Annotated in this window: 46 protein-coding genes, 2 tRNA genes and 1 rRNA gene; 3 read left to right on the top strand and 46 right to left on the bottom strand. The window is 44.4% G+C overall.

Features of this window, described 5'->3' with window-relative positions; all coding sequences use genetic code 11:
- Positions 1-216: 216 nt before the first annotated feature.
- The 14 genes from lysS to spoIIE form a co-directional block, all read right to left on the bottom strand.
- Positions 217-1,701 (bottom strand): lysine--tRNA ligase, encoded by a 1,485-nt coding sequence (lysS, locus tag VQ00_RS16745; protein WP_046181272.1) that lies wholly within the window; start codon positions 1,699-1,701, stop codon positions 217-219.
- Positions 1,702-1,715: 14 nt separating this feature from the next.
- A complete protein-coding gene (gene dusB / locus VQ00_RS16750) occupies positions 1,716-2,714 on the bottom strand; it encodes a tRNA dihydrouridine synthase DusB (protein ID WP_046181273.1) in 999 nt (332 codons plus the stop codon).
- 20 nt (positions 2,715-2,734) lie between these two features.
- Complete coding sequence (gene folK, locus VQ00_RS16755; RefSeq protein WP_046181274.1) at positions 2,735-3,247, bottom strand: 2-amino-4-hydroxy-6-hydroxymethyldihydropteridine diphosphokinase; 513 nt, start codon at positions 3,245-3,247, stop codon at positions 2,735-2,737.
- Positions 3,244-3,609: a dihydroneopterin aldolase gene (gene folB, locus VQ00_RS16760; protein ID WP_046181275.1), complete on the bottom strand. Its 366-nt coding sequence runs from the start codon at positions 3,607-3,609 to the stop codon at positions 3,244-3,246. Before folB ends, folK begins: the two co-directional genes overlap by 4 nt.
- Entirely contained in the window at positions 3,602-4,423 is an 822-nt protein-coding gene (folP, locus tag VQ00_RS16765) for a dihydropteroate synthase (RefSeq protein ID WP_046181276.1), read from the bottom strand. The genes folB and folP overlap by 8 nt, the downstream gene beginning before the upstream one ends.
- An 81-nt stretch (positions 4,424-4,504) precedes the next feature.
- Positions 4,505-5,425, bottom strand: coding sequence for a cysteine synthase A (gene cysK / locus VQ00_RS16770; RefSeq protein ID WP_046181277.1), 921 nt, complete (start codon positions 5,423-5,425; stop codon positions 4,505-4,507).
- A gap of 144 nt (positions 5,426-5,569) precedes the next feature.
- Positions 5,570-6,445 (bottom strand): Hsp33 family molecular chaperone HslO, encoded by an 876-nt coding sequence (gene hslO, locus VQ00_RS16775; RefSeq protein ID WP_046181278.1) that lies wholly within the window; start codon positions 6,443-6,445, stop codon positions 5,570-5,572.
- Positions 6,446-6,460: 15 nt separating this feature from the next.
- Positions 6,461-7,225 (bottom strand): type III pantothenate kinase, encoded by a 765-nt coding sequence (locus tag VQ00_RS16780; protein WP_046181279.1) that lies wholly within the window; start codon positions 7,223-7,225, stop codon positions 6,461-6,463.
- 106 nt (positions 7,226-7,331) lie between these two features.
- Positions 7,332-9,341, bottom strand: a complete 2,010-nt coding sequence (gene ftsH, locus VQ00_RS16785) for an ATP-dependent zinc metalloprotease FtsH (RefSeq protein ID WP_046181280.1) — start codon at positions 9,339-9,341, stop codon at positions 7,332-7,334.
- A gap of 104 nt (positions 9,342-9,445) precedes the next feature.
- On the bottom strand, positions 9,446-10,000 hold the full coding sequence (hpt, locus tag VQ00_RS16790; RefSeq protein ID WP_046181281.1) for a hypoxanthine phosphoribosyltransferase: 555 nt from the start codon (positions 9,998-10,000) through the stop codon (positions 9,446-9,448).
- A 23-nt stretch (positions 10,001-10,023) separates the two neighbouring features.
- Entirely contained in the window at positions 10,024-11,385 is a 1,362-nt protein-coding gene (gene tilS / locus VQ00_RS16795) for a tRNA lysidine(34) synthetase TilS (RefSeq protein WP_082091638.1), read from the bottom strand.
- A gap of 31 nt (positions 11,386-11,416) precedes the next feature.
- Positions 11,417-12,307, bottom strand: a complete 891-nt coding sequence (locus VQ00_RS16800; protein ID WP_052728631.1) for a protein kinase domain-containing protein — start codon at positions 12,305-12,307, stop codon at positions 11,417-11,419.
- Complete coding sequence (locus VQ00_RS16805) at positions 12,291-12,992, bottom strand: hypothetical protein (protein ID WP_046181283.1); 702 nt, start codon at positions 12,990-12,992, stop codon at positions 12,291-12,293. Before VQ00_RS16805 ends, VQ00_RS16800 begins: the two co-directional genes overlap by 17 nt.
- Before the next feature lie 53 nt (positions 12,993-13,045).
- Positions 13,046-15,520, bottom strand: a complete 2,475-nt coding sequence (gene spoIIE / locus VQ00_RS16810; protein ID WP_052728632.1) for a stage II sporulation protein E — start codon at positions 15,518-15,520, stop codon at positions 13,046-13,048.
- A gap of 188 nt (positions 15,521-15,708) precedes the next feature.
- On the opposite strand from spoIIE, the gene VQ00_RS16815 reads away from it, so the two are divergent.
- Together VQ00_RS16815 and VQ00_RS16820 are read left to right on the top strand one after the other, a co-directional pair.
- Positions 15,709-15,782: transfer RNA gene (locus tag VQ00_RS16815), tRNA-Met, on the top strand.
- A gap of 163 nt (positions 15,783-15,945) precedes the next feature.
- Positions 15,946-16,017 (top strand) — tRNA-Glu (locus tag VQ00_RS16820).
- A gap of 306 nt (positions 16,018-16,323) precedes the next feature.
- On the opposite strand, the gene VQ00_RS16825 is transcribed toward VQ00_RS16820, so the two are convergent.
- From VQ00_RS16825 to metG, 22 genes are all read right to left on the bottom strand, one after another.
- A complete protein-coding gene (locus tag VQ00_RS16825; protein ID WP_046181284.1) occupies positions 16,324-16,764 on the bottom strand; it encodes a S1 domain-containing RNA-binding protein in 441 nt (146 codons plus the stop codon).
- Between the two features lie 87 nt (positions 16,765-16,851).
- The gene (locus VQ00_RS16830) at positions 16,852-17,250 is read right to left on the bottom strand and encodes an FtsB family cell division protein (protein ID WP_046181285.1); all 399 of its coding nucleotides are present in this window, start codon (positions 17,248-17,250) and stop codon (positions 16,852-16,854) included.
- Between the two features lie 17 nt (positions 17,251-17,267).
- Complete coding sequence (gene yabQ, locus VQ00_RS16835) at positions 17,268-17,738, bottom strand: spore cortex biosynthesis protein YabQ (RefSeq protein ID WP_046181286.1); 471 nt, start codon at positions 17,736-17,738, stop codon at positions 17,268-17,270.
- Entirely contained in the window at positions 17,735-17,995 is a 261-nt protein-coding gene (locus tag VQ00_RS16840; protein ID WP_052728635.1) for a YabP/YqfC family sporulation protein, read from the bottom strand. The genes yabQ and VQ00_RS16840 overlap by 4 nt, the downstream gene beginning before the upstream one ends.
- Before the next feature lie 83 nt (positions 17,996-18,078).
- Positions 18,079-18,339 carry an RNA-binding S4 domain-containing protein gene (locus tag VQ00_RS16845; protein WP_046181288.1) on the bottom strand — a complete coding sequence of 87 codons (261 nt, stop codon included), beginning with the start codon at positions 18,337-18,339 and terminating at the stop codon, positions 18,079-18,081.
- On the bottom strand, positions 18,336-19,802 hold the full coding sequence (gene yabN / locus VQ00_RS16850) for a bifunctional methyltransferase/pyrophosphohydrolase YabN (RefSeq protein ID WP_156154112.1): 1,467 nt from the start codon (positions 19,800-19,802) through the stop codon (positions 18,336-18,338). The genes VQ00_RS16845 and yabN overlap by 4 nt, the downstream gene beginning before the upstream one ends.
- Before the next feature lie 7 nt (positions 19,803-19,809).
- The gene (locus VQ00_RS16855) at positions 19,810-21,366 is read right to left on the bottom strand and encodes a putative polysaccharide biosynthesis protein (protein WP_046181289.1); all 1,557 of its coding nucleotides are present in this window, start codon (positions 21,364-21,366) and stop codon (positions 19,810-19,812) included.
- Between the two features lie 79 nt (positions 21,367-21,445).
- Positions 21,446-21,982: a stage V sporulation protein T gene (gene spoVT, locus VQ00_RS16860; protein ID WP_046181313.1), complete on the bottom strand. Its 537-nt coding sequence runs from the start codon at positions 21,980-21,982 to the stop codon at positions 21,446-21,448.
- Positions 21,983-22,069: 87 nt separating this feature from the next.
- A complete protein-coding gene (gene mfd, locus VQ00_RS16865; protein WP_046181290.1) occupies positions 22,070-25,591 on the bottom strand; it encodes a transcription-repair coupling factor in 3,522 nt (1,173 codons plus the stop codon).
- A gap of 228 nt (positions 25,592-25,819) precedes the next feature.
- Positions 25,820-26,380 (bottom strand): aminoacyl-tRNA hydrolase, encoded by a 561-nt coding sequence (gene pth / locus VQ00_RS16870; RefSeq protein WP_046181291.1) that lies wholly within the window; start codon positions 26,378-26,380, stop codon positions 25,820-25,822.
- Between the two features lie 97 nt (positions 26,381-26,477).
- Positions 26,478-27,107: a 50S ribosomal protein L25/general stress protein Ctc gene (locus tag VQ00_RS16875; RefSeq protein ID WP_046181292.1), complete on the bottom strand. Its 630-nt coding sequence runs from the start codon at positions 27,105-27,107 to the stop codon at positions 26,478-26,480.
- Between the two features lie 144 nt (positions 27,108-27,251).
- On the bottom strand, positions 27,252-28,211 hold the full coding sequence (locus VQ00_RS16880; protein ID WP_046181293.1) for a ribose-phosphate diphosphokinase: 960 nt from the start codon (positions 28,209-28,211) through the stop codon (positions 27,252-27,254).
- 21 nt (positions 28,212-28,232) lie between these two features.
- The gene (glmU, locus tag VQ00_RS16885; protein WP_046181294.1) at positions 28,233-29,609 is read right to left on the bottom strand and encodes a bifunctional UDP-N-acetylglucosamine diphosphorylase/glucosamine-1-phosphate N-acetyltransferase GlmU; all 1,377 of its coding nucleotides are present in this window, start codon (positions 29,607-29,609) and stop codon (positions 28,233-28,235) included.
- Between the two features lie 174 nt (positions 29,610-29,783).
- Entirely contained in the window at positions 29,784-30,077 is a 294-nt protein-coding gene (gene spoVG, locus VQ00_RS16890; RefSeq protein ID WP_046181295.1) for a septation regulator SpoVG, read from the bottom strand.
- Between the two features lie 121 nt (positions 30,078-30,198).
- Positions 30,199-30,576: a RidA family protein gene (locus tag VQ00_RS16895; protein WP_046181296.1), complete on the bottom strand. Its 378-nt coding sequence runs from the start codon at positions 30,574-30,576 to the stop codon at positions 30,199-30,201.
- Positions 30,573-31,418: a pur operon repressor gene (gene purR / locus VQ00_RS16900; RefSeq protein WP_046181297.1), complete on the bottom strand. Its 846-nt coding sequence runs from the start codon at positions 31,416-31,418 to the stop codon at positions 30,573-30,575. The genes VQ00_RS16895 and purR overlap by 4 nt, the downstream gene beginning before the upstream one ends.
- Positions 31,419-31,486: 68 nt before the next feature.
- Positions 31,487-32,356, bottom strand: coding sequence for a 4-(cytidine 5'-diphospho)-2-C-methyl-D-erythritol kinase (gene ispE / locus VQ00_RS16905; RefSeq protein WP_046181298.1), 870 nt, complete (start codon positions 32,354-32,356; stop codon positions 31,487-31,489).
- Between the two features lie 139 nt (positions 32,357-32,495).
- Positions 32,496-32,753 (bottom strand): biofilm formation stimulator Veg, encoded by a 258-nt coding sequence (gene veg / locus VQ00_RS16910; RefSeq protein WP_046181299.1) that lies wholly within the window; start codon positions 32,751-32,753, stop codon positions 32,496-32,498.
- A gap of 183 nt (positions 32,754-32,936) precedes the next feature.
- Positions 32,937-33,818: a 16S rRNA (adenine(1518)-N(6)/adenine(1519)-N(6))-dimethyltransferase RsmA gene (gene rsmA / locus VQ00_RS16915; protein ID WP_172645601.1), complete on the bottom strand. Its 882-nt coding sequence runs from the start codon at positions 33,816-33,818 to the stop codon at positions 32,937-32,939.
- Positions 33,815-34,372: a ribonuclease M5 gene (gene rnmV, locus VQ00_RS16920; RefSeq protein WP_046181301.1), complete on the bottom strand. Its 558-nt coding sequence runs from the start codon at positions 34,370-34,372 to the stop codon at positions 33,815-33,817. Before rnmV ends, rsmA begins: the two co-directional genes overlap by 4 nt.
- 43 nt (positions 34,373-34,415) lie before the next feature.
- Complete coding sequence (locus VQ00_RS16925; protein WP_046181314.1) at positions 34,416-35,183, bottom strand: TatD family hydrolase; 768 nt, start codon at positions 35,181-35,183, stop codon at positions 34,416-34,418.
- Between the two features lie 33 nt (positions 35,184-35,216).
- Entirely contained in the window at positions 35,217-37,232 is a 2,016-nt protein-coding gene (gene metG, locus VQ00_RS16930; RefSeq protein ID WP_082091640.1) for a methionine--tRNA ligase, read from the bottom strand.
- Positions 37,233-37,591: 359 nt separating this feature from the next.
- On the opposite strand from metG, the gene VQ00_RS16935 reads away from it, so the two are divergent.
- A complete protein-coding gene (locus tag VQ00_RS16935; protein WP_046181303.1) occupies positions 37,592-37,876 on the top strand; it encodes a transition state genes transcriptional regulator AbrB in 285 nt (94 codons plus the stop codon).
- Between the two features lie 39 nt (positions 37,877-37,915).
- Here VQ00_RS16935 and rsmI read toward each other — a convergent pair whose 3' ends face one another.
- The 10 genes from rsmI to rrf all read right to left on the bottom strand — a co-directional run bounded on the left by rsmI (position 37,916) and on the right by rrf (position 44,642).
- The gene (gene rsmI / locus VQ00_RS16940; RefSeq protein ID WP_425388396.1) at positions 37,916-38,788 is read right to left on the bottom strand and encodes a 16S rRNA (cytidine(1402)-2'-O)-methyltransferase; all 873 of its coding nucleotides are present in this window, start codon (positions 38,786-38,788) and stop codon (positions 37,916-37,918) included.
- Positions 38,766-39,047 (bottom strand): GIY-YIG nuclease family protein, encoded by a 282-nt coding sequence (locus VQ00_RS16945; protein ID WP_046181304.1) that lies wholly within the window; start codon positions 39,045-39,047, stop codon positions 38,766-38,768. Before VQ00_RS16945 ends, rsmI begins: the two co-directional genes overlap by 23 nt.
- Positions 39,016-39,780: a tRNA1(Val) (adenine(37)-N6)-methyltransferase gene (locus tag VQ00_RS16950; RefSeq protein WP_046181305.1), complete on the bottom strand. Its 765-nt coding sequence runs from the start codon at positions 39,778-39,780 to the stop codon at positions 39,016-39,018. The genes VQ00_RS16945 and VQ00_RS16950 overlap by 32 nt, the downstream gene beginning before the upstream one ends.
- 58 nt (positions 39,781-39,838) lie before the next feature.
- On the bottom strand, positions 39,839-40,156 hold the full coding sequence (gene yabA / locus VQ00_RS16955; RefSeq protein WP_046181316.1) for a DNA replication initiation control protein YabA: 318 nt from the start codon (positions 40,154-40,156) through the stop codon (positions 39,839-39,841).
- A gap of 49 nt (positions 40,157-40,205) precedes the next feature.
- Complete coding sequence (locus VQ00_RS16960; protein WP_046181306.1) at positions 40,206-41,033, bottom strand: PSP1 domain-containing protein; 828 nt, start codon at positions 41,031-41,033, stop codon at positions 40,206-40,208.
- Complete coding sequence (gene holB, locus VQ00_RS16965) at positions 41,026-42,033, bottom strand: DNA polymerase III subunit delta' (protein ID WP_082091642.1); 1,008 nt, start codon at positions 42,031-42,033, stop codon at positions 41,026-41,028. The genes VQ00_RS16960 and holB overlap by 8 nt, the downstream gene beginning before the upstream one ends.
- 14 nt (positions 42,034-42,047) lie before the next feature.
- Positions 42,048-42,377, bottom strand: a complete 330-nt coding sequence (locus tag VQ00_RS16970) for a cyclic-di-AMP receptor (protein ID WP_046181307.1) — start codon at positions 42,375-42,377, stop codon at positions 42,048-42,050.
- Positions 42,374-43,051, bottom strand: a complete 678-nt coding sequence (gene tmk, locus VQ00_RS16975) for a dTMP kinase (RefSeq protein ID WP_046181308.1) — start codon at positions 43,049-43,051, stop codon at positions 42,374-42,376. Before tmk ends, VQ00_RS16970 begins: the two co-directional genes overlap by 4 nt.
- 1 nt (position 43,052) lies before the next feature.
- Positions 43,053-44,456 (bottom strand): aminotransferase class I/II-fold pyridoxal phosphate-dependent enzyme, encoded by a 1,404-nt coding sequence (locus VQ00_RS16980; protein WP_046181309.1) that lies wholly within the window; start codon positions 44,454-44,456, stop codon positions 43,053-43,055.
- 70 nt (positions 44,457-44,526) lie between these two features.
- Positions 44,527-44,642, bottom strand: a 5S ribosomal RNA gene (rrf, locus tag VQ00_RS16985).
- Positions 44,643-44,765 lie beyond the last annotated feature (123 nt).

Genomic DNA, 44,765 nt, shown 5'->3' on the forward strand with positions numbered 1-44,765 from the left:
TTCAGTTTTCAATGTTCAATGTGTCATTTGCGACTTTAATATCTTAACATTTCCTTCAAGTGATGTCAATCACTTTTTTGAGATGTTTTTCAACTTCGTTGTTCTATGTTACTGACAACGAATATAAATATACCATCGCGTTTCTTTAGACGCAAGCGTTTTTTTAATTTTTTTTAAAAAATAAAACCTCTGGTGTTTCCACCAAAGGTTTGTTTATTAATCTTTATGTCTCATAAGTGGGAATAACAGCACGTCACGAATCGAAGGAGCGTTTGTTAACAGCATAACAAGACGGTCGATGCCAATACCCAGCCCACCTGTTGGCGGCATACCGTATTCGAGGGCTTCGATAAAATCATCGTCCATTTCATGCGCTTCATCATTTCCTTGCTCACGTTCTTTCAACTGTGATTCAAAACGTTCGCGCTGATCGATTGGATCATTCAATTCAGTAAACGCATTGGCATGTTCACGGCCAACGATAAATAATTCAAAACGATCTGTGAAGCGCGGATCATCCGGATTCTTTTTTGCAAGAGGAGAAATCTCAACTGGATGTCCATAAATAAAAGTAGGCTGAATAAGCTCTTCTTCTACTTTTTGTTCAAAGAATTCATTGATGATATGACCAAATTGCATCGTTTCTTTGTATTCAATGCCGTGTTCTTTGGCAAGTGCACGAGCTTCTTCGTCACTCATTTCTTTCCAAAAATCAACACCCGTGTATTCTTTTACAGCCTCAACCATATGAAGACGACGCCATTCCGGCTTCAATTCTACCGTATACTCGCCGTATTCAATGGTTGTTGTCCCAATTACTTCTTCAGCCACGTGAGCAATAACATTCTCAGTCAAGCGCATAATATCGCTATAGTCTGCGTACGCTTCATATAGTTCAATCATTGTAAATTCCGGGTTGTGACGCGTAGATATGCCCTCGTTACGGAATACACGGCCGATTTCGTATACTTTTTCCATCCCGCCTACGATTAGACGTTTTAGATGCAGTTCAATGGCAATCCGCATGTACAATTCCATATCAAGCGCATTATGATGTGTCACAAACGGACGGGCAGCAGCTCCGCCAGCAATGGAATGCATCATTGGTGTTTCTACTTCCAGGTAACCGTGGTTATCAAGGTAGCGGCGCATCGATTGGATAATACGGCTGCGGGCGATAAATGTTTTTTGGCTTTCTTGGTTCGTCATTAAATCTAAATAACGCTGACGATAGCGCTGTTCAATATCTTTCAAACCGTGGTGCTTGTCCGGAAGCGGGCGAAGTGATTTCGTTAAAAAGATGTATTCTGTTGCCTTAACTGACAACTCTCCGACGTTCGTTTTAAAGACTTTTCCTTTAATCCCGACAATATCGCCAAGATCTGTCATTGTGAACAAATCATATTGTTCTTCTCCAACGGCATCTTTTCGCACATAAATCTGAATTTGTCCGCTTAAGTCCTGCACGTGGGCAAAGCCTGCTTTGCCTTTCCCGCGCTTTGTCATAATACGGCCAGCAATGACTACTTCTGCTTCTTTCGTTTCAAGCTCTTCTTTTGAAAAGGAATCAAATTGGGCAGAAATGCTTTCTGCTGTATGCGTACGGTCAAACCGGCCGCCAAACGGATCGAGGCCTTTTTCTTGTAAAGACCGTAATTTTTCTCTTCTGACCAACAACTGGTCGTTTAATTCTTCACTCATTCCGTTCACTCCTATTAAACCGCCTGGATGGACGCTTCTTTTTCTTCTACTTCACCGACAAATGTTGTTAAAAGTGTGGCAAGTTCATCTCGTGTTTCACATTCATTAATTTCTTTGCGCACTTTTCCGTTACCACGAATACCTTTTAAGTACCATGCCGCGTGCTTTCTCATTTCACGTACTGCCACGTTTTCATTTTTCAAACCGATTAGACGATCCAAATGAAGCAGGCATACATCTATTTTTTCACGTGGCGTCGGCTCACCGATTAATTTACCCGTTTCAAGGTATTGAACGGTTTGATAAATCATCCATGGGTTGCCAAGCGCGGCACGGCCGATCATAACGGCATCACAGCCTGTTTCGTCCAGCATTCGCTTTGCATCTTGCGGTGTTTGAACATCACCATTTCCGATCAATGGAATGTTAATGGACTGTTTCACTTCTTTGATAATATCCCAGTTCGAGTGACCTTCGTACATTTGAACACGTGTCCGTCCATGAAGCGCCACTGCCTGCCCGCCAGCGCGTTCAACAGCACGGGCATTTTCGACTGCATAAATATGGTCTTCATCCCAGCCCATACGCATTTTTACCGTGACCGGCTTATCGACTGCATCAACAACAGCAGATACCATTTCATAAATTTTATTCGGATCTAAAAGCCATTTTGCGCCAGCATCACATTTTGTGATTTTCGGAACCGGACAGCCCATATTAATGTCAATAATATCCGCATTCGTATTTTTGTCCACGAAGCTTGCAGCTTGAACGAGCGTTTCTCTTTCACCGCCAAAAATTTGCAGACTGAGTGGGTTTTCACGCTCGTCAATGTAAAGCATATTCATTGTTTTTTTATTTTGAAGTACAATCCCTTTGTCACTGACCATTTCAGCACACACCATGCCAGCGCCAAATTCTTTGACTGTGAGGCGGAAAGCGGAGTTGCATACACCAGCCATCGGCGCAAGCACTACCCGATTTTTCAATTCAACCGGTCCGATATTTAACATATATAATCACCTTTCTATTTTCACAAGCGGTAAAAGGCGTCCGCTGTTTTCCAAAGCTTAACGCCTTCTTTCCCTTCCACATTTTGTACATATTGTTCCAGTGGCAAACCTGCGTCAGGAAGTTCGATTGCTGCATCTATTTCTGCCAGCGGGATAAGCACAAAAGCACGCTCATTCATGCGCGGGTGAGGAATAATAAGACTATCTGATTTAATATTGTCGTGATTATACAGTAAAATGTCAAGGTCTATTGTGCGCGGACCCCATCGGATGACCCGCTTTCGACCAAGCTCGTTTTCAATTTCCATGCAGAGGGAGAGCAGTTCATGCGGTTCGAGTGTTGTTTCTGCTTTTATAACGATATTAAAGAAAGGCGGCTGATCGGTGAAGCCAACGGGATCTGTTTCATAAATGGAGGAAACCGCCGAAACATGGAGTTCTTTTTGAGCGTCCAGGAGACTGACCGCTTCTTTTAAATACGCTTCTCGGTCACCAATATTCGTGCCGAGTGATAAATAGGCGATGTTGTTCATTCTCCGCGTTCCCTCGTAATTTCAATGGCGACAAAATCATAATGCCCAGGGATTGGGGGGTCAGGCTTTATAATTTTAACAGTGCAGGATTGAACAGATAAGAAACTTCCTAAAATACTTGCAGATATTTTTTCAGCCAATGTTTCTATAAGCTTTACCGGCTCTCCTTCCATCACGTTTTTGCACGCATTATAAATGTCCGCATAGTTGACCGAGTAGTCAAGTTTATCTGTTTCACCCGCTTTTTTTAACGAAACGTTTAATGTAACATCCGCTCTGAACCGTTGTCCCAGTTTGTTTTCTTCCGGAAATACACCGTGATAGCCCCAAAACTCCATACCCGTTACATAAATTTTATCCACGCTTTTGCTCCTTTCCCATTAAGGCATCCATCATTTTCATCATTCTCGCGATCGGCTTCACGTCATGTACGCGCATAATGCAGCAGCCTTTTTGCGCTCCGAAGCAGCATGTGGCACCCGTCCCTTCCATTCGTTCGTCCACTGGCACATTCAGCACGTAATCAATCATCCTTTTTCGTGATGTGCCAAGCAGAACGGGATAGCCTAAAGCAATAACGCGATCTAAATTTTGCATCATTTCAATATTTTGATCCATTGTTTTAGCAAAACCGATACCGGGATCTATTATAATTTGATCATCCGCTACGCCTGCCTTTTTTGCGATCGTAATGCTTTCGTATAAATCATTTAAAGAGTCTCTCATAAAATTCGTGTAATTTATTTTTTCCCGGTTGTGCATTAAAATAATCGGCACTTGTTTTTCTGCGGCCACCGCGGCGATCTCCGGCTCTTTTTTCGCTCCCCAAATATCATTAATAATCGAAGCCCCTGCTTCTACCGCTTTTTCCGCTGTCCGTGCTTTAAATGTATCAATTGAAATTGGTACTTCTACAGCAGCTGCCACTGCTTCGATAACCGGAACAGTCCGGCTTATTTCTTCCCGGGCTGAAATCGGTGTGTAGCCGGGGCGTGTTGATTCTCCGCCGATATCAATAATGTGCGCGCCCTCAGCTGCCATTTGAACTGCATGCCGGACCGCCGCTTCGGTCTCATCGTAGCGTCCACCGTCCGAAAACGAGTCAGGCGTCGTGTTTAAGATGCCCATAATGTGTGTTCTATCTTGAAAATCAAGTATGTAATTTCTTGCTTTCATTCCTTACCAACGCTCCTTTTCCCTCTTATTTTAACATGAAAAAAAGCCAGGCTGCTTTAGACAGTCTGGCTTGAGGTCGAATTAATCAAATTGATAAAGCGGTGTGCTCAAGTAACGTTCGCCGTTTGAAGGAAGAATCGCCAATACTTTTTTGCCTTTGCCAAGCTTTTCAGCCACTTGAATGGCAGCAGCAATTGCAGCACCAGATGAGATACCGCCAAGAATACCTTCTTCACGCGCAACGCGGCGGGCTGTTTCGAACGCTGTGTCATTATCAATTTGAATGACTTCATCATAAATTTTTGTATCAAGAATGGCTGGAACAAATCCTGCACCAATCCCTTGAATTTTATGTGGTCCTGGCTTGCCGCCTGAAAGAACCGGTGAATCTTTCGGCTCAATCGCAAAAATTTGCGCGTTTGGCCATTTTTCTTTAATGACTTGTCCAGCTCCTGTAATCGTACCGCCTGTACCGATCCCAGATACAAACGCATCAAGCTGGTCGAACTGCTCTACGATTTCTTTCCCCGTTGTTAAACGGTGAATTTCAGGGTTTGCTTCGTTTTCAAATTGCTGTGGCAGGAAATAGCCGTTTGCCTCCGCTAATTCTTTCGCTTTGCGGATGGCGCCGCCCATTCCTTCTGGTCCTGGTGTAAGAACAAGTTCTGCACCGTATGCGCGAAGCAGATTACGGCGCTCCATGCTCATCGTTTCAGGCATAACAAGAATCGCTTTATAGCCTTTTGCCGCTGCGATCATCGCAAGACCAATTCCTGTGTTGCCGCTTGTCGGCTCAATTAATGTGCCGCCCGGCTGTAAATTGCCGTTTTTCTCTGCCGCTTCAATCATAGCAAGAGCGATCCGGTCTTTTACACTGCTGCCCGGGTTCATGTATTCAAGCTTTACATAAACATCTGCACTGTTTTCACTTACAACGTTGTTTAATTTCACAACTGGTGTTTGGCCGACTAAATCGGCTACTGAATTCGCTATACGTACCATTAATTTGTTACCTCCATTTTAAATGCCGAGTATTTTCATTGGTTATATAGAATTTACCAGCTTTTGATTGAAAAGTCAATTACTTTGATATAATTTCGGGAATAGCATACAAAAAACCTGCCAAAATAGACAGGTTTTTTTAAATTATACCTCTTGTTTTAATTGTTCAAGTTCTTCTTTCGAAAAGTGAAATATTTCATTGCAGAAATGGCATTGCGTTTCTGCGCCACCGTCCTCATCAATCATTTCTTGAATTTCTTGACGGCCCAGGCTGATCATCGCATTGCCGAACCGCTCTTTAGAGCATGTACATTCAAATTGAACTGGCATTGTTTCTAAAAATTTGACGTTTTCTTCACCAAGAATGTAGTTTAAAAGCTGCTCTGGCGTCAAACCGCGTTCAATGAGCTTTGAGACCGGCTCCATCGTTGTGATGCGTTCTTCTAAAATGGCAATCGTCGCATCATCTGTATTTGGCATAAGCTGAATAATAAACCCGCCAGCCGCTAAAATGGTGTTGTCTGGATTTACAAGCACGCCAACTCCCACAGAGGATGGAACTTGCTCGGAAACGGCGAAATAATACGTAAAGTCTTCTCCAAGCTCTCCAGAGACGATCGGCGTCTGGCCGCTGAAATTTTCGCGAAGGCCCAGGTCTTTAACGACTGTCAGCATGCCCTCTGTCCCAACAGCCCGGCGGACGTCCAGTTTTCCTTGCTCATTTAAATCGAAATGCGTTTGCGGACGTGTAATGTAGCCGCGCACATTTCCATTGGCGTCGCTATCGACAAGAATTCGTCCCGCTTCGCCCCCGCCTTCAATTTTCAAGGTGATTTTTTCATTTCCTTTCATCATCGCACCCATCATGACACCCGCTGTCATTGCACGTCCAAGTGCTGCGGATGCCGTCGGCCACGAGCCGTGCCTTCTTTGCGCTTCACCAATTGTTTCCGTTGTGTCTATTGCGTATGCACGCACCTGGCCATTAAAAGCCAATGCTTTCACTAAATAATCGCTCACAATCCTCTTCCTTTCTCATACATTTCGTTTATAAATTAACAAGAGTCCTTTTAACGTTAAATCCGAATCGACAATATCAATCATGCTGCATTCTTTGGCAATCAAGCCGGCCAGCCCGCCTGTAGCGATAACCGTAGGATTAGTATTATTTTCTTTTTTTATCCGGCTGACGATGCCTTCTACCTGTCCGACATACCCATATAAAATCCCCGCTTGCATCGCTGAAACTGTATTTTTTCCGACCACCGCTTCCGGCCTTGTAATTTCAATGCGCGGCAGCTTCGACGCACGTGTATAAAGTGCTTCAGTGGAAATACCGATTCCCGGCGCGATTAACCCACCCATGTAATGGCTGCTTTCATCAATATAGCAGTAGGTTGTCGCTGTACCGAAATCGACGATGATCAGCGGCGTACCATATTCATGAATACCCGCAACTGCATTTACAATACGGTCTGCTCCGACTTCACGCGGATTTTCATATTTAATGTTTAACCCGGTTTTCACACCGGGACCGACGACAAGCGGCTTTACGTGAAAGTACTTTTCACACATACGCTCCAGTGCCGCCATAATTGGCGGAACGACAGAGGAAATAATGACCCCTTCGATTTGTTCGAACTGCAGGCCGTCATGCTGAAACAAGCTCTTGATCATCATTCCGTATTCATCTTCGGTTTTATTTCGGTTCGTTTCAATGCGCCAGTGATGATTCAACGTGTCCCCTTCGTATACACCGAGCACAGTATTGGTATTCCCTACATCCAGTACAAAAATCACCTTCACCACACCTGTCCGTCTAATTTTCGAGTTTTATCATAACATACCCTCCTAAAAAAGAAGAGAAAAGACGCCCGAAAAGAGTTCTTTTCGGACGCCTTCTTTGTTACACTTTTGGCCCGCCGCTATCCGGTGGGTTTTGGAGATCGTCGCGCACTTGGGATCCATCAGCAGCATCAGCCGGCAAGTTTGTCGTTTCTGTCGCTGGTGTTCCTTCTGTCTCCGCTGTTTCTCCGGTTTGTTCCGCATTGTCTTTCACAAGCTCGCCATCTGTGTCGCTGTAGTTACGCTCAGGCAGTGTACCATGATCAGATAAATGCTTAATTTGTGCTGCATCAAGCGTTTCAATATCAAGGAGCGTGTTTGCAATGAGTTCAAGCTTATCGCGATTCTCCGTTAAAATTTGTTTTGCTCTCGCATAGCACTCTTTAATAATCGTCTGGATTTCCGTATCAATTTCATAGGCAATCCGGTCAGAATAATTTTGTTCGCTATTAAAGTCGCGGCCTAAGAATACTTGCCCTTGCGACTGTCCAAATTGAAGCGGCCCGAGCTTGTCGCTCATTCCGAATTCCGTGACCATGCGGCGGGCAATGCCTGTCGCACGCTGGAAGTCATTGTGAGCGCCAGTTGATACCTCACCAAAGATAATGTCTTCTGCTACACGGCCGCCGAGGAGGCCGGTGATTTTATCAAGAAGCTCTGGCTTTGTCATGAAATAACGGTCTTCTCTCGGCAGCATAACGGCATAACCGCCAGCCTGACCGCGCGGAACGATCGTTACTTTATGAACGATATCTGCATCATCAAGCACAAGCCCGATGACCGTGTGGCCCGCTTCATGGAATGCAACAATTTTCCGTTCTTTCTTGGAAATGACGCGGCTCTTTTTCGCAGGCCCTGCAATAACACGGTCTGTCGCTTCATCGACGTCTGTCATGTCAATTTTCTTTTTATCAGTACGAGCAGCAACGAGCGCGGCTTCGTTCAATAAGTTTTCTAAATCTGCACCGGAAAATCCAGGTGTCCGCTGCGCGATTGCTTTTAAATCAACGGATTCGTGGAGCGGTTTGTTTCTTGCATGAACACGAAGGACTTCTTCACGACCCTTTACATCCGGACGATCAACCGTAATTTGACGGTCAAAACGGCCCGGGCGAAGAAGGGCTGGATCTAGAATGTCCGCGCGGTTTGTTGCGGCAATCATAATGATGCCTTCGTTCGCACTGAAACCATCCATCTCAACAAGCAATTGGTTCAGGGTTTGCTCTCGTTCATCATGACCGCCGCCAAGTCCTGCACCACGCTGACGTCCAACTGCATCAATTTCATCGATAAAAATGATACAAGGCGAGTTCTTCTTTGCATTTTCGAACAAGTCCCGTACACGGGATGCACCGACACCGACGAACATTTCAACGAAGTCAGAACCACTGATCGAGAAGAAAGGCACGCCTGCTTCACCGGCAACAGCTTTTGCAAGCAATGTTTTACCAGTACCTGGAGGCCCTACAAGCAGAACCCCTTTTGGAATGCGGGCGCCAAGCTCCGTGAATTTGCGCGGGTCTTTTAAAAACTCAACGACCTCGACAAGTTCTTGTTTTTCTTCATCTGCTCCGGCTACATCGTTAAACCGGACTTTTTTCTTTTCATCGTTGTAAAGACGCGCTTTACTTTTACCGAAGTTCATCACACGGCCGCCACCGCCGCCTTGTGCCTGGTTCAGTAAGAAGAAGAAGAAAATAAAGATAATGAGGAATGGGATAATCGTTGTGAAAAACTGAACCCACCCGCTTGTTTCTTTGGCTGGAAGAACTTCCGCCGTCGTGCCTTGAGATGCCTCATTAATTTGGTTCAGCATCGTATCGTTGCCTGTTACGTAAGCAACAAACACTTCACTTTCCTCTGCACCTTTTAATTGGCCGCGTATTTCATAAACACCGCGTTCAGGCTGAATCGTGAATTTTTCAACGTCATCCTGTTCAAGCGATGTCAGGAATTCATTGTATGTGACGTTATTCGTCGGTGCGTTATTGTTGTTGAAATAACTGACAACACCAATAATCACAAGAAAAACTAGTAAATAAAATATAGTGTATCGAAAAATTCTGTTCATTCCTTACCTCCTCCCGAGAAAAACTGACTATATGCAATGTTATCATACAAAAAGTTGGTGTTACAACTATTTGAACCTTCTTTTAGCCTATTCATTCTGAACGTTTATTCCTCTTCGGCCGCTGTGTAAATAGCTGGTTTTAAAACACCGATATATGGAAGATTCCGGTAGCGTTCTGCGTAATCAAGACCGTACCCAACAACAAATGCGTCCGGAACCGTAAAACCAATTGTGTCTGCTTTAATTTTCGCTTTTCGTCCAGTAGGTTTGTCTAGAAGGGTGACAATTTTCACAGACTTTGCTTTTCGGTAATGAAAAAGCTCTGCCAGATAGCTTAATGTCAATCCACTGTCGATAATGTCTTCAATGATTAATACATCACGACCTTCCACAGACGTGTTCAAATCTTTCACGATCTTTACTTCTCCAGATGAAACGGTCGATGCGCCATAGCTCGAAACGTCCATAAAGTCTATTTCAAGATGGGTATCCACACGTTTTACCAAATCAGACATAAAAGGCATTGCACCTTTTAGTACACAGACGAAAAGAGGAAAACGATCTTTGTACTCTTCTGTTAATTGAGCTCCAAGCTCTTTCACTTTCACCTGTATTGCCTCTTCCGAAATCAATACTTCTTCGATATCGTTACGTAACAATAGATTTTCCTCCCAAAATTGGTTCATTCCTTTTCATAAATCAACAGCAGCGGCCCGTCCCCTTCGTGAATCGACTTGCGGATTCCCGGTATCCACAGGATCGTGCCGTTCGCATCCGTTACAACTGGAATGTGGCCTCGGTATGCAAGTGGAACTTTTTCATCAATCAAAAGCCGCGCAAGCTTTTTAGAACCATTCATTCCTTTCAGCTGAATCCGATCCCCATCCTGCCGCATCCGGATACAAATCGGAATTGGCGTATCAGGATTCAAACGAAAACAATCTGCTCCGTCCGGACATCCGCTGTTGTTTGTCAGCGTAAATGTGCCAACGCCCCGCCGGTACAGCCGATCTTCCACAAACAGAAGATTGGGGTCACAGTCCGGTTCATCATCCGTTTCGTAGGCAAAGACGCACTGCTCGTTTATTTTGCGTACAGAAAGACATGATGGAAGGTTTAATCTCCCTGATGGGGCGGTTGTTTGAAGCAGTTGTAAAATGTGTTGAATATGTAGAAAAGAAAACGCTGTTTTTCCATGATAAAGATAGTTTAATATTAGATGAATCGCCCTTTTTTGTAAAGGCAGAGGCACCTCCTGAAACGGCTTGATTTGCAGTGACACGGATTCTTGTTTCCAGATTGTCATATTCTTTATTTGTTCCTCCGCCATCGCGCGCAGCAAACACTCATCTTCCTGACGTCCTTCCGCAAAATGCTGAATATGAAAAGAGGCTTTTGGATTTTCCTTTTTTAAAAATGCCAGCACCTGATGCCGGAACCGATTTCTCGTATATGTGTCTTTTTTATTGCTTGGATCTTCACGATAGGCGATCGAGTTTTCGATTGTATAAGCCCCAATATCCTCTTTCGTAACCGCTAAAAATGGACGAATAAGCTGGCCCCCGGCAAACGAACGAATCGCTGGCATGCCTGTCTGTGTATGCCCGCCCCGCGTCAGCTGCATCAAGACCGTTTCCACCTGGTCATCGGCATGGTGAGCCATTGCCAGCTTATTAGCGCCGAGCTCGTCCATTCCTTGTTCAAAAAGAGCGTACCGCACATGCCGGGCTGCTTTTTGAATACCAATTCGTGACACATCCGCTTCATGCTGAGCATCTGCTCTCCTGCCAAAAAAAGAAATATCTCTTTCCCGGCAAAACGATTCAACAAAACGCAAATCTTCATACGATTCACAGCCTCGAAGCATATGATCCACATGAATAGCACTGACGGAAATACCAAGCCTCGTTCGCTGTTTGTGCAGCAAAGAAAGAAGTGCCATCGAGTCAATCCCCCCTGAGACCGCGACGGCCACATGATCCCCCCATTCAACCATTCTTTTTTTTTCCATAAACTGCTTTACGTTTTCTTCAAAAAAATGCACAGCCCCTGCGCCGCCTCTCTGCTTTTTCTTTTTAGTGTAACAAAAACAGCGTAAGGATGGCGGCAAAAGCACCCGCAAAGACCATCCATTTTTTCGAAAACGATATTGTCTGTTTTCGACTTTGCCTCATTGTATTCTTTTTGGTAAAACAAAGAAGCAGTTCTTTTTTCATCGACAAAGCACTATCATACTCATTGTTGAATGCTTTTATTAAAACGGGTGCAATTAATTGCAGGGCAGGTGATGACTGAACAATATCCTCCAGTTTGCCTGTATCACCCAGCGCTTTTTGAACGAGCTGTTTATGCACAAGAGCGATGGTGAGTACCGTAGCACCAAATAAATCGTAGGAAGGCTCCGATTTTCTCGTTCCGGCCTGCCATGCTGCCCGGTCGTAAAGTGTTGTATATTCTTTCACGGACCGTCCAAACTTTGTAATTCCTCCTACATCCACTGCTCGTACCGTTTGTCCCCTGTCGGCTACAATAAAATTTTCCGGCTTTAAGTCGCCCATGACACTGCCTGACTTATGAAGCGGTTCGAGAAAATTAAGCAGCCAAATAAGGAGGATAATCGCCCATTCATCTGTTTTCTCTTTTATAAATGTATGAAGCATCGGCCCATTAATATACTCCATAATGTAAAACGGATAAATGACGCCCTTTTTTTCTGTATCATCCGCTTCAATGAAAAAAGGGCCGGGAGATGTTCCCCTGACCCGCTCAAGTGCTGTCAATGCATTCGTCTCAGACGCAACAGAAGCAGAGTCTGCAAATTTTAGCGCGGCCTGCCCGACTTTCCCGTTTACAAGATAAACAATTCCGTTTGCCCCGCGGCCAATTTCCCGCTCTACCTGCCACACGTGCCCTGTCCACTTTCCTTTAATCAAATCGCCGGGCCTTGCGTCATATCGATTTTTCATCGTATTCATCCATTTCCAAAAATGAAGAAAGTGCTTGTCTGATGGCGGGACCTGTCGGTGTAATACCACCAGATAAAAGCTGCGGGAACGATTCTGCCAATTTATTTGCATGAGTCGTCCAGCCAATCCGCTCTTCTGCCGCGCTGTATTTCCCAGGAAATGTCCATAATGAAAAAGAAGACGGACCGATCCGGGACTGCATTGTCATAGACAAATCGTAAAGCGCTTCTTTAACAGCAGGCAGCTTCATTTTCATACTGGCGCTCATGTCGGTAAGGACAAGCAGCTCAAGTGCGGCTTCTTCGCTGATGTCCTCCACTTTTTCCGCAATCTCGCTTCTCGTTGCCGGCGGCAATAATTCCACGTTTGTTTCTTTATTTAAAATGCCCCGAAGCTCTTCGTTGATAATGTTGTAAATTGTACCCGTCATTGCCTGCCTTGTGACGTTGACAACTGTTTCAGATAAAGAAGCAGCTTGCACAATCCGGCTCTCGCCCCCGCCCGCTTTTGCAATCGCTTCAATTTCACCCAGCCCCGAATCGCTTTCGCTGTCCTCAACAATGCCGATGACATTAACTGTAATGCCTCGCCGCCGGGCAAAAGCTGCTATCATCGCCGGATCCTCTCCTGTGTTGGAACAGCCATCTGTTAATAAAAGCAATTGCTTAATTGTGCCCATGTTCATGATTGTCCCCGCCTCTCATTCGTTTTCTTCATATTGGACTGAAAAAGATGATTTTATACAGCCCGGCGTCGTGTTGACCGTTTTTTTGTTTTTTCAGACGGTTTAATATCATACACAGGGATCGCTGCCCACTCCGGCACATTGTGTTCGATGCGTGCGACGGAAAGCGTCATATCATCTTTTATTTCATTCGATTGCGTCCGTATCACTTCATCCATCAATAAATCAGCAAAGTCTTGAGGATTGTTGGTTTCGATTGATTTGATTTTTCTTTTCATCCACATCTCGGCATTTTCAATGAAGTCTGCTCCTTCAAAAACACCATCACTCATCGTAATAAGCAAATCACCTGATTTTAATTGTTCTTGAACCGTTTCCACTTCAAACTGCTGCAAAATACCAATCGGCACATTGCCCGCTTCTACTTTCAGCACTTGGTCACCCCGTTTAATAAAACTTGGTGATGAGCCAACTTTTAAAAAAACAGTACGTGCGTCTTGAAGGTCAATAATCGCCAAATCCAGTGTAGAAAACACTTCATCGTTCGTTCGCAAAGACAAAATAGAATTAATTGATTTGACCGCCACCGTTTCCTCAATGCCGGACTGTAGAATTTGTTTTAACAAGCTGATCGTGGCACTGCTCTCATCGTGCGCCCGGCCCCCATAGCCCATTCCGTCACTGATCGCAAGAGCGAATTTCCCCGTTCCAATTTCAATGGCTGAAAAAGAATCACCGGATATGAGACCGCCGCCTTTTGCTGCATGAGCAAGTCCAGTCACGACCCGAAACGCTTTAGCGGAACGAAAAATACTTCTGATGCCTGAGCCATCATGCTGCTCATCTACAACAATGATGTACTCATTTAGAAGATCAGAAAGAATAGGTGCAATAATTTTTTCGCTTTCCCCGTGTCCTCTTGAATGAGGAATGGTCATTTCAATATCAACTGCTCCTTTTTGAACACTGAAAACGCTAATATCTGTAATTTCCATCCCAAATGATTCAATCGCTGTTGTAATTTTTTCTTCTTGTGAAATGTGCGTTTCTTCTTCCCGCTTCATCTCACCTGCAAAGTCTCTCATCACTTTCGAGACTCCTTCAAGCTGATCGGCGACAATTTTCCGACTTTCTTTCATTTGCTGTTTCAGCTTTTTATTTGCCCGGTAATACGTCAGCTGAGAACGAATTTCCGCTTCAACACGGGCAGGACGGAAACAGTAATCCTCTAATTCTTTTGCTAAATGAGGAGAAAGCGAATCAGTCCCTGTATCCGCGTCCTCCAATATGTTTTTCATCAGCTTGTATGTCTCATCAAATTGATACACCCAGCATTGTTCTTTTTTAAAGCAGGTCTGGCATGTTTTTTCGGTAATGCCGCTTAAAAACAAATCCACTTCTCGTTCGGCTGTTTCGTGATGATGACCGGACTGTGAGAAGCTGCCTGCAAGCGCATCAAACAAATCTGAAAACTGCTCCATTCGATTGGCTGTTACATCCCGTACTTTTCGCAAATAACGCTGCTGTTCAATCGAATGCTCTGTTGTACCCGGTATTAATTTTGACAGATGGTCTGTCCATGTTTTCGGCGTTAAGCATAATAAAATGGCGGCGGCGGCTGATTCATACAAAGTAACCATATCTGTCAGGTTTCCCTCTCCATAAAAACCAGCCAGCACTGTTGCTGTCATCAAGCCTGCAATTGCGCCGCCCCGTTTCCATTCTTTAAATAAGCCCCCCAGCAAACCGGCGAATGCCAAAATACTCATTTCATGAAAATCATTGACGCCGGCCAAGCTTAAGATAAGCCCGCTGACAACACCGGCTGCTGATCCAAATGCCGCCCCAGATAAAAAAGAAATAGCCGTAACCAAATATCTTGCGGCAATATGATCTGCCTCCAGACCACCGATCACCCACCCAGCCATCCCTGTTGCCGCGGAAGCAAAAACAATCAAAAGACTGATCCATTCTTCCGTTTTCAACGTCCGAATTCGTCCGGAAAGGGATAAAAACGGCATGCACTGCATAAAAATAAGCGTCAGGACGAATGCAAGTGAAGCCTCTACCGCCGCCAGTACTAAATCATACGCTGGTATAAATTCTGATCCATTTAATACATAAGAAAAGATACTTTTCACGGCGAGAGTCGTAAAAAAGACGAAAAAAGGAACTGGCGTTGTTTCTCCTTTATGAAGTGAACGAAATACCCGGTGAAGGATAAGAAAACAAAACAACAAAGCGAAGGCACTTGATGCCTGTATCGGTGAAATCGAAAGTGCTCCGGCCAGTACAGCTAAAAATACCCGCGGTGCCACATTTTTTTTCAACATAAATACCGCTGCAAAAAAGGAAAGCGCAAATGGCGACAGTTGCGAAAGCAGCAATGCTCGTCCAAATAAAAAGCCAGCCGGCACTAAAATCCATCCGCGATCCAGCAGGATAAAGGCCGTTTTCCCCGCAAATCCCTTTTCCCATCCTTGGCCTAGAACCGCTTCCCCCGTCATTCCCAGCTCCGCTCTTTGCACAAAACCACTCCTTTTTAATCGTTACCGTGAAGTATAAAAGATCGTTTGCTCAAACTTTGTCAAACGAAGGAAATAAGCTGGAAAAATCGTTCGACAAAATTAGAATGAACATTTATTGAAAATAATATTGACTTTTTATCACCCCGCCGTTATTATAGATTTTGTGCTGTTACAGACACACACAATTTGGCGGTGTAGCTCAGCTGGCTAGAGCGTACGGTTCATACCCGTGAGGTCGGGGGTTCGATCCCCTCCGCCGCTATAAAAGAAAAGCGGAGTTCGCTCGCTCAGGAGCGACAGGCATAAGAGATGAACAAAGGTTAAGAATGCGACGTCCTGTCGCAACACCTTTGTGACTCACCTCTTGTGAGCCTCCGAGCTTCTGGCGAACGCAGCTAGACATTACATTACTTCAGTCTCATAACGGCCCCTTGGTCAAGCGGTTAAGACACCGCCCTTTCACGGCGGTAACACGGGTTCGAATCCCGTAGGGGTCATACAGCAAAAAAGATCGGTGAGCATTTGCTCACCGATCTTTTTTATTGGACCTATTGTTTTGCATCTGTGTACTCTTTTACCTTATCCAGACGCTCCTATCGAATCGTTTCTCTCACCCTCTGCTATTTTTCACAAAATTATAGCCTACTCCCGGTTTTTCACTTAGAGCAATAGTTGGTCCTTTAAAGGGAATGCTTCTGATTCGCTTCCTTTCAGCCAAAAATGAAAAAAAGTCCCGAATTATACTATTCGGGACTTTAAAATAAATGTTTATTGCGTATATATGGGATCGACAGGGAGCAGCGTTATCCGCGTCTTCCGCCTCTTCCGCCTCGGCGTGAGTCTGTTTGACGCTTTAATGTTGAGATGCGTTCTTCACTGTCTTTTAAGAAACGGGCCACTCTCGATTCAAAGTTTTCGACTGGCGGCTGTCCTCCGCCGCGCGGTCCTTTTCGGAAATCACCCTGACGCTGTGGACGCGGACGATATTGCGTTTGCTGCGGTGGCGGGTTATCTTTTGCTTTTCGAATCGATAAGCCGATTTTGCCATCTTTCTCCACATTCAAAACTTTTACTTCCACTTCATCGCCAACTGTTAGATGATCGTTGATATCTTTGACGTAATTATCCGCCACTTCACTAATATGGACGAGACCCGTCGAACCTTCTGGCAGTTGTACGAATGCGCCAAATTTTGTAATGCCGGTTACTTTACCCTGTAACTTGCTGCCCACTTCGATTGACATAAAAAATTTGTTCCTCCTTAAAATTGTTCGAACCTTACTTATTATTATAGTACGTAAAAAAAGCGTGTCAACATGACACTGCTTTCTTTACTGTTCTGTATTTTGTACATTTTCGTTTTCCTCGGGTATATTGAAGATAATTTCTCCATCATCTGACAAAAAATAGTCTTTCCGAGCAAGCTCTGCAATATACTCATCATCTTGCAGGCGGACCAACTCTTCTTCGGATTGCTTTTGCTGCTGCTCAAGCCCAGACAGCGTTGATTTCGCCTCCGCAAGCTCCTGTTCTTTCTCTTTTAAACTGCCGGTCTGTGTGATCAAACCCGATAGAAGGGTACCGAGAATAATTAGTGTCACTGCAGTAAACGCAGCAAGCCTGCGCATTAATTTTCGCTTATGCTGCATCTTAAACATGGATCTTTTTTCTTCGCTCATGACAAAGGCATTTTTTAAGGAAGCTACTTTTTCTTTATTTAATCCGCGCATCGACGTTCCTCCAACATTTATTTTTTCATGCGGACAATTGCCGTCCACGGCCGCACGATCAGTACCTTTACCACCCATAATAATAGAAACTTACTCATTCTGGCAAGGGAAAGCGTACATTTTGCGATGAAAAGGATTGGAATCACAAAAAATATTCGAATAATTCCATAGACGACTCGATATAAAAAGCGAATACAGAAAAAAAGACCATCCACAAGCGGAAGAATAAAACGCCGCAGCCCTGTTATATACATCATGCAGCCAGCCAGCCAAAAAAGAAAAAAAGACAGCCGGACAATGCCATCGTTTACATAGTATAAAGAAACGAATAACAAAACGGCATAATTGATCCAAAACAGCACATCCGTCAAAAAGACAACACCTTTTGTTTTCGGACGGATGCGGTGATAAATTTCAGCCATTAACCCGAAACAAATCCCCATCCCAAGCATTGCAATAGCTGTATCAAACTGCGTACCGAGGCTCATGTTGACCGTTTAAAGAATGATTTTCCCAAACCGCCTTCAACGTACATAAAAGCCGTGATGCGTCCTTCAATGGCTGCTTCTTTCTTGACCGTATCAAAATGCTTCATCTTCAGGCCCGTGCCGCGAATCTTTAACTTCCCCATGACTGTTTCGAGTAAAAATTCCGTGCTGTCAAACCGTTCCACCTGCATAACACCCGTTAACTCAATCATTTTACGCCCGTCCATTTTTACGGTATGGCTTTGTCTTATGTCCATTGCATCCATCCCCTTTATAGAAATGCTATGCATAGAAAGCCCATTTCATGAAAAAAACACCCGCCTTAAACGGATGCTTTCGATTAGTCGCCCAGCTGTTCTTCTTTAAGAAGTGTATACATGCCGGCTGCTTCTTCTTTTTTCGTTGTATCAAGCAATTTTTCAATTTTTACGGTCATGATATGACGACCAAGACGGATCGTCAGCTCATCGCCTGCTTTTACAGTTGAACTCGCTTTTCCTTCTGTTCCGTTAATCAAAATTCGGCCTTGATCCGCCACTTCTTTAGCCAGCGTACGCCGTTTAATAATCCGGGACACTTTTAAAAATTTATCGAGTCTCATTTTCTTTCCTCCTGTTTAGCTAAATCCCAAAATGAATCCAATTCATGAAGGGTAAAATCCGAAAACCGACGGCCGCTCTCGAGGACACGCTCTTCTACAAAGCTGAAGCGGCGGCGGAACTTGCGGTTAATTGCCTCAAGCGCTTCTTCTGGATGAATATCGTAAAAGCGGGCTACGTTAATAAGGGTAAAAAGGACGTCGCCAAATTCTTCTCGCAGCTTGTCCGGCTGGCCCGATTCCGTTTCCACCAGAAATTCGGCCCATTCTTCTTTTACTTTAGCAATCGCACCCGCTGCATCCGGCCAGTCAAAGCCTGTTTTCGCCGCTTTTTTTTGAAGGTCGTATGCTTCCATCATCGCTGGCTGCCCTTTCGGAATGCCATCGAGCACTTTTTCTCGCTTATGTCCATTTTCTGCAGCTTTAATTTCCTGCCAGTTCGCTTTTACATCCTCAGCTGTTTCTGCTGTGGCTTCACCAAACACGTGTGGGTGCCGGCGAATCATTTTTGCCGAAGTCGATTCAATAACATCATCGATTGAGAACATACCTTCATCCTCACCGATTTGTGCGTGCAGGAGCACCTGAAGCAGAACATCACCAAGCTCAGCAGCCACTTCACCGTCGTCTTCATTATCGATCGCTTCAAATAGTTCATACGTTTCTTCAAGCAAATACTTTTTTAAAGAAGCATGTGTTTGTTTAAGATCCCAAGGGCATCCATTCTCCGGGTCCCGAAGACGTGCAATAATACCGCGCAGCACCGAAAATTCACGATATGTATTTTCTTCTTTTTGGACAGGCGGCACGTACACGCTCGTTAAGTTGTTTAGTTCCATCCTGTGATCAAGCTCATAAAGCGGCACGGTCCGAATCACTTCATGCTCACTTCCGGCCGCTGTTACAACCGTTACTTCATGTTCGGCCGGGTACTTTTCCATCAGGGTCAGCTTCACGTCTGATGCGACGAGTGAATCATATACCTGGGCAATAATAATGTGGCTGAAAATATGAAGGTCATCCCGGTGTAAGGCTGTACCATCAAGCAGTTGAAAGCCATCTGCCGGGTCAATTTCTACACTTGTAAACAAAGCATCAAGAAAGCTTTGTCCGCCGGCAATAACGACATCCGCTTTTCCTGCCCGTTTTCGCTCAAGTAAAAGCTGAACCGTTTTTTCCGCCGCCATTGGATGGCCGGGAACCGCATAGATAACGGGTTCGTGGATGGCTTTTTCTAAAAGTTCTGCTACAATCTCATCGTATACCGCTTCAAACCGGTCATGCTTTTCGTAAATAGCATCAAAGCTTTCAAACTGAATGCCTTCTTTTCTTAATTCTGCTACAGCCGGATGCTCCATCGTCCGGAGCCAAACGGTTTTTGCCTGTTTCAGCAGCCGGTATACGCCAAGCGGCATTTGATTCAGATCGCCCGCACCAAGGCCGACAATCGTTATTTGATTCGTCAACTGTCCGTCACTTCCTTTTAGTCCGCATTTCCGCCCGTTTTGCCAGCTTTTCACCAAACGGCAGGATACGCAAGTCGTCATCATTCCATATTCTCCATTTTATCATGAAAACAAAAAACAAACAGGCACCGAGAAGCGCTCCGCTTATGGCAGCAGCCCCGTTCCATATTCTCCCTGCATCTGTTGGAATAATAAGTTGGATAAAGAAAAAAACTACTAACGCCATTAGGAGCACGGCTGCCGTTGTTTTAAAGACGAATACATGCGTTAAAAGCGGCGCACACTTTCTTTTCCACATAACCGACAAAAAGCAAACACCGGCTAGAAGCGAACCTGCTGTCGCAAATGCGGCACCGTACAATCCGTATCCTGGAATTAAAAGTGCGTTTGCTCCCCATTTGACAGCGACCGTGATTACGGTTCCTGCGGCGGGTATCCAGTCATTTCCTCTTCCTTGAAAAACCGCGTTCATTACCGCCATCAATGAATAAAAAAAGATCGATAATCCAAAAATAGCTAAAAATCCTGAGCCATCCGCCGTTTTAAAAAGCATCGTATTCAGCGGAATCATAACAGCAGCCAGACCGGCAGAAGCGGCGAGACCGAGCGCAAAACTGACACGCAGCGCCAGCTGGCTGAATGCGGCTTCCGCTTTTTGGTTTTGTTCTTTCCATGCTTTCGAAATCAGTGGAACAATAGTTAATGAAATAGACACAGCTGCCACAACACCAAGCTGCAGCAACGGCTGGCCGCGATCAAAAATACCTTTCCACTTTTTCGCGTCCGCTGCCGCCATATCAGAGTCAATTAGTCCGCTGTACACTTGAAAAGAATCTGCCAGCTGTAAAAAAACAAGCGTCAATGCAGACAAACAAACCGCCGTCCCGCGTGTGATAATCTCCACAGCTGTCCTGCGGTCAAACAGAAACAAAATACTCCGCTTTTGCTTTCGGCTGTACTGCCAAACGACAAAAGCAGATACTGCCATTCCAAACAGTGATCCAATAACAGCACCAAGTCCCGCTTCATACAGTGTTCTACCCGACAAAACAGCATAAGCTGAGAAAAGTAAAATAGCCACGATCCTGACAGACTGTTCCGCCATTTGAGAGGAGGCTGTCAGTGCCATATTGCCGCTTCCTTGAAACGTTCCCCGCTTCACCGCAATATACGGAACAAATAAAAAAAACAACGCACTGCATTGAATGAGCGGCTTCAGTGCTTCATCACCCATTGATGAGGCCATCCACCCGGAGCTGAAAAAAAGCAATAAAAAAGCGATAAAACCCATCATACCAATTGTTATAAAAGCGGTATGGACAGCCACCTGACTTCTCCGTTCATCCGCCTCTGCCACTATACGGGATAATATAACCGGAAAACCGGAAACAGCAAGCCCTGCGGCAATTCCGTAAAACGGATACACTTGTTGATAAATATAAAAACCGGTATCCCCAACTATATTTTGAAAAGGCACACGGTACACCGCGCTTAACACTTTTACAAATAACGCGGCGATTGTCAGCAAAACCGCTCCTTTTAATAATGACTTCTCTGTTTCCACGCGACCACCTCAGTGACTACTTTACTCATTTTTATCCTGTTTGAAAAGAAAAATCCGGCTCCCTATAAGGGATGCCGGATTAATGCTCCATCTGTTTACCGAAAAAAGCCGCAGCGACGAACGCCGCTTTTTGTTCAGCCTCACCGGCTGAACGTTCTTCTGAAAATAAAACAACAGCTCCAATGGTGTCACCAGCTGCAATGATCGGTGTTATAAAATACGATTCAGTTTCTACTGTGCGGCCATCGGTTAATTCAACATCACGCCGCTCATTGCTTTCAGCTGAACGTCTTTCCTGAATGACCGATTCCACAATCGGACCGATTTTTCGTTCTACAAAGTCTTTCTTTTTCACACCCGCAGCAGAAATAACGGTATCTTTGTCACAAATAAGCACTGCGTAGTGCAGGCTGTCATGCAGTGCTTCTGCATATTCCTGCGAAAAATCACCCAGTTCTGTAAAAGGTGAATATTTTTTTAAAATGACTTCGCCGTCACGATCTACAAAAATCTCCAGCGGATCCCCTTCTCGAATTCGAAGTGTACGGCGGATCTCTTTCGGAATAACCACACGGCCAAGATCATCAATACGTCGAACGATACCTGTAGCTTTCATCATGGACTGCCTCTCTTTCGCCATCAAAATATCAAAACCATTTCTTGGCGTTAGTATCTTTCAGGAGGAAGCATTCTATACATGAAACTATACTTGTTTTTTTGCCATTTCCAGCTCTTTTATAAGTTCAAATGCAGCATTAAACCAACCTTGCTCCGGCGCTTTTTTCGGGTCGATCGTTATTTTCAGGCGCTGTTCTTCCATTCCCAACCCGCACATGCGGCCAAACTTGTTGCAAATGGCGAACACCTTGGAGCCATCAATTTCTTTTGTCCCTTCATCGCTCATTAAAATGGCAACTGTGTCTTTTGATTGCTTAATGGATTCCAGCTTCGTTTTAGCCGCATAAATTTTCATTTCTGCCACTGTAAACAAATCCGCCACTTCTTGCGGGTAGTCGCCAAAGCGATCGGTCATTTCTTCTTTCAGCTCATCTATTTCATCAAACGAATCCGCTGAACGGAACCGCTTATACATATCAATTTTTTGTGCACTGTCCGTAATATACGCATCTGGAATATATGCATCAATGGTCACATCTACTTCGAATGAAGGCGCCTTTTTCTGTTTATCGCCGCCTTGTTTTTGTTCAATCGCTTCTTTCAGCATTTGTGAATACAAATCAAAACCGACCGAGTCGATAAAGCCGTGCTGCTGGGATCCAAGCAAATTACCCGCACCGCGGATCGATAAATCGCGCATCGCGATTTTAAAGCCTGAACCGAGCTCGGTAAATTCTTTAATTGCTTGAAGCCGTTTTTCTGCCGGTTCAGATAGCACTTTGTCTTTCCGGTACATAAAATACGAATACGCGACCCGATTGGACCGGCCGACACGCCCGCGGATTTGATACAGCTGAGAAAGCCCCATCCGGTCAGCATCGTGAACAATTAATGTATTTACATTTGGAATATCGACGCCGGTTTCAATAATTGTTGTTGTCACCAATATGTCTGATTCCCCTCCTAAAAAGCCGAGAATAACGGCTTCAAGCTCTGTTTCTGTCATTTGGCCGTGCGCATAGGCAACCCGCGCATCTGGAACGAGCATCGAAATTTCATCGGCACGCCGCTCAATGTCTTCAACCCGGTTGTATAAGTAAAAAACTTGTCCGCCACGGGCAATTTCCCGCTCAGCTGCTTCACGGATAAGACCAATATTGTGCTCAACGACGTACGTTTGGACAGGAAAACGGTTTTCGGGCGGTGTTTCAATAACCGACAAATCCCGTACACCAAGCATCGACATGTGAAGTGTTCGTGGAATTGGCGTCGCTGTCAACGTCAGCACGTCCACGTTTGTTTTCATCTGTTTAATTTTTTCTTTATGTGTGACACCAAACCGCTGTTCTTCATCGACGACAAGCAGGCCAAGGTCTTGATACTGCACATCTTTTGACAACAGGCGGTGCGTACCAATTACGATATCGACCGTTCCTGCTTTTAAGCCTTTGAGCGTTTCTGTTTGCTGCTTGCGTGTGCGGAAGCGGCTGAGCAGGCCGACGTTAACAGGAAAGTCCTGCAGCCGTTCTTTCAGCGTTTCATAGTGCTGCTGGGCCAATATTGTTGTTGGGACTAAAATTGCTACCTGTTTGCCATCCGCCGCTGCTTTAAATGCCGCCCGGATCGCTACCTCTGTTTTCCCATAGCCGACATCGCCGCAAAGCAAGCGGTCCATCGGCTGTTCACGTTCCATGTCGCGCTTAATTTCTTGAATCGACCGCAGCTGGTCCTCTGTTTCCTCATACGGGAAAGCAGTTTCAAATTCACGCTGCATATCCCCGTCTGGTGAAAAAGCATAACCGCGTGCTGCTTCTCGTTCAGCATAAAGTTTAATTAAATCATCCGCAATGTCCTGAACTGATGATTCAACTTTCTTTTTCACCCGTTTCCATTCACTGCCGCCAAGCTTATAAATTTTTGGCTCTTTTCCTTCTGAACCAACATATTTTTGCACGAGTTCAATTTGTTCAACTGGGACGAACAATTCATCTGTGCCCTGGTATTTAATTTTCAAATAGTCTTTATGGACGCCGTTAATTTGGAGCGTTTCAATGCCGAGGTACTTCCCGATCCCGTGATTTACATGAACGACATAATCGCCGGTCTTCAGTTCTGAATAACTTTTGATCCGCTCTGCGTTTGAAAGCTTTTGGCGCCTCTTGCTTTTTGGCGCTTTTTTATTAAACAGCTCCTGCTCCGTAACGACCGCAATCTTTAACAGCGGAAACTCAAAGCCGGATGTTAAAGCGCCAGGACCTGTTTGGACAATACCTTCGATCACTTCATTTTGATCTTTAATCATTGTGATCTCCATGCCATAATCATTCAGTGTCGCTTTTATTTTTTCAACCCGTTCCATCGTTTCGCCTAAAAACAGCACAGTTGTTCCAGCTTTTTTCCAACGCTCGACTTCTCCTTCAAGCACATTCATTTGACCATGGAAATTTTGCATTGAGCGGGCGGAAAAATTCACGATATTTTCCGGCTTCCCGCCAGCTGTCTGGCGCATAAACAACGATAAATATACAGAAGGCTGAACAGTTGCCTGAATTGCTTTTTGAAGAGTATGTGCGAGCGTTAAGCCATGAACTGCTTTTCCTTCTTCAATAAGAGTGGTATACCATTCTGCTTCCTCTTTTTCTAACGAATCACTAATTTCCTTAATTCGGCTCATTTCATCAAAAAAGACGACTCCACTTTCCGGCAAGTATGATGTCACAAGCGCCGTTTGATCGTAAAGAAGAGACGTATATTTGCCTAACTCATCGATGCGGATGCCTTGTTTTAACTTTTCAATATCCGCGCCTACATAAGAAGATAGCTGCTTTTTCACTTCCGGGCTGCCGATTTTCTTTAACGTGTCATCCAGTGCGTCCTGAAGTCGACCGGCCAGTGCAGCCAGTTCTTCCGCTGAAGCCGGCATTTCCGCCGCCGGACCAATCAAAATAGAGGTCATGTTTTCAATCGAACGCTGCGTATCCGGTGCAAACGTCCGGATGGAATCAATTTCCGTGTCAAACAGCTCGATTCGGACCGGATACTCAGACGTGAGTGGATAAAGGTCAATAATTCCGCCGCGAATGCTGAATTCACCCGGTGCGTACACCATATCCGCCCGCTCATAACCCATTTCCACGAGCTCGTGTTTTAGGCTCTCCAGTTCCACTTCTTCTCCAGATGTAAATGTTTTTTGAAGTCGCTTCCATCTATCTTTAGAAGGAAGCAGCTTTTTTAATCCAGCTACAGGCACAATATATATTCCAGTTCCTTGCAGTGCCAGATGGTTCAGCATCTCAATTCGTTGTGCGCGCAGCTCCGGGCTGGCAATACTGATTTCTGCCGCAATCAGTTCATTGGCAGCATACATATACACGTGTTCCTCTGGTATAAATTGAACGATATCGTCATACAGTTTTTGAGCTTGAAGCATATTGTATGTAATAATCATCACCGGTTTTTGAAGCTTTCGGTGTGCAGCAGCTGCAAAAACAGCCCGGAGTGAACCGGACAAACCTGCGGCCAGCTGTTCTTTCATCCCAAGTTCCATTCCATTGATGACAGATACTGCTTCATCATTTTTTAAAAATAAATCAAGTAAATGGTTCATCCCGATTACTCCCCCTTTTCCAAAACAGAAAAACGCTTTGGGGCATACGCCCAAAGCTTTTTTACTTCATTTTCTAGCTCCAGGTGCCATCAGCTTGAGGGCTCACAGGATGTAAGTCACAAAGTCTTTGCTCTAAGCCAGCCAAGCCCTTCTGGAGGCAAAAAGCGCCTCCGCCATTGCTCGTCTTATGCTTGTCGCTGAAAGACTTGCGCCTTGCGCTTTCCTAACTTATTGGTTAAATTCATTCATGACATCAATAAATGAATGGTCTACTGCGTGAATACAAGCTGCCGCGCTTTTTTCTACCGCTTCATTCATCACGATTCGCTCATCGCTGCTGAATTTGCCTAGAACATAATCGACAGTTTTCATTGGGCCATCCGGCCGGCCAATTCCAATCCGTACCCGCTTAAATTGATCTGTACCTAAATGGGCAATGGTCGATTTGATGCCATTATGGCCGCCAGCACTGCCTTTTTGCCGAAGCCGTATTTTCCCCTGCGGCAGGTCAAGGTCATCGTACACAACGATTACATCATCCGTTTCCATGCTGTAATAACGCATCACTTCACCAATGCTTTCACCTGATAAGTTCATATATGTGAGCGGCTTCAATAAAATGACTTTTCCCGTTCCTTTTCGGGCGATGCCGTATATCCCTTTATGTTTTGCTTCTGTTAATTCGGCGCCCAGCTGTTTCGCCAGTTCATCAATGACGTCAAAGCCAATATTATGGCGTGTTTCCGCATATTTCATGCCTGGATTGCCAAGGCCTACGATTAATTTCATCTTTCATTGCACCTCAATTTTTCACAGTTACTTTCAGTATACATGACCACATGCAAAAAAAACAGGCAGATTAATCTGCCCGTCTTTATTCAAATGATTAGTCTTCTTTTTTTTCGCCTTCAGCAGATGCTTCTGCTTCTGTTTCACTTGCCTCTTCAGTACCTTCTTCTGTTTCTTCCAATTTTTGTGGAGGAAGAACAGAAACAATTGTATCTTCATCCTCGTTTTCAATCGTAAAATCATATTTATCACGAATATCACCGACTGAAATCGAGTCACCAATCGCAAGCTCTGACACATCAACAGATACATGTTCAGGGAAATCTGATACTTTCGCTGTAACGTTTAACTCGAATAATGGCTGTTGAATAACGCCGCCTTCTTTAGAACCCACCGCTTCCCCTTCAATATCTACACGCACTTGGGAGGTGATTTCAGATGAACGGTCGACTGCTAGGAAGTCTGCGTGTACGATAAACCCTTTAATCGGATCCTTCTGGTATTCCTGCAGAATAACATCATGCTTGCTTCCATCTACATCTAGTGAAATTAATCCATTTCTTCCTACTTCACGGATCACTTTAATGAACTCGGATTCTTCAACGGACACCGGTTCGGATTCCACGCCTTTTCCATATATAACAGCCGGAAACAAGCCTGCTGTACGAATTTCAGTTAATGCTGCCCTCGTAAAACCTTCACGTTTTTTTGCTTGTAATTTACTCATAGCTGATCTTCACCTTCCTGATTTATAAATCGGTCATTTTTTTATGTGTACATGATTGTGTATTCCCCTGGAAGGTGATTTATAAACATGAACAGCACAAAAAGAAACCCAATTCCTTAGAAGGAATCAGGTTTCAGGTAATGATTAATCAAACAGGGTGCTGACAGACTGATCTTCGTGAACACGGATGATCGCTTCGCCAATGAGCGGCGCAACAGATAGTTCCACGACTTTGTCTATTTTCTTTTCAGGAGCAAGCGCAATTGAATTTGTTACAACCAGCTCTTTAATATTCGAATTTTCAATGCGTTCCATGGCAGGGCCTGACAAAACCGGATGCGTACAGCAAGCATAAACTTCTTTTGCACCACTTTCAGAAAGGGCATTCGCCGCAAGTGTAATCGTGCCAGCCGTATCGATAATATCATCGATCAAAATCGCAATTTTCCCTTCGACGTTTCCAACGATGTTCATTACTTCTGATACGTTCGGACGTGGACGGCGCTTGTCAATAATCGCAATTGGTGCTTTAAGACGGTCTGCAAGCTTACGCGCACGCGTTACGCCGCCATGATCCGGGGACACGATAACAATTTCTTCGTTATTAAGCCCTTTTTCTTGAAAATATTGACCTAAAATAGGCACACCCATTAAATGATCGATCGGGACATCAAAAAACCCTTGAATTTGTGGTGCATGAAGATCCAGTGTAATCAAACGGGTCGTTCCCGCTGTCTCAAGCAAGTTCGCAACGAGTTTTGCTGTAATCGGCTCACGGGCACGCGCTTTACGATCCTGGCGCGCATAGCCGTAATACGGAAGCACAACATTGATTGTTTTCGCTGACGCCCGCTTTAACGCATCAATCATAATGAGCAATTCCATCAAATGTTCATTGACCGGGCCGCTTGTGGATTGGACGATGTACACATCACAGCCGCGGATGCTTTCTTCAATGTTAATTTGTACTTCTCCATCACTAAAACGGGTAACGGAACATTTGCCAAGTTCAACTCCGATAAATTCCGCAATTTCCTGGGCAAGTGCCGGGTTGGAATTTAACGAAAAGATTTTCAAATTTGGATCTAAATACTGATTGCTCATGATGACCTCCACTGTCCTAATTTAATCATTTTTCGGAAAGATTTTTCGAACGTAGCTTTCTTTATTCACTTGGCGGGCACGGGCAATCGCCATTGATTCTTCCGGCACTTCGTCGGTAATCGTAGATCCCGCGGCCACATAAGCACCTTTTTTTACGGTGACAGGTGCAACAAGATTCGAATTACAGCCGATAAACGCACCGTCTTCAATCGTTGTTAAAAATTTGTTTTTCCCGTCGTAGTTGACGGTAATGGCGCCACAGCCGATGTTCACATCGCTGCCTACTTGTGCATCACCAATATAGCTCAAGTGAGACGCTTTGCTGCCTTTGCCAAATGATGCTTTTTTCACTTCAACAAAATTGCCGATTTTCACTTCATTGGCAAGCGATGACTTTGGACGGATGTGTGCAAATGGTCCAATGTTAACATCTGAGCCAATTTGGCTGTCAAAGGCCGCCGACTGGCGAATCACAGTCCGATTTCCGACCTCGCATTCACAAATTTCACTGTTTGGTCCAATGACACAGTCCTCACCAATCGATGTGGTGCCGGAAATAATCGTTCCAGGGTGAACCACTGTATCAGAACCGATGGCAACATCCGGCCCAATATATGTGTTTTGCGGATCAATAATGGTTACACCAGCGCGCATATGCTGTTCGTTAATTCGTGCCCGCATAAGGCGTTCTGCTTCACTAAGTGCAACACGGTCATTGACGCCTAGTGTTTCATCAAAGCTTTCTGTTTGATACGCAGAAACGGTTTCACCGGCCGCTTTTAAAATTTCGATGACGTCCGGTAAGTAGTATTCACCCTGGACATTTTCATTTGAAACATTTTTTAATGCCTCAAACAATGCTTTATTATCAAAGCAGTACGTGCCTGTATTAATTTCTTTCACAGCACGCTCCTGATCCGACGCGTCTTTATGCTCTACAATACGGGTAACAGATCCATCCGTTCCACGAAGAATACGGCCATATCCATCCGGTTTTTCCGCATGAGCCGTTAAAATCGTCGCTTTTGCGTTTGTTTCCTGATGATGCTTAACAAGTGCTTCCATTGTTGACGTCTGAATGAGAGGTGTATCTCCGCACACAACAAGCGTGCAGCCTTCCTTTCCATCCAACATCGACTGCGCTTGAATAACCGCATGTGCTGTACCGAGCTGTTCTTCCTGCAGAGCGTAAGCAGATCGGTCTCCAAGCTGCGCCTTTACTTTTTCAGCACCGTGACCAACGATTGTCACAATTTGTTCTGTATGTAAACCTGAAATTTGATCAATAACATGTTCTACCATTGGCTTTCCACAGACCGGGTGCAGCACTTTATACAATTTTGACTTCATGCGCGTTCCCTGTCCTGCAGCCAGAATCACAGCGTAAATATTCATCATGAAAGGCCTCCTCACCTGATTATCCACTATTGAATATATCTTAAATACCGGTTAATTTCAATCAAAGCAGGAAAATGACACATTTTTGACAACGCAAAAAAGAGCCCCCACATAATCAGGCTCTTGCTGAAAAAAAAAGCGGCAGCTGCCACGTTGATGAAATAAAAAACATAATTACGCCTCTTCAAGCGCAACCAGTTCTTCTTTCTCCATTTTGCATACGCGGTGATATTCTTCAAGCACCGTATCTTGAATTTTCCCGCGGGTTCCGGAATTGATCGGGTGCGCAATATCGCGGAATTCTCCTTCCGGTGTCCGTTTGCTTGGCATTGCCACAAATAGGCCGTTATTGCCGTCAATGACGCGAATGTCATGAATAACAAATTCCCCGTCAAATGTAATGGATGCGATCGCTCTCATCCGGCCTTCTGTTTGAACACGGCGTAATCTTATGTCTGTTATTTCCACGCATATTCACCCCCTTTCCCCGTATTTAAAAAAGCCTAAACTACTTATTCCATAATCGTTGCAATATTCCTTCTTTTTTAACCAAAAAAATTTGAACAAAAAAAACCGGCGCAAGGCCGGTTTATGCTTTTACAAGCGCAATAATTTCAATTTCTACTTTCACATCTTTGGGAAGACGCGCTACTTCAACACATGAACGGGCAGGCTTGTGCGCTGAGAAATATTCCCCGTACACATCATTAAACGGTGCAAATTCATTCATATCAGACAGAAAAACAGTTGCTTTCACAACGGTTTCAAGGGAAGCCCCTGCTTCTTCAAGGACGGCTTTTAAATTTGCGAATACTTGATGGGTCTGCTCTTCAATTGTGCCTTCTACAAGTGTGCCTTCTGCTGTAAGCGGAATTTGGCCGGAGCTGTAAAACAAGTTATTCACAATAATTCCTTGTGAGTACGGTCCAATTGCTGCAGGTGCTTTTATAGTATTGACGATGTTCATTTTGATTCCCCCTGTAAAAATTCATTATTTTTTATAAAATAGTTGCCTTCCACAACGGAGATGGAGGCATCTTTTTCATTTACATTTTGTAATTTAACGAGTGAAATATAGTCATCAATAAGACAATCCGGATATTCCGCTTCCACAAGAACCGCTATTCCGGCTACGGAGGCATTAAATTCAGCCAGCAAGCTGATCATGCCGTTGATTGTGCCCCCGCCTTTCATAAAATCATCGACGAGAAGAACTTTTGATCCTTCTTTTAAACTGCGTTTCGATAACACCATTGCTTGAATACGCTTTGTTGAGCCTGATACGTAGTTGATGCTGACAGTCGGTCCTTCTGTCACCTTGCTGTCACGGCGCACGACAACAACCGGCACGTTTAAATGAGCCGCAATTGCATGAGCAATAGGAATGCCTTTCGCGGCAACCGTCATGACGGTGTCGATCTTTTTGTCTGCATATGCTGATGCGAGCAGCTTGCCAATTTTATTCATTGTGGATGGATTTCCGAGCAGATCCATAATATATAAATAGCCGCCTGGCAAAAGACGCTCCGGATTTTCGATTTGCCGGCATAACTCTGAGATAAACTCTTTCGCACTTTCTTTATCTACGCGTGCGTAAAATTTCACACCGCCCGCTGCACCCGGAACAGTCTGAAGCGTACCAATGCCGCGCTTCTCAAATGTTTCTTTAATAATAGCCAAATCCTCACTAATGGAAGACTTGGCAGAACCAAATCTTGCCGCAAAAAGGGTCAATGACACAAGCTGATGCGGGTGCTCCAGTAAATAATGCGTCATATCAATAATACGTTCACTTCGACGAAACTTCATCGTTCTATTTAAACCTCCTGGGGAGTAAAACCGAATATTTTAATTATAATATATCTTAATATACGGTTTTAATCAACCAAGTCCGTGTCCCCAAGCATGCGCACTGCGTACACCTGATCACAAAATCCACGCAGGCAATTATAAACGCGGTGCATACGAGAATCGTGGCGGATTAAGCCAAACACGGTCGGACCGCTACCGCTCATCAGCACGGCATCCGCCCCGAAACGGATCATTTGCTCTTTAATAAGCGCCACTTCGGGATGGGCGTGCAAAGTGACGGATTCCAGCACATTCCCCATGTTTTGACACATTTTGTTATAATCGTTTTCTTTAATTGCTTCAATCATTGCGTTTGTATCTGGTCGTTTCATGCGGTCAAGCTTTAAGTTTTTATACACTTCACCTGTAGAGACGCCGATCGTTGGTTTTGCAAGCACAACCCAGCAATTTGGCGGTGTCGGTAAATGCTCGATTTTTTCCCCTCGACCCGTCGCAAGTGCTGTACCGCCGTATACACAAAAAGATACATCCGAGCCAATTTCTGCCCCCATCTCCGCCAGCTCATCAAGTGACAGGCCAAGATTCCACAGCTGATTCAGCCCTTTTAGCGCGGCTGCGGCATCACTGCTTCCGCCAGCCAGCCCTGCTGCGACCGGAATCACTTTATCAATTTGAATGGACACGCCGGTTTTAATACCATATCGATCTTTCAGCAGTTTTGCTGCCTGATAAGCGAGATTTCGGCTGTCATCCGGTACAAACCGGTTGTGCGAAATAATCCGGATTTCGTTTTTATCCAAGCTTTCCAATTCAAGACGGTCAGCCAAATCAACTGTCGTCATAATCATTTCCACTTCATGATAGCCATCCGGCCGTTTATGGAGCACATCAAGCGTCAGGTTAATTTTCGCTGGTGCTTTAATCATTAACTTCATTTCAGTCCACCTACTTTATGTTATACGCAATAAATTATTGTCTTATTTTATCACAAAAGAAAAAGAGCCGGCTCAAAAGATTCAAATTGAATCTGTTGAGCCGGCTCCCCGGTGTGCTGCTTTATAAAAAGCAAGCCATTTATACTGCGTTGCCTGCCGCTGTATCTTCAAATGTCAGTTCAACTGTTTCAGTGAGTACATCCGCGTAACTATAAGAAACGCGCTCGAATGAATTCTCGTCCTGATCAAGTTCTACGACAAAAACAGCAGGATACGTCTCCGTTAAAATACCGGAACGCTCAATCGTCTTACGTCGTCCACCATTCGCTTTCAGCAACAATCTTTTACCCAAATGACAATCAAGCGATCTTTTTATGTCAGCTAATGTTTTCGGCATTTGCATCCACCTCACTATGTTTAGTGTAGCACAAACTCCTGTTTTAGTCAAACAAATAAAATATTTTATCAGCGTCGCCTTCTAATGTCAATATTTTTTGTTCGGCAAATATCGATTTTTTTCGATAACGTTAGTATTTCCCAAGTTTATAAAAAAAACCACTCTATTTTCAAGAGCAGTTAACTATTTCCCTATTCCTTTTTTTGTCAAAGATTCAGTAAGCGAAGCGAATTCAGCGAGCGATAGCGTTTCACCTCGTCTAGACGGCTCAATTCCAGCTTCTTCAAGCGCGGTAGTAATATCTTCTTTTTTTTCTTTTCCACCTGGCAGTCCGTTAACGAGGTTATTTAAAATGGTTTTTCGGCGCTGGGCAAAAGAGGTTCTTGTGACCTTAAAGAAAAAGTCTTCATCGTCAACAGAAACAGCAGGCTCGTCGCGCACATCTAGCTTAATAATGGCGGAATCCACATTCGGCGGCGGCATAAAAACTGTTTTCGGCACGATAAACGCAATCGATGCTTCCGTATAATATTGAACCGCAATGGAAAGGGAGCCATATTCTTTTGTTGACGGCTTCGCTGAAATACGAGCGCCTACTTCTTTTTGCAACATGACAACAAATCCAGTGACCGGTATTTTGTCTTCAAGCAGCTTCATAATAATTGGTGTCGTCACGTAATAAGGAAGGTTTGCTACAACCATAAGCCGGTCAAATTGGGCAAATTCCTGCTCGACCACTGTTTTCATATCCGCTTTTAGCACATCTTCATTAATAATCTTCACATTGTCGTATGGCGCCAGGGTTTCATCTAAAATCGGCAGCAATCGTTGATCAATTTCAAATGCGACGACTTTACCCGCTGAACGGGCCAAGTGCTCCGTCAGCGCTCCGATCCCCGGACCAATTTCAATGACGCCGGTTTCTTTCGTCAGTTCAGCTGTTTCGGTAATCCGCTGCAATATATTCGAGTCAATTAAAAAGTTTTGACCGAGGCTTTTTTTAAATGAAAATCTGTGCCGAGCGAGAATATCTTTCGTCCGGGACGGTGTTGCGATATCTTTCATGATTGTTCCTCCTTCAGTACTTCCGTTAAGACTTTAGCAAATTGTTCTCGTGTAATCTGGAACATAATCAGCCGCTTGTGCAGCTGCTTTCCGTTCACGTAACCAATTTTCAGCTTTTGTCCAATGACTTCACGCCGTGTTTTTGAAGCAGGACCGCCAATAAGCCCGGCTGCAACGAGATCTTCTTTTGTTATCTGTTCAGTTGCTTCCTCATCCATATACTGCGCGTCACGAAGCGCTTTTCGGATCGATTCAATAGAGGCATGCTCCACCCCGACACCGCGTCCATGTTTTTCAATTGCTTCATTTTTCGGCAAGAAAGCATGACGGCAGCCAGGCACTCTATCAGCAATAAGGCTGCGGATGCGCTGACCAGGATAATCCGGGTCCGTTAAAATAATAACGCCGCGCGTAGCTTGAGCATGGCGAATTTGGTCAATGACGCTATCGTCGACCGCGGACCCTCTCGTTTCAATTGTATCAGCATTCACTGCCAGCTTGATTTTCACCGTGTCATCTTTTCCTTCAACAACAATAATTTCTTTAATTTTCATTTTTCCTCCGAACGAAAAAGCGGAGGCTTTGTGAGCCCCCTGCTTAATCAAGTTGAAACAGTGTGTTGGCGTTTTTCATCGTTGCAGCCGCCACTTCTTCATATGAAAGATGTTTAAGCGCCGCAATTTCCTCAGCCACGAGTTTTACATAAGCGGGCTCGTTCCGCTTGCCGCGATATGGATGCGGCGCAAGATACGGGCAATCCGTTTCAATCAATAGCTTATCAAGCGGCACCGCTTCCGCCACTTCTTTCGGCTTCTTCGCATTTTTAAACGTCACGGGACCGCCAAGAGAAATGTAAAAATTTAATTTAACGCATTCAAGTGCCGTTTCAGCACTGCCGCTAAAGCAGTGCATAACGCCGCCCACATCGCTGGCGCCTTCTTCTTTTAAAATATCAACAATATCCTGCGTTGCTTCCCGATTATGAATAATGATTGGCAGCTTCACTTTTTTAGCCAGACGAATCTGGCGGCGAAATACGTCTTTTTGCACGTCCTTTGGTGACTTATCCCAGTGATAATCAAGGCCCATTTCCCCAATTGCGACGACTTTCGGATGGTTAGCGAGTTCTTCAATCCAATTCAAATCTTCTTCTGTCATATCAATGGCGTCAACCGGATGCCAGCCGACAGCCGCATACAGCCAATCATATTTTTCCACAAGTTCCATCGCCCGTGTAATCGTCAGCCGGTCAAATCCGACCACAACCATTCGTTTTACACCGGCTTCTTGAGCGCGCTTCATAACATCTTCTACATCTTCTTGAAACTGATCTGCATTTAAATGAACGTGTGTATCAAATAGCATGTTATCACCCGTCTTTTGTTTCACGTGAAACAATTATTTGATTTTTGCTCCATTTGGCAAGTTTTCCGGCACTTCGGCCAGCGTTAAAATGTCATCTTTTGAACCGGCCAAAATCATTCCCTGCGACAGTTCGCCGCGCAGCTTAACCGGCTTCAAATTCGCAACAACGACTACTTTACGGCCGATAAGTTCTTCCGGTTTATAATATTGCGCAATACCAGATACAACCTGGCGTTTTTCAAAACCGAGGTCCAGCTGCAATTTTAACAGCTTATCTGCTTTTTTAACAGGAGAAGCTTCAATAACCGTGGCAGCACGGAGATCCACTTGCATAAAATCGTCGATGCTGATTTCTTCCGCAACCGGTGCATAATTTTCTGCAGGCTTCTTTTCTTGTGCCGGGGCTGCTCCTTGCATTTTTTCTTTTATAAAGTTAATTTCCTCTTCCATATCAAGACGCGGGAAAATCGGCTCGCCTTTCTTAACAACTTTAACACTCGGTGGAATTGCTCCAAATGTGTGTAAGCTTTCCCATTTCCGCAGACTTTCATCCGTCAGCCCAAGCTGTTCAAAAATTTTTGATGGTGTTCCCGTTAAAAACGGCGTCAGCAAAACAGCAGTTCGGCGCAATGATTCAGCTAAATGATACATCACAGTGCCGAGCCCATCTTTTTTCTCTTCTTTTGCGAGCACCCATGGCTGTGTTTCATCGATATATTTATTCGTCCGGCTGACAAGCTGCCAAAGTGACGTCAGTGCAACGGAGAACTCCATGTTTTCCATCGCTTCTTCGTATTCACGGACTGTTTTGTCATTCATTTCAACAAGCGCCTGTTCAAATTCGCCATCTGAACCGCTATAAGGTGGAATGTCGCCGTCAAAGTATTTGTTAATCATTGCAATCGTCCGGTTCAGCAAGTTGCCAAGGTCGTTGGCTAAATCGTAATTGATCCGCTCCACAAATCCTTCCGGTGTAAATACACCATCAGAGCCAAATGGTACTTCACGCAGCAAATAATAGCGAAGTGCATCCAGGCCGTAACGATCGATTAATGTGACAGGATCCACGACATTTCCTTTTGATTTCGACATCTTGCCGTCTTTCATAAGCAGCCAGCCGTGCGCAAATACTTTTTTCGGCAGCGGCAAATCAAGTGCCATCAGCATGATTGGCCAATAAATCGTATGAAAACGGACGATTTCTTTGCCGACTAGATGGACATCCGCCGGCCAATATTGTTCGAACTTCGTTTTATTTTCTGTTCCATAGCCAAGTGCTGTAATGTAATTTGACAATGCGTCAATCCATACGTATACGACGTGCTTCGGATTGCCAGGCACTTTGACGCCCCAGTCAAACGTCGTCCGGGATACCGCCAAATCTTCAAGACCTGGTTTAATAAAGTTATTAATCATTTCGTTTTTGCGGGATTCCGGCTGAATGAATGTCGGATTTTCCTCATAATATTTTAATAAACGGTCTGCATATTTGCTCATCCGGAAAAAGTATGATTCTTCTCGAACTTTTTGGACTGGATGGCCGCTGTCTGGACTTTTCCCGCCAACGACCTCTTCTTTTTCATTTAATTCTTTGTCGACAAGCTGTGTTTCAGTATAAAATGTCTCATCCGGAACCGAATACCAGCCTTCATATTCGCCAAGGTAAATGTCTCCCTGATCTAAAAGCTGCTGAAAAATTTTTTCAACGACTGTTTTATGGCGCATTTCCGTCGTGCGGATAAAATCATCATTGGAAATGTGCATTGTTTTCCAAAGCTTTTGAATACCCGATACAATCTCATCTACGTATTCTTGCGGGGTGACACCTTTCTCATCCGCTTTTTCTTGAATCTTTTGACCATGTTCATCTGTTCCGGTCAAATACATTACATCAAATCCACGCAAACGCTTATAGCGTGCCATAGCGTCTCCCGCAACTGTTGTATAAGCGTGTCCGATATGCAAATTGCCACTCGGGTAATAAATAGGTGTTGTTAAGTAAAACGATTTTTTATGCTCATTCACTGGAAAATCCTCCTTAAAAAGCATCCGCTTATGTACGATAAGCTTTTTTAGTCACTTCTTTTATTTTCTCCCATATCTGAATAAATGTAAATATGAACACTTTTTTTTCTGTTAATTTCTTTGTCGAATAATCACTTTTATTCGACAAATTTCGACACATGTCGAAAAAATTTTTAAAAGTGTTTTGCTTTTTCTGACTTAAAACATTGGTAAATCAACATTTAAGCCTTTCATTTACTTGAAGAATTAGATTTTATTTATTGACGTTTATGGCAAGTCTTGGTATAATTACGTCATAGGGTAAGTTTTTTGTCGAATATTGACGAATGAATTTAGATAACGCTATTTGAACGACACACATATATTGAGAGGAGCTTTTTAAAATGAAATCAACAGGTATTGTACGTAAAGTAGACGAACTCGGACGGGTCGTTATTCCAATTGAATTGCGCCGTACGTTGGGAATTGCAGAAAAAGACGCGCTTGAAATTTATGTGGATGACGAAAAAATCATTCTTAAAAAATACAAGCCGAGCATGACGTGCCAAGTAACAGGCGAAGTATCTGACGATAACATCAAACTTGCCGATGGCAAACTAATCCTTAGCCATGAAGGCGCTGAGATTTTAATGAAAGAAATTGAAGAAGCATTCGCAAAAGGTAAATAAGACTATAAAAAAGGTGCCTTCCCGGGCACCTTTTTTTGTTTATATATGGTAAGCAGCATAAACATCGCGTTTTGACAGATTCCGTTCTTTCGCTACTTGTTTAATCGCCTCTTTTGAATTCATGCTTTGTTCTGTTACATAATGAGCAACGTGAGCTTCAACGGTCATGTCTGTCCACCACTGCACTTCTATTTCAGCGGCCGGTTCTTTGCCACTTCCTTCAATAATCAAGCAAAATTCACCTTTAATATCCGATTCCGCTGCCCATTTTGCCGCTTCCTGAATGGTTCCGCGCAAAAATTCTTCAAACTTTTTCGTCAGTTCACGGCTTAAGACAATCCGCCGCTCGGTCCCTAAATATTCTTCCATGAGCGTAAGTGTTTCTTTTAAACGATGAGGCGATTCGTACAAAATAAACGTATGCTGCACATTCGCCAGTTTTTCAAGTTCTTTTTTCTTTTCTTTTTTTCCGCGGCTTAAAAAGCCGTAAAAATAAAATGGCTGTGGTACAATACCAGAAGCAATCAATGCTGTCACGGCCGCATTTGCGCCCGGAAGTGGCACAACGTTCACACCCGACTCAATTGCCATCACAACAAGTTCATGCCCTGGATCGGAAATACATGGCGTGCCGGCATCACTGACAAGCGCAACGGTTTCTCCCGCCTGCATACGGTCAATCAGCTTGCGGCCTGCTGCTTTATTGCTATATTCATGATAGCTGACTACCGGTGTCGCTACCTCAAAATAATTGCATAGTTTTTTCGTATTGCGCGTATCTTCCGCCGCGATGACATCTGCTTCTTTCATAATCCGAATCGCACGGACCGTTATATCTTCCAAATTCCCGATCGGCACCGGCACAAGGTACAGCATGCCCGTCTTTTTTTCAAAGCTTTTCTGCGAGTTCACCGCCCACACTCCTTTTTTGTAAGTACGCTTCTTTTTTTCGGCGCGGAAGTTGTTTAAAGGCATATTCCGCACGCATTGCTTCCTGTTTTGTTTGGAATGATTCACTATGAATAAGCATCACAGGCAGACGGGCGCGTGTATACTTTGCTCCTTTTCCCGCATTATGGACACTCATTCGTTTGTCCAAATCATTCGTATACCCTGCGTAAAGGGAGCCGTCATTGCATTTAACGACGTAAAAATGGTGGCTCGTCTCCATATAAAAGGGTCCTCACTTCGTCTGTATATTCGCCTTTTTCATCATAAACGTAAAGCGGCGGCAAAATTTTCAAATCTGGTGCTCCGTCTTTAATGCCCTCCACAAGGACAGTATTTGCTTCTTTGTTTCCCGCTTTCGGATAGACAAACTGGATGCGCTTCGGCTCAATCCGGTACTTTCTCATTAACGTAACGATATCGAGCAGCCGGCCGGGGCGGTGGACAAATGCCGCTTTTCCTCCTTGCTTTAACAACTGGGAAGACGACAGAATGCAATCTTCTAACGTGCACATAATTTCATGGCGGGCAATGGCCAAATGTTCATTCAAATTAATTTCATTTGCTGACGGGGTCAAAAAATACGGAGGATTGCATGTGACGAGTGTATGCTTTTCTTTACCCAGCCGCTCAGGCGCTTTTTTTAAATCATCGTTCACCATTTGAATTTGCGTGTTTAAGCCGTTATATGTCACGCTTCGGACTGCCATATCATAAAGCCGCTCCTGTATTTCTACGCCAGTCATTGATACGCTCGTTCTCGCCGACATTAAGAGCGGCACAACACCGTTTCCTGAACAAAGATCAACGATAGATCCGCGTGTTTTCGGTACAGAAGCAAATCGAGCTAAAAGGACGGCATCCAGTGAAAAGGAAAAAACAGATGGACTTTGAATGATCCGCAGCTCTTCTGCCAGCAAATAATCAAGCCGCTCACCTTCTTTTAATTCGAACATAATCCTTACTCCTTTTGCACAAAAGAACCTTCCTTGTAAAAGGAAGGCTTCGATCTCGTTATTTTTTATTTAAAAAGGATAAGCAAAACAGACAGTCTTCGTCTTTACGCGGGCTTCCAAAGTGCACACTGCAAATATGAAATCCTTCTTGATACAAACGGGCCAGGTTATCATAGCCTTCGCCGATATCTGCTCCACGCGCCTGTACATTAGCCGCCCCTGATGCTTTTCGTTCATGACCGCGGTCTAGTTCTTCAAGACGGCGGCGCAAATGATCATTTTCAATCATTAATGAATTATTTTCTTCCAATATTTCGGCTAACTGCACCTTCACTTCGCCAAGCTGCTGATACAGTTCACCGATTTGCAGCTCCATATGGCTGACTGAATCAAAAATGCCTTTCTTGTCTAGCTTTTCCACCGCATCAATCACCTGCTTTCACAGAAACGGCTCCTTCTTTCCCAATCTCATCAGATGAGAACTCAAGCGTCCGTTCCAATTCCGGAATGTGCACCTGCACGAGCCGCTCTAAAATATTTAAGCCCGTCACACGCCCATTTCCGCTTGGCGTCTTCACTTTTTGGCCAACATCCGGCAGCACACGACGCGCATCTTCATACTCATCGTTTTCATACTTCAGGCAGCACATTAATCGGCCGCACAAACCGGAAATTTTAGCTGGATTTAATGATAAGTTTTGATCTTTTGCCATTTTAATCGATACGGGCTCAAAATCACCAAGGAATGTTGAACAGCAAAGCATTCGGCCGCATGGTCCAATGCCGCCCAGCATTTTCGCTTCATCGCGGACACCAATCTGCCGCAGTTCAATCCGCGTTCGGAAAATTGATGCCAAATCTTTCACAAGCTCACGAAAATCAACGCGGCCATCTGCCGTAAAATAAAAAATGACTTTGTTTCGGTCAAATGTATATTCGACATCGACAAGCTTCATATCAAGCTTATGCTCCGTAATTTTACTCGTGCATGTATCAAACGCAGTCATGGCCGCTTCACTGTTTTCCTGAACAGCCAGGCGGTCTTTCTGATCCGCTGTCCGGATGACTTTTTTCAATGGCAGAACGACATCGTCTTCATCAACTTCTTTCGGTCCGACAACGACATGTCCGTATTCAACGCCACGCACTGTTTCCACAATGACATGGTCTTCCTTCTGAATACCGAGGTCGCCTGGATCGAAATAATATATTTTACCCGCTTGCTTAAAGCGTACACCTACTACATTACACAAAGGCGTGTCCCCCCTGTAACTTTAACAAAAGCTGCTCCATCAGCAGCTGCTGGTTCATATTACTATTGAGTCTTCGTTTCGCTTCCAAAATGGATGCCATTCGGTCGGCAAGCTTTTCTGCCGACAAGAGCAGTGCATCCTGTTGAAAAGAAGCGAGACGATCAGGAAATGCAAGACCGTGTTCTTCACCGGTCATAATGGAAAGCAAATCCCTATGGATGAGAACGAAAAGATCGAGGGCAAGACTGACCTGCTGTTTCTCTTTAAAATGCGAATAAAAGTCTTCTGAAAGCGGAACGATGGCTGAGAGCCCTCCGCCTTTTAGACCTTCGTATAATTTTAACACTATTGAACGTGCCAGTGCAAACCACTCATCACGTGATTGTTCAAGCGCTTCTTCCAAGTGATTCGTTAATTTGGATGTAAGCGACGCCATCGGAATACTGATTTCTTCCTCAACAAGGCGCTGCTTCAGTCGATCTGAATCAATCGGCTTGAATGTCAGCTGCTGGCAGCGTGACAAAATTGTCGGCAAAATGCGGCTGCTTTGTTCCGTTAATAAAAAAGCGACCGTATTGGCGGATGGTTCCTCTAAAAATTTGAGCAGGCTGTTCGCGGCACTCGCTGTCATTTTATCCGCCTGATTTACAATATATACTTTCCAAACCGATTCAACTGCTGTTTTTATAAACTCCTGCTGCAAATAATAAATTTGTTCTTTTTTGATCGATAAGCCATCCGGCTCAATAGCATGAAGGTCCGGATGATTGCCATGTTCAATGCGGCGGCAATTAATACAGGCGCCGCATGGCATAAATTCATCTTCCGGCTCCAGGCAAAACAGGCTTTTTGCAAACAGCATTGCTGTTTCTTTTTTCCCGGTGCCCGGGTCGCCTTCAAGCAAATAAGCATGCGCCACACGATCGCGCAGTAAACTATTTTCAATGATCCGCATCACAATCGGCTGGCGTTTTTCTGCTTCTTTCCACGGGTTAGACACGTGCTTCACGCCCTTTAAAATTGATGAAATTGCTCAACTGGAAGCACAAATATTGTTGCGCCCCCGACCGGCACTTCAACTGGATAGGGAACATATGCATCAACATTACCTCCCATCGGCGATACGGGAGGGGCGATCTGTTCACGCGACTGGCAATTTTTTTTGATAATTTCAAGCGCATCCTGTACCCGGTCATCTTCTACACCGATCATAAACGTCGTATTGCCCGCTTTTAAAAAACCGCCTGTTGAAGCAAGCTTTGTTGCACGAAATTGATGTTCAATGAGCGCATGAGACAATTTATTGCTGTCTTGATCCTGTACAACTGCCATAATCAACTTCATATACCATCTTCCCCTCTTACAGGATTTCTTTCATTATACCAAATCTTTTCCCGAAGCACTTTTTCAATTTTAGCAAGCGCTTCTTGAAAAACGTGTTCTTCTTCTTGTTCTGCATCAATAATCACAATTCTATCTTTATTTAAGTTCGCTAATTTCGTATAACCTTCCTGCACTTTTTTGTGAAAAGAAAGATCCTCAAGATCAAGCCTGTTTACCTCTCGGCCATCATGACGATGAATGCGTGCAAGCCCGATTTCAGGACGGACGTCAAATAGCAGCGTCAATTCGGGCATAACTCCATCAATGGCAAAAGCATTAATCGAACCGACTTCCTCCATCCCCAGCCCTCGTGCATAACCTTGGTATGCAAGCGAACTGTCCACAAACCGATCACAAAGCACAGTCGCTCCCCGTTCAAGAGCCGGAATAACTTTTTCTGCTAAATGCTGACGACGGGCAGCCGCGTACAACAACGCTTCCGTCCGTGCATCCATCGCTGTATTTTCTTTATTTAAAATAACCGAGCGAATTTGTTCGGCGATTGCAATGCCGCCCGGTTCTCTCGTTTGAACAATATCGAGCCCTCTTTTCCGAAGCTCGGTTACAATCCGATCGAGCACGGTTGTCTTACCGGCTCCCTCGGGTCCTTCTATTGTAATAAATAGTCCTGCCATGTTAGCTCTCCTTCCGAAACACAACAATCTTCTGTTCGTTTAACCCGCTTCCGCCATGAAAACGGGATCCTTGCTCCATAAGCCATTGAATCATTTGGATATGTCCGCTTGAAATACGTTCCCCTTCCATAACAAGCGGTATACCCGGCGGATAAGGAATAATCATTTCCGCCGATACTTCCCCGGCTGCCTCTTCAAATGAAACAGCAGTTTTTCTATAGCAACTATGCTCATTATAAGGCAATGCCAAGACAGATACACGCTCAGATTGAAAGTCTCTCGGAAACGAAACAGCTGCTTTTTCTCCTTTTACTTGCAGGACACTGAGCTTTCCAGCAGCATATTCTTCAAATAACACTTCTCCTGCTTTTAAAAGAGGAAAAACCAGAAGCACCTGGCATGGATCAGCCAGTTCAATGTACACACCGACGGCTTCAAACAATTCCTGTACGTTATATCCTGTTAGTCCCTCTACCCGTACAAGCAGCTTGTACGGATCATCTACTGTTATACAGATGAAGCCTTTTGATTCCAGAAGCTGAACGATTCTTTTTTTCACATCCATCGAATAAGCATGATCTTTTTCGGTATATAAAGCTAAATAAGAGCGTGCATAATCCAATGAAGCCATAATCGGATACGATGGACTGCTGGACTGAAGCGCCTGCAAATAAAAGTGGATTCGCCCACGATCTATTCTTTCAGACTGAATATGAAGGTACGCTCCCATCGTCATCGCCGGCAGCATCTTATGGGCCGACTGTACAACAATATCGGCTCCCAATTGCAGTGCACTCATCGGAACCCCTTTTCCATTCGCCCTGAAATGCGCACCATGCGCTTCATCTACAAGCACCCATGATCCATGGGATTTCGCCATTATCGCCAGCTCTTGAAAAGAACCGGTCATTCCATAATATGTCGGATAGGTAAAAATGACAGCTTTACTATTAGGATAGGCTGCATACGCTTCTTGCAGTGTTTCAACAGAAATAAGAGTCGCTGTCTGCGTACGTTCATCAACATCCGGCGCAAGAAAAACAAGAAAAGCTTCAGCCATTTTTAATGCATTCAAAACAGATTTATGGCAATTACGCTGAACAAATACCGTATCGCCTTTTGAAAGCGTCCCAAGAATCATTGCCAAGTTTCCAATGGTGCTTCCATTGATAAGAAATTTGCTTTCAACCGTTTTATATACATCCGACAACATGTTTTCTGCTTCGGCAATACATTCTTCGGGAGCATGAAGATCATCTAGTCCAGTTAGCTCCGTAACATCAAATGAAAGATCCATCCAAGGACCGAGTAAACCATTTTTATGGCCTGGAACGTGAAAAGAAACTGAATTCTTGTGCTTATGATTTTTTAACGCTTTCATAACTGGCATAAAAGAATGATCCATTCGGCAGAACCTCCCAAGGAATAAAGAATGTAAAAAAAGAGATGACGTAGTGTCATCTCTTAAATATATTGCCAGGCGGCGTCCTGCTCTCACAGGGGGAAACCCCCAACTACCATCGGCGCTGAAGAGCTTAACTGCCGTGTTCGGGATGGGAACGGGTGTGACCTCTTCGCTGTAGCCACCTGACTATGAAGTTCGAAAGAAGTGTTCTTTCAAAACTGGATAGAAGCGTTCATTGTATGGGCATAAAAAACCGGTTTTCTTACGTTGTCCAGCTTCAGGCAGCCAGATACGGCTGCCTGAAGCTTT

This window comes from Domibacillus tundrae (assembly GCF_000970675.1).
GTDB lineage: Bacteria > Bacillota > Bacilli > Bacillales > Domibacillaceae > Domibacillus > Domibacillus tundrae.

Bases quoted from the DNA above. Each gene is read 5' to 3' on its own strand.
- glmU (WP_046181294.1), bottom strand. From the start codon at position 29,609: ATGATGAATATTTACGCTGTGATTCTGGCTGCAGGACAGGGAACGCGC.
- VQ00_RS16845 (WP_046181288.1), bottom strand. From the start codon at position 18,339: ATGAGACTCGATAAATTTTTAAAAGTGTCCCGGATTATTAAACGGCGT.
- VQ00_RS16945 (WP_046181304.1), bottom strand. From the start codon at position 39,047: ATGGAGACGAGCCACCATTTTTACGTCGTTAAATGCAATGACGGCTCC.
- pth (WP_046181291.1), bottom strand. From the start codon at position 26,380: ATGAAATTAATCGTAGGCCTTGGCAATCCAGGCATGAAATATGCGGAA.
- ftsH (WP_046181280.1), bottom strand. From the start codon at position 9,341: ATGAACAGAATTTTTCGATACACTATATTTTATTTACTAGTTTTTCTT.
- VQ00_RS16935 (WP_046181303.1), top strand. From the start codon at position 37,592: ATGAAATCAACAGGTATTGTACGTAAAGTAGACGAACTCGGACGGGTC.
- VQ00_RS16875 (WP_046181292.1), bottom strand. From the start codon at position 27,107: ATGAGTAAATTACAAGCAAAAAAACGTGAAGGTTTTACGAGGGCAGCA.
- cysK (WP_046181277.1), bottom strand. From the start codon at position 5,425: ATGGTACGTATAGCGAATTCAGTAGCCGATTTAGTCGGCCAAACACCA.
- VQ00_RS16980 (WP_046181309.1), bottom strand. From the start codon at position 44,456: ATGGATCATTCTTTTATGCCAGTTATGAAAGCGTTAAAAAATCATAAG.
- VQ00_RS16925 (WP_046181314.1), bottom strand. From the start codon at position 35,183: ATGCTATTTGATACACACGTTCATTTAAATGCAGATCAGTTTCAAGAA.
- VQ00_RS16800 (WP_052728631.1), bottom strand. From the start codon at position 12,307: ATGAAAAATCGATATGACGCAAGGCCCGGCGATTTGATTAAAGGAAAG.
- metG (WP_082091640.1), bottom strand. From the start codon at position 37,232: ATGCTTTTTAAGGAGGATTTTCCAGTGAATGAGCATAAAAAATCGTTT.
- VQ00_RS16895 (WP_046181296.1), bottom strand. From the start codon at position 30,576: ATGAACATCGTCAATACTATAAAAGCACCTGCAGCAATTGGACCGTAC.
- VQ00_RS16840 (WP_052728635.1), bottom strand. From the start codon at position 17,995: ATGGACATAAGACAAAGCCATACCGTAAAAATGGACGGGCGTAAAATG.
- VQ00_RS16805 (WP_046181283.1), bottom strand. From the start codon at position 12,992: ATGAACATGGGCACAATTAAGCAATTGCTTTTATTAACAGATGGCTGT.
- lysS (WP_046181272.1), bottom strand. From the start codon at position 1,701: ATGAGTGAAGAATTAAACGACCAGTTGTTGGTCAGAAGAGAAAAATTA.
- spoVT (WP_046181313.1), bottom strand. From the start codon at position 21,982: ATGAAAGCTACAGGTATCGTTCGACGTATTGATGATCTTGGCCGTGTG.
- VQ00_RS16970 (WP_046181307.1), bottom strand. From the start codon at position 42,377: ATGAAGTTGATTATGGCAGTTGTACAGGATCAAGACAGCAATAAATTG.
- ispE (WP_046181298.1), bottom strand. From the start codon at position 32,356: ATGAAGTTAATGATTAAAGCACCAGCGAAAATTAACCTGACGCTTGAT.
- VQ00_RS16950 (WP_046181305.1), bottom strand. From the start codon at position 39,780: ATGTTCGAATTAAAAGAAGGTGAGCGGCTTGATTATTTGCTGGCAGAA.
- VQ00_RS16830 (WP_046181285.1), bottom strand. From the start codon at position 17,250: ATGCGCGGATTAAATAAAGAAAAAGTAGCTTCCTTAAAAAATGCCTTT.
- veg (WP_046181299.1), bottom strand. From the start codon at position 32,753: ATGCCGAAAACATTAGCTGACATAAAAAGATCGCTTGATTGTCATTTG.
- folP (WP_046181276.1), bottom strand. From the start codon at position 4,423: ATGAAAGCAAGAAATTACATACTTGATTTTCAAGATAGAACACACATT.
- VQ00_RS16880 (WP_046181293.1), bottom strand. From the start codon at position 28,211: ATGAGCAATCAGTATTTAGATCCAAATTTGAAAATCTTTTCGTTAAAT.
- mfd (WP_046181290.1), bottom strand. From the start codon at position 25,591: ATGAACCATTTACTTGATTTATTTTTAAAAAATGATGAAGCAGTATCT.
- rsmA (WP_172645601.1), bottom strand. From the start codon at position 33,818: ATGAAAGATATCGCAACACCGTCCCGGACGAAAGATATTCTCGCTCGG.
- VQ00_RS16825 (WP_046181284.1), bottom strand. From the start codon at position 16,764: ATGTCAATCGAAGTGGGCAGCAAGTTACAGGGTAAAGTAACCGGCATT.
- yabQ (WP_046181286.1), bottom strand. From the start codon at position 17,738: ATGAGCCTCGGTACGCAGTTTGATACAGCTATTGCAATGCTTGGGATG.
- rnmV (WP_046181301.1), bottom strand. From the start codon at position 34,372: ATGAAAATTAAAGAAATTATTGTTGTTGAAGGAAAAGATGACACGGTG.
- purR (WP_046181297.1), bottom strand. From the start codon at position 31,418: ATGAAGTTTCGTCGAAGTGAACGTATTATTGATATGACGCATTATTTA.
- tmk (WP_046181308.1), bottom strand. From the start codon at position 43,051: ATGGCAGGACTATTTATTACAATAGAAGGACCCGAGGGAGCCGGTAAG.
- yabA (WP_046181316.1), bottom strand. From the start codon at position 40,156: ATGGAGCTGCAAATCGGTGAACTGTATCAGCAGCTTGGCGAAGTGAAG.
- dusB (WP_046181273.1), bottom strand. From the start codon at position 2,714: ATGTTAAATATCGGACCGGTTGAATTGAAAAATCGGGTAGTGCTTGCG.
- folK (WP_046181274.1), bottom strand. From the start codon at position 3,247: ATGAACAACATCGCCTATTTATCACTCGGCACGAATATTGGTGACCGA.